The following is a 54225-nucleotide window of genomic DNA, read 5'->3' as shown; positions in this document are numbered from 1 at the left end:
ATGCCATGGACTGGGACGGGAGGGGCAGGGGGGAGGGATGGGTCATGGTCAGGACCACACCTTCCACGGGGCTTTACCGGACGACCACAGATCTTCCAGCAGGGTCTTTTCCCGCAGGGTGTCCATCGGCTGCCAGAAGCCGGTGTGGCGGTAGGCGGCGAGCTGACCGCTGCGGGCCAGCGCCTCCAGCGGCTCGGATTCCCACACCGTGGCATCGCCATCGACCAGATCCAGCACCGACGGGTCCAGCACGAAGAAGCCGCCGTTGATGAAGCCGCCGTCGGCGTGCTGCTTTTCCATGAAAGTGGTGATGCGGTCCCCGTCCATCATCACCGCGCCGAAGCGGGCAGGCGGGCGCACCGTGGTCATGGTCGCCTTCAGGCCGTGCTGACGGTGGAAGGCGATGGAGGCGGCGATATCGACATCCGAGACCCCGTCGCCGTAGGTCATACAGAACGGCTCATCGGGCGTCAGGTGCGGGCGGATCCGCTTCAGGCGGCCGCCGGTCATGGTGGTCTGCCCGGTGTCGATGACGGTGACGGTCCAGTTGGGGGCGGAGCCGTTAAGGTAGGTGACGGTGTTGGTGCGCATGTCCACCGTCACGTCAGAATGGTGCAGCACCAGATTGACGAAGTATTCCTTGATCATATACGCCCGGTATCCGGCGCAGATGATGAAGTCGCTGATGCCGTGGCGGGCGTACAGGTTCATGATGTGCCACAGGATCGGCTTGCCGCCGATCTCGATCATCGGCTTGGGCCGGGTGCTGCTTTCCTCGGAAATGCGGGTGCCCAGACCCCCGGCCAGAATGACTGCCTTCATGACTCTCGCTCGATAACAGGCATGGCGCGCGCCCCGGCCAGCCAGCCCAGCGTGCCGCACAGGCGGGCGGCATCGCGGATAGCTTTCCACTTGTTCAGGGTCAGGCCGTAGCCGAGGGTTTTCAGGGCCAGTTTCGGCAGCAGGCGCAGGGCGGTGCGCCGCGCCGCCTGCCGTCCGGCGTATTTGTCCTCAATATACAGGCGCGACCATGCCATGTGCCAGAACTTCTCCCAGCGGTGATGGACGCTCGGGCGGCTGGATCCGCCGCCGATGTGGGTGGCCCGGGTGCCGGGCACCAGAATCAGCGCATGGCCGCCCCGGCGCATGCGGATGCTCAGGTCGTCATCCTCGTAATACAGGAAGATGTTGCGGTCGAAGAAGCCGACCTGCCGCAGGGCGGTCATCCGCACCAGCAGCACCGCGCCGGACAGGTGATCGGCACAGATCGGCCCTTCCGGCAGCGGGTGGCGTTCCACCCCCTTGTCAACGGTGATGCGGTCGAGCAGGCAGGTGTTGTGGCTGGGCTCGGTATGGCCATCGGGGGCAATGATTTCCGGGGCCACCATCCCGGCGTCGGGCCAGCGGTCGGCAGCTTCGACCAGCCCGGCGAGGGATGCTCCGTCAATGGTGGAATCCGGCCCCAGCAGCAGGGCGAATTCCGTCTCCACCCGCTCCAGCCCCTGATTGCAGCCGTTGCCGAAGCCCCGCCCGATGGTGTTCCCGATCACCGTGGCGGCGGGCAGCAGGCGGCGGACCAGATCCGGGGTGCCGTCATCGCTGGCATTGTCCACCACAAACACCCGTGCCGCCTGCGCCACCGAAGCAAGGCAGGCACTGATCACGCCAGCGGAATGGTGGGTGACGGTGACGACGGATACCCGCTGCCACGCCGCCTGTGCGGCAGCAAAATCCGCCTGTGGCGGTGCTGGTGGGGTCGGGGGAACCGTCTCGAATGGCGTTGATCCGTTGGTCATTCGGGGAAACCCACCGCCATTATAAGGTCTTGGAAACAGGTATTGCTGATAGTGAAGGGGAACGATAGTGTCAACACAATTCCGGCCCGGACCGGCAGCCTGAGCGGGGTTTGGGGCTCTTGCCGTCCTGATGGGTGGTCCCGTCGGCTGACCGTTCCGGATTGACGGACCAGATTGTTGGAACAGGCTGGCGGCGGCCCGCCGCTTCTGCTACAGCCTGTTCCGGTGCGGATTCCCTTCATTCTGGTGCAGATTTTCCGATGACTGAAACCCTTCCGGCGGCAGTGCCGCGTCTATCGGCTCTGGTGGTGGCGCATAACGAGGAAGCCAACCTCGTCGCCTGCCTCGACCGGCTGACGCTGGCGGACGAAATCGTCGTGGTGCTGGATAAATGCACCGATGGCTCGGCGGAGATCGCCCGCCGCTATACAGACCGCATCGTTGAAGGATCGTGGGAGCTGGAAGGCCCGCGCCGCAATGCCGGGCTGGATGCCTGTTCCGGGGACTGGGTGCTGGAAGTGGATGCCGATGAACGGGTGCCCGCCGCCCTGTTTGACGAAATCCGCCGCACCCTGCCGGGGGCCCAGCCGGGGATCTTCCTGATCCCGTTTGACAATTACATCGGGGACCGGCTGGTCCGCTATGGCTGGGGGGCCTCGTGGGGGGTGTCTGCCGCGCCGCGCCTGTCGGCCCGGGGCTGCAAGCGCTGGGGCGACCAGCGTATTCACCCGTCGCTGACCAAAAAGGGGCCGGAACGCCGCCTGACCACCCCGATTGACCATTACGTTGACACCGATATCAGCGACATGCTGCGGCGGTTTGACCGCTACACCAGCGCCCGCGCCGCCGATCTGCGTGACAGCGGCAATATCGGCAGCTTCGCCAACAACCTGCGGCGCATCGTGTCGCGGTTTTTCAAATGCTACGTCTCCCGCAAGGGCTACCGTGAAGGCGAATACGGCTTCCTGATCGCGCTGCTGGCATCGCTGGTGCCGATGGTGGCCTATCTGAAGGCCAGGCTGGAACGCTGATGGCATGACCACCCCCAACACCGAGGCAACCGTGACCCATTCCTCCGACCTGCGGATTCTTCAGGCCATGGCCGGGGCCAGTCACGGCGGAGCGGAGCTGTTTTTTGAACGGCTGGTGCTGGCCCTGCACCGCGCCGGGGTGCAGCAGCACATCCTGATCCGGCAGAACGCCGAGCGGGCGGGCAAGCTGACCGAGGGCGGCATCCGCCCGGTGGAGCTGCCCTTCGGCGGCCGGTTTGACTTTTCCACCAAGCGGAAGTTCGCGGCGGAGATCCGCCGCTTTCAGCCGTCGGTGGTGCTGACGTGGATGAACCGCGCCACCGCCTTCTGCCCGTCGCCCCGTAAAATCGGGGTGGGGAAAACCGGAATGGGGAAAACCGGGGTGCCCTTCGTCAAGGTGGCGCGGCTGGGCGGTTATTACGACCTGAAGTATTATCAGGACTGCGACCATCTGGTGTGCAACACCCACGATCTGGTTGACTATGTGGTCCGCGAGGGCTGGCCCGCCGAGCGGGCGCATTACCTGCCCAACTTTGTTGATGAGCGGCAGGCGGCCCCGGTCCGGCGGTCGGACTTCACCACCCCGGAGACGGTGCCGCTGCTGTTCGCGCTGGGGCGGCTGCATGAGAACAAGGGCTTCGACACCCTGCTGAAGGCGGTGGCCCGCCTGAGCGACGTGTACCTGTGGCTGGCCGGGGAAGGCCCGGAGCGCCCGGCGCTGGAGGCACTGGCCACCAAGCTGGGCATCCGGCCACGGGTGCGCTTTCTGGGCTGGACCGATGCCGCCCCGGCCCTGCACCGGGCGGCGGACCTGTTCGTCTGCCCGTCGCGGCATGAACCGCTGGGCAATGTGGTGCTGGAAGCGTGGGCGCAGCATCGCCCGGTGCTGGCGGCGGCCAGTCAGGGGCCGTCGGCCCTGATCGAACACGGCGTCAACGGTCTGCTGACCCCGGTGGATGACGATGCGGCGATGGCGGCGGCGATCAAGGCGGCGCTGCGGGACCGGACCGCCCTGTCAGCACTGGCTGATGCCGGCTATGCCAGCTTCCGCGATGGTTACACCGAACAGGCGGTGGTGGCCCGTTACCGCGCCTTCTTCGGGGCGGTGACAGCGTCCGCCACGGCTGCGGGGGATGCCGGCTGATGTGCGGGATTGCCGGGTTTTTCAGCACCGGGGCCGCTGCCCCGGGCGAGGCGGTGCTGCGGATGGCGCAGGCCATGGCCCACCGGGGGCCGGACGGGGTGCATCTGCATGCCGATGGCGGGCCGGTGGCGCTGGGCCACAGCCGTCTGGCGATCATTGATCTTCAGACCGGCGATCAGCCGCTGTTCTGGGATGGGGGCCGGGTTCTGGTCGCCAATGGCGAAATTTACAACGATCCCACCCTGCGCGAGGACCTGAGCGGCCAGCCGTTCCGCACCCGGTCAGACTGCGAAACGCCGCTGGTGTGGTATGGGCAGGATGGTGCCGCCTTCCCGCAGCGCCTGCGCGGCATGTTCGGCATTGCCCTCTACGACCCCGCCGACGGGGTGATGGTGCTGTCGCGCGATCCCTTTGGCATCAAGCCGCTGTATCTGGCGGAAACCCCGCAGGGTATCGCCTTTGCGTCAGAGGCGCAGGCGCTGGTGGCCGGGGGCTTTGTCACCCCGCAGGTTGACCGCGCCAAGGTGACGGAGCTGTTGCAGCTTCAGTTCACCACCGGCGACCGGCTGCCGGTGCAGGGCATCCAGCGGCTGATGCCGGGCGAGACGGTGGTGCTGAAGCAGGGCCGCATTGCTGAGCGCCATCACCGCGATCCGCTGCCCGATGTCATCACTGATATCCGGGATGAGGACACCGCCATTGCCCTGCTGGATGCGGCGCTGGAAAACAGCGTGTTGGCGCATCAGCGGTCTGATGTGCCCTATGGCATGTTCCTGTCCGGCGGGATTGACAGTTCGGCGGTTCTGGCGCTGATGGCGCGGCTGAACCCGCAGCCGGTGGTGGCCTTCACCGCCGGGTTCCCTGAAACGGCGGTGCATGACGAGCGGGACCACGCCCGGGCACTGGCGCGGCATGTCGGGGCGGAGCATCACGAGGTGGCGATCACCGCCGCCGATTTCTGGGCTGATCTGCCGCGGATGGTGGCCGCCATGGATGACCCGGTGGCCGACTATGCCATTGTGCCGACATGGATTCTGGCGCGCGAAGCCCGGAAGCAGGTGCGGGTGATCCTGTCCGGCGAGGGTGGGGATGAACTGTTTGCCGGGTATGGCCGCTACCGCAGCTTCTGCCGCCCGTGGCCGTTTGCCCGGTCGATGCGGCGCAGCGGCACCTTCGACGGGCTGGGCGTGCTGCGGGACACCGGCACCGGCTGGCGCGATGGCATGGCGGCGGCGGAACGGCGAGCCGCCGCCCGCTATCCGGACCGTTTGACCCGGGCACAGGCCATCGACATTGCCGACTGGCTGCCCAATGACCTGCTGCTGAAGGCCGACCGCTGCCTGATGGCCCATGGCGTGGAAGGGCGGGTGCCGTTTCTGGATCCGGTGGTGGCCGATGTGGCGCTGCGGCTGCATCCGTCGCTGCGGCTGCGCAAAAAGACCGGCAAGTACATCCTCCGCCGCTGGCTGGAGCGGGTTTTGCCGCAGGCCCAGCCCTTCGCCCCGAAAAAGGGGTTCACCGTGCCGGTCGGCGAATGGATTGCCGCCGATGGGGCCCGGGTCGGGGCGCTGGTTGCCGCCAGCCCCGGCGTGGCGGAAATCGCCCACCCGGAAGCGGTGCGCGCCCTGTTCACCGCCAGCGGCAAGCAGCACCGCTTTGCGGCGTGGAGCCTGTTGTTTTACGCCCTGTGGCATCGCCGCCATATCGCCGGACAGGCGGTGGATGGCCCGACGCTGGAGGTTCTGGCAGCGGGGTAATGCCCGGCGGCCAGACCATTGGGCCCTGTTCCGGCCTGCCGAAAAAATCCGGCTCCGGTGCCTTCCCAAGCGGGGGGAAACACGTTAGCTAGAAGACAGACTGTTTTCCTGTCTCTTTCCTTCTACTGTTCCTGTCCCTGTCCGGATAACGGAGACCCCCGATGAGCCTGACCCCGCGTTATGACCTTGTTCTCACCCAAGGCTCCGTCTGGATGCCCGGCGGTCTGGTGCAGACCGATATCGGGGTGCGCGGTGGCAAGGTGGTGGCGTTCGGCAGTCTGGCCGGGCAGGGGGCGCAGGAACTGCCGCTGAACGGCCTGACCGTGCTGCCGGGGGTGGTCGATACCCAGGTGCATTTCCGCGAACCGGGGCTGGAGCATAAGGAAGATCTGGAAACCGGCACCCGGGGGGCGGTTCTGGGCGGCGTCACCGGTATTTTCGAGATGCCGAACACCAAGCCCTCCACCACCGATGCCGCCGCCATCGCCGACAAGGTGGCCCGCGCCAAGGGCCGGGCGTGGTGTGACCATGCCTTCTTCATCGGCGCCACCGGGGATAACGCCGTTGATCTGGCGGAGTGGGAAAACCTGCCGGGGTGCAGCGGCGTCAAGATTTTCATGGGGTCATCGACCGGTTCGCTGCTGGTGGCGGAAGACGAGCCGCTGCGTAACATCCTGCGCCATGGCCGCCGCCGTATCGCCGTACATTGCGAGGACGAACCGCGCCTGATCGAACGCTGGGAGCTGGTGAAGGACGGGGCGCATGTGCGCATGCACTCCGTGTGGCGCGATGAGGAAACCGCCCTGCGCGCCACCATGCGGCTGGTGCGTCTGGCCGAGGAAACCCAGCGCCGGGTGCATGTGCTGCATGTCACCTCGGCGGAGGAAATGGAGTTTCTGGCGGCCCACAAGGAATTCGCCACCGTTGAGACCACGCCGCAGCATCTGACGCTGGCTGGGCCGGACGCCTATGACCGGCTGGGCACCCGGGCGCAGATGAACCCGCCGATCCGCGATGCCCGCCACCGCGACGCCCTGTGGAAGGCGGTGGAGAACGGGGTGGTGGACGTGATCGGGTCCGACCACGCGCCGCACACGCTGGAAGAAAAGGCCAAGCCCTATCCGGCCAGCCCGTCGGGGATGACCGGGGTGCAGACGCTGGTACCGGTGATGCTGACCCACGTCGCCGCCGGGCGGCTGTCGCTGGGCCGCTTCGTTGACCTGACCAGCGCCGGTCCGGCCCGGATCTACAACATGATGAACAAGGGCCGGATCGCGCTGGGCTATGATGCCGACTTCACCATCGTAGACCTGAACGCCCGCTGGACCATCACCGACAGCTGGATTGCCAGCCGCGTCGGCTGGACTCCGTTTGACGGTTTCGAGGCCACCGGCCGTCCGGTTCATACCATCATCCGGGGGAACATCGTCATGCGTGATACGGTCCTTGAGGGCACCCCGGTCGGCGAACCGGTGCGCTTTCAGGAATGCCCGTAAGTTTTTCCGGCCATACCATGATGGAAAAGGCCCCCGGAGTGATCCGGGGGCTTTTTTTCGGGAAAATCACGGTTTATACGGCCCTTTTTCGCACCAGAATTTCAGTTTTGCTTTCTCATGGAACATGATGGCGGTGACTTCGCAGTTCTTTTCATTGAAGTCCGCGCCATAGAAGGAATCAAAGGTTGCGACATGAAGCCGCTTGTCGCTGGCCACCTCAGACTCCCGGTACAGAGTGTAGCCTGAGTCATTGTCTTTGCAGCCGGTCAGGAGAAACCCGGAGCAGGCAAGGATCAGGGCCATGGAGTTCGTCTTTGATATCAGCATGAAACACTTCCCCCATCAGCAGGCTACGGACCGGTTTTACCTGACAGCATGCGAACAAAGCCTCTCATGCAGAAGGGGGAACGGGCAAGGCTCTGTCAGGGCGTGATATCCCGTATGGCGCAGGGGGCACGCTTAACCGCTTTCCTTCCCGCCGGAAACTATTTTAAGCTGCGCGCGCCGGGAATGGCATCGGGGGCTTTGTGGATCTATGAGTGTTTTTCAGAAACTGGCACCGTATCGGATTATCCGGGGTTTTCTGGGCGAAGAGCTGGTGGAACAGCTTCTTGCCTATGTGCAGGACAGTCAGGATGGGTTCGAGCCGACCCGGGTCGGCAGTGGAGAGAATGCCCGGATGGATCCGGAGATCCGGACCTCTGTGGTTCTGCCCCGGTTGGGGCCTCTGAAAAAAGCGCTGATATCGCGGTTCGATGCCGTGTCAGACTGGGCGATGGAGGACATGAAGCTGTCACCGCTTTCCGTCAAGCTTCAGGAGGTTGAGCTGGTGGCGCATGGTGACGGGGCTTTCTACAGTCGCCATATCGATACCCAGATGCAGAACCCGGACAGTTCCCGCCTGCGGGTGCTGACTGCGGTCTACTATTTCCACGCCAGCCCGAAACGTTTCAGCGGCGGGGAGCTGCGGCTGCACTCCTTCCTTCTGCCGGAGCATGGCGGACACTATCAGGATATCGAGCCGGAACGGGATATGCTGTTGCTGTTCCCCTCCTGGGCCCCGCATGAGGTGCGCCCCATCTCCTGTCCCTCCGGAGCTTTCGCGGATCACCGCTTTGCGATCAACTGCTGGTACCACGCGACCGGGGCCTGATCCCGCAGATGTGTCGGAATGGCCCTTTTTACGGGTAAAATGCAGATATAGGTTGTTCTCGTCCTGCGGGTGCGGCAGTCTGGCCGCGCCCGGAGCGGAACCGGGTAATCTGGCGGAAGAGCAACCATGCGCAATGGATTTGGGATGGCGGGGCTGGTGGCTGTGCTGGCGTTGGGTGTATCGGGGTGCGCGACCCAGACCCCGGAGACGCCGCAGGGTCCAGCAACCCACGCAGCAACCCACGCAGCAACCCACAATGCCTTTTATGCGGCCCTTCAGGATGCGGCAATCCCGGAACCGGCGGAGGAAGACCACGATCTGGTCTCGCTGGCCGCCGGGGCACCGGGGCTGGTGGAGCGCCGGACCGACCGGGGGCGGGAGGTGCTGATGGCGATGTTCACCACCGCCGAGAGTGTGCAGAAGTTTTATTCGGCGGAAAGCGGCACCCTGCCGCCGGGCAAGCCGGTGCTGTGGGTGACGGCGGTGCCGCAGATGCAGGCCGCCTGTGCCGAGTGGTCGGCGGGGGAAGCCCGGCGGTAGCGGCTGATCCGCTGGCTGGGCCTGCCCCCGGCGTCAAAGAGCGACAGCGTGGTGGAAGTCTGGGTGCCCGCCGACCGGCTGTTGCGCCCGTGTTCTGATCCACGGACCGATATCTCGGCCTGTTCCGCCACGGCAGCGGCGGCGGAAACCGCGCCGGGGGTGCCGGATTACCGCGGTTTCTTTGCCGGGCTGTATGTGCAGTCCTACAGCGTCAATGGCGCACCGTGGACCCGGCTGGGCTATACCTACGACTGGGACAGGCACTCGGCCACCCATCGCGGTGCCAGCGAGTTTATGGTGGCCCCGGAAACCGGCTACACCGTTGCCGGGCGCTGGCCGCTGGAGGCCTATTGCACCCGGTAAGGTGCGGGGGGCTCATCTCACCCGCGCCGGTTCCTCCGGCAGGGGGCCGCTGATCCAGAACATATCATAGGGCCCGGTGTCGGTGGGGAAGGGCAGCCCGGCGGCGGAAAAGCCGAGGCGGCGGTAGAAGCCATAGGTGGATTCCTTCCCGTACAGCCAGACGCCGGTGCTGCCGGGGGCCGCTGCGGCGAAGATGGCGTTCAGGCCAAAGGCAATCGCCTGCCGGGCCAGCCCCTTGCCTTCGTGCCCGGGGGCGGTGGCCAAAGCCCGCAGATGCCACTGGGTGGTGAAAGGCGGCGGTTGCTGCCCATCAGCATAGTTTGGCGCGGTCTCGGCGGAGAAGGTCACCACCGCGACCAGTTCCTCATCCAGAAACGCTCCGCACTGGAAGGTCTGCTCATGCGGGCATGGCTCGGCTTCCTGCGCGGGCAGGGCGGGGTTGAGTCGGGCGCGGCGGAGTGGAACGGTTTCGGCCCGGGTGATAAAGCGGACGGTGACCGTTCCGAGGGGGGATTGTGCAGGAATTGTGGAACCTCTCACTCCAGCGGTCCGCAGATCCAGAACAGGTCATGCGGTCCGGTGTCGGTTGTGAAACAAAGTCCGGCCCGGGAGAATCCCAGCCGGTCATAGAAGCCATAAGCGGTTTCGCGGCCATACAGCCATACGCCGGTCTCACCGGGGGTGGCGGTACGGTAAAGATGGTTGAGACCAAAGGCAATGGCCTGTCGTGCCAGCCCTTTACCTTCCTGCCCGGGGGCCGTTGCCAGCGCCCGCAGCCGCCACGGGGTGACGAAGGGCGGTGGCCGCAGGCCTTCCGGGTGGTGGGGCACCGCTTCCGGATGGAACGTCACGACGGACAGCAGGGTGTCGCCGACAAATGTACCACATTGGAACGCGTTTGGATGCCCCTGCGCCTTGCGTTCGGCCTCTTCCGGGGTCAGGTCCGGGTTGAGGCGGGCGCGGCGCAATGGCACCGTCTCTGCCCGGGTGATAAAACGGACGGAGACGGCTTCCATTGTGCTCAGCCCTGTACGCCCTTATCGCGGCGGCTGACGCGGCTGGCGCACCACCACAGGCACAGCGCCACCCAGCCCACCACCACGGCCAGCGAGGTCAGATAGGCCGGGCTGGCCAGCGCGGTGGCGGCATCGGCATAAAACGGGGCGCGGACGATGGTCAGGGCGTGAGCGACCGGGTTCAGGGCCATGGCGGTGCTCAGCCAGCCGGGCACCCCGGCGGTGGGGAACAGCGCCCCGGACAGCAGCCACAGCGGCATCAGAAAGATCATCATGATGGCATGGAAGCCGGAGGTGGACTTCATCCGCCACGCGATGGCAAACCCCAGCGCGGTGTAGCCGAAGGCCGACAGCACCATCGCCATCACCACCAGTGCGATACCGCTGAGGGTCACCGGCAGGCCAAGGAACGGCACCGCCAGCAGCAGCAGAAAGCTCTGGAACAGGGCGATTGACGATCCGCCCGCCACCTTGCCCAGCACAATCGCCAGACGGGGCACCGGCGCGACCAGCACCCCTTGCAGGAAGCCCTGATCGCGGTCCTCAATCACCGTGATGGTGGAGAAGATGGAGGCGAACAGGATCATCATCATCAGCACGCCGGGATAGAAGTACTCCATGTACGTCATCCCTTCCATCCCCGGCGGGCGGAACGACGGGGTGAACCCGGCCCCGAGGAAGATCCAGAACAGCAGCGGCTGGCCGAGGCTGCCGATCACCCGGTGCGGCTGGCGGATGAAGCGGGTGAACTCCCGCCTGGCCAGCGCGAAAGCCGGGCCGAGCAGGCGCGGGGCGGGCAGGTCTCCGGCGGGCAGGGCAGTGTCGGGCAGGGTCACGGTGGTGGATTCCAGTGCCACGGCGGCGGTCTTGGGGCTGGTCATGCGGTCAACTCCGGCTGGCGGGCGCGGCTGTCGGACGGTTCGGCATCGGCGGCAAAGGCAGCGCCACGGCCGGTGACGTGCACAAACACGTCCTCCAGATCCGGCTGCTTGACGCCGATCGACAGCACATCGGCGCGGTGGTGGTCCAGCACGGCGGCAATCAGCGGTACGGCCTCAGCGGGCGGAATGTTCTCGATGCGCAGTTCATCACCATAACGCACCGGGCGGCGGCTGAAGCCGGTTTCCAGCACGGTGGCGAAGGCGGCGGGGTCGCGCGGGCGGATCACCACCATCTCGGTGCCGACCATCGCCTTCAGGCGGTCCGGGGTGTCATGCGCCATCAGCGCCCCATCGCGCAGGATGGCGACGGAATCGGCGAATTCGGCATCGGAAAAGACGTGGCTGGTCATCAGCACGGTCATCTTGCGGTCGCGCTGCAACCGGCGCAGGGCCAGAATGAACGAGCGGCGGCTGGCCGGATCAAGGCCGGTGGTCGGTTCGTCCAGCAGCAGAATCTGCGGGCGGGTCATCAGGCACTTGGCCAGCTCCACCTGCCGGGCCAGTCCGCCGGACAGGGTTTCCACCCGGTCGCCCAGCCGGTCCTTCAGGTCCGACCATGCCAGCGCCTCGGTCATCCGTCCGGCGGCGGTGCCGCGCAGGCCGTGCAGATCGGCATGCAGGGTCAGGTTTTCCTGCACCGACAGGTTCTTGTCCACCGCCGGGCTCTGGAACACCACGCCCATCAGCGGGCGGATCCGTTCCGGCGCGGTGGCCAGATCGTGGCCGCCAATGCTGACACTGCCCGACGACGGCGCGGCCAGCCCGCACAGAATGCGGAACAGCGTTGACTTGCCGCTGCCATTCGGCCCGGACAGAATGCAGAACTGCCCGGCCGGAATTTCCAGCGACAGATCGCGCAGGGCATTCCGCGCGGACTGGCGGCGGGTGCCGGGGTAGGTGTGGCGCAGATTGCGAATTAGGATCATATGCATGACTGCCCTGACGGCACCTGTGCCGTTCCCATGATCCACCCGCACAGGGCAGAACCGGGAGAACGGCGACGGTGATTTCGGTGTCCATCCGGGCCGGGGGTAAGCCGCACAGGCTGCGGCGGCTGTGCCTTCCGGCCGGACGGCCACACTTATTTCATACCCGGCTGTCTGCCGCAAGGCGCATGGCGTGCTCCGGACCGGCCAGAGCTTTTTCTTCTGCCAGCCCGTTTTGTTCTGCCAGTCCGTTTTGTTCTGGCCGCCAGGGCGGATGCGGGGGAAGACAGGCCCTGCTTCAGCAGATAAGCTGTGGCTCTGCGTTTTCAACCCTTGGCGGACTCCCCCATGTCTGTTTCCCTGCACACCATCGAAAACCCCACCGAGGCCGACAGCAAGCCGGTGTGGGATGGCCTGCGCCAGTACAACATTGATGCCAGCCAACTGCCGATGCAGCGCGAGGACGTCTGTATTCAGGCGCGGGCGGAGGACGGCACCGTGGTCGGCGGGCTGGTCGGTTACCGCCAGTGGGGCTGGCTGTACGTTGACCTGCTGTGGATCGATGACAGCCAGCGCGGCACCGGTCTGGGCGCGGCGCTGATGGCACAGGCCGAAACCGAGGCCGCCGCCGCCGGGTGCCGCTGGGCGCGGCTGTATACCTATGATTTTCAGGCCCCCGGCTTCTATGAAAAGCAGGGTTATGAACGCTGGAGCGTGATGGAGGGCTATCCGCCCGGCCATTCGCAGATCTGGTACCGCAAGGCGCTGGTTCCGGCGTAACGGCAGGGGGCGTAACGGGGGCTTGCGGGGCTCCGGCTGATCCCTATATCTCCAGAAGCTATAGAGTCTGCCGGAGGCCCTGCCATGCCGCCCCGTTCTGCTGCCGCCACCGTGATGACCATCGGCAGGCTGTCCGCCGAAAGCGGCTGCAAGGTGCCAACCATCCGGTATTACGAACAGATCGGCCTGATGCCGGAGCCGGACCGCAGTGAAGGCAACCAGCGGCAGTATTCGCGGCGGCATCTGGAGCGGCTGCGCTTTATCCGCCACAGCCGCGACCTTGGCTTCACGCTGGATGATATCCGGGAACTGCTGACGCTGGCCGCCCACCCGGAAGCCCCGTGCGAGGAGGCCGACGCCATCGCCCGCCGCCACCTGCGGCTGGTGCGGGACCGCATTGACCGCCTGCGCAAGCTGGAGCAGGAACTGGAACACATGGCGGCCTGCTGCCACGGCCCGACCGTGCGCGACTGCCGGGTGATCGAGATCCTGTCTGACCACGGCAAATGCCTGTCGGACGGCCACCCGCCGCTGGACTGATGCCCCCTGTTCCGGGCCTGCATTTAGGGTGTTGAGTTTGCGCGGGCGGTAGGATACATAAGGCCACCCGCGATAAACCGGGGCCATGCGATGGCCGTTTATCCGCAAGGGCGGTTAGCTCAGTTGGTAGAGCATCTCGTTTACACCGAGAGGGTCGGCGGTTCGAGCCCGTCACCGCCCACCATTCCCATTCCGTCTCATCTCCCGCTGTCAGCCTTCGGCTGCGCGTCCGCCAGTGCCGGGGCGCATGTCGGGGCGTAGTGCGACGGTGTCACCCCGAAGTGCCGCCGGAACAGGGCGATGAAGGCGCTGATGCTGGTATAGCCGCAATCAATGGCGGTGGTGGTGACGGACGCGCCGTCGGCCAGCATCTGCAATGACCGCATCAGGCGGGCACGCTGCGACCATTCGGTAAACGACAGGCTGGTTTCGCTGACGAAGCGGCGGCTGAGGGTGCGGGGCGATGTCCCGATCCGGGTGGCCCAGTCGTCCAGCGTGCGGCGGTCGGTGGGGTCGGCCAGCAGGGCGCCGGTGATCTGGCGCAACCGGTCATCCTGCGGCAGGGGCAACCCCAGTGGCCGCGGCTGAAGGGCATGGAGTTCATCAAGGATCACATCGGCCAGACGGCGCTGGCGGTCGGTCAGCGGGCCTGCCTGCCACCCGGCGGAGCGCAGTGCCGCTTCCCACAGCAGGGGGGACGGTTCGACGATGCTGGGCTGATCGGGCAGGAGGGAACAGTGGCCGGGGTCCACATACAGGCCCCAGCCGGTGAACACCCCTTGGGACCAGCCCGAATGCGGGTGGAGTGGGGGCACCCATACGCCATGCCGGGCGGGGATGACCCAGGTCGCCCGCTCGGTCCGGATGCTCAGGACCCCCCGGATGCAGCCGATCAACTGGCCATGGGCGTGGGTGTGGGGGGTGTGTTCTTCCACCTCCAGATCACCGACCACGGTCAGGATCGGGGTGTCGGCCTGCCCGGAGGTCAGGGCCTGAGTCAGATAATCGATTTCCATGGCGTCAATGCGATAGTGAATGGCCTCGATAACTTAGCAAGGACACGGCAGCAGCGCTATCCTGTCGCTTTCCTTCCTGTAGCCGAGAGGACCATGATGACCCAGCCAGACACCTTTCCCGATCTGGACAGCCTGTACCCCCCGCCGTCGGAGGCGATCCAGCGGGCGGTCCTGCCGCATCTGATCGCGTTTCACCGCACCTATCTGGAGGCTGCCACCTTCTTCTGCCTTGCCACCGGCGGGGCGGATGGGCTGGATGCCTCGCCCCGTGGCGGGGCACCGGGGTTTGTGAAGGTGCTGGATGACCGGACCGTGGCCTTTGCCGACTGGCCGGGCAACAACCGCATCGAATCCCTGCGCAACCTGCGTCAGGAGTCCCGGGTGGCGCTGCTGTTCCTGTTCCCCGGGCAACTGACGTTCCTGCGGATCAATGGGCAGGCCCGGGCCTCCACCGATGCCGCCCTGCTGGAGCGGTTGCAGGAAGGCGGCAAGACCCCGAAGCTGGGGATTGTGGTGCAGGTGGATCAGGTGCTGTTTCACTGCGGCAAGGCGATCAGCCGGGCCCGGCTGTGGGATCCGGCTTCGCAGGAGCTGACACAGGATTTGCCGGGGATCGGCCAGATGAAGACGGCGCTGATGGGCGGTGACCCCAGTGAAGCCGGGGCGGTTGAGGCCCAGTACCGCCACGCGGTGACGCACGACCTGTATTAACCGCAGAGGGACTTTTTCCCATCCATTAAGTGCGTTAGGGTTATTCTGACAGGGGAGAACCGCCGATGTACAGAATGTATCCTGCCGTACTGGAACCGAGTGGCAGCGGCTATGCGGTCTTTTTTCCGGATCTGCCGGGGTGTACCTCCGGTGGGGTGGGGATGGAGACCGCAGTGATCAACGCGCATGAAGCGTTGGCGATGCACCTTCAGGGCATGACGGAGGACGGTGCCCCGATGCCGCCTGCGACGCCGTTGCGACAGGTGCAGGCGGAGCATGATGAGGCCGCCTATGTGGCACTGGTCCGGGTGCGGGTGTTTGTGGATGTTTCGGCATCCCTGCGGCCACCTGAGGGATAAGCGGGCTGCCTCAGCTGCCCCCTGATACCGTATACCGCGTCTGCACCAGCCCGCCCGGCAGCACGCGGGTTTCGGCGTGGCACAGGGGGCAGGGCAGGGTGTCGCCGGGGGCAAACAGTGGGATGCCATCGCCCAGCAGCACCGGAACCTGCGTGATCACCATGTCCTGCACCCGTCCGGCGGTCAGAAAGCTGCGGACTGTTGCGCCGCCATCCAGATAGATCCGGCCCCAGCCGCGCCGGTCCGCCTGTTCCCACGCGGCCTCCGTGCTGGGGGCCAGCGTGATGTCGGCTCCGGGAATGGTGACATCGGCGGCGGTCAGGCTGCGGCTGACCACGATCACCGGCCTGTCGTAGGGCCACGGCCCGCCGAAGGCCTGCACGGTGCGGAAGGTGTTCCGCCCCATAATCAGCCCGTCAACGCTGGCGTAGAAGGCGCTGTAACCGCTGTCGTCCGGTGACAGGTCGGCGGGCAGCCAGTCCAGCCCGCCATCGGCGCGGGCGATGTAACCGTCCAGACTGGTGGCGATGAAGACATGGCCGGTGGCGGGCATGGTTGGTCCTGTCCTGTCGGGGCCCTGAGAGTGGCCGCCCATTGAAATAAGGATCCGTCTGGCGGCTGGCAAGCCAACGCGGTGTCCGGGCGTCACCGTCCCGGCAGAAGGGGATTATTTCAGGATGTATGGGAAAAAGGATTCGTCAAAAAGGGGATATTTCAGCACTCTGACACCCTATTCTGACATTCCGGGGCGGGGCGGCGGTAACAGCCCGCCCTATCCATCGTCGGGATGAGGGCCGGACTATCGGGGGGATTGCAATGGCTGATGTGGTGGCGGGGTCCATCACCGTGCAGAATGTCGTTGCCTTCGGGAACATCACGGTTTCCACCGGGAACTGTCCGGCCCCCACCCCGCTGAGGCTGGACTGGTACAGCCCGGAACAGGTGATGGTGGAGGGCCAGCCGGATCTGTTCGCCGCCCTGCAATGGCGGTACCGGATGGCCCCGGCCTTCATCGGCCGCGAGCCGGAATTACAGGCCCTGCTGGAGTGGGCGCGGGGCGGGGGCAACACCCTGTCGGTGCGCCTGTTGTCCGGCGGCGGTGGCAGCGGAAAAACCCGTCTGGCGGCGGAGGCCGCGAAAAGCCTGCGGGCCGGTGGCTGGTCCGCCGGGTTCGTGCCGCGCACCGCCACCACCCAGACCACCCAGACCATCCACAGCGACGGGCGCGGGCTGTTCCTGATTCTTGACTACCCCGAAGAACGGATGGATGTGGTCAACGGGCTGGTGCAGGCCATCCGGGACCGCCCCGATGATGGGCTGCCGTTCCCGATCCGCATCCTGCTGGTCTCCCGCCGGAGCTTTCAGGACTGGCAGGATGTGGCCTTTGACCTCGGTCCCCGCTTCGGGCGGCAGGAATTGGCGCACCTTGGGCCGCTGTCGCCGCAACAGGCGCTGGACCTGTTCCACCAAACCCGGCAGACCTTTATCAGTGTCAGCGGCACCACCGCTCCGGCGGTGCAGGAGGACGACGCGCTGGACTGGTTCGCCCGGTCGGAGGGCAACCGGGCTCCGCTGGGGGTGATGGCGGCGGCCCTGCATCAGGTGCTGACCGGGCAGGGCGGTTTCGGCCTTGGCGCGCCGGAGCTGATTGCCGCACTGGCTGATTATGAACTGGATCGGGTCCGGGCGGTCTCGCAGAAGTCCGGTCTGGGCAGGCATGGCCTGCCGCGCCTGCTGGCGCTGGCGGCGCTGCATCCGTCCGGGCTGACGGAAGACCTGTGCCGGGCGCTGGCGGCGGCAGGGGCCGCCCCGCTGACCGGGCAGGATCTGATCGATGCCCTGAGCGAAACGCCGTGGTGGCAGCGGCGGATGGACACCCAACCGCCGCAGATCCCGCGCCCGGAGCCGGACCGGATGGCGTCGGTCTTTCTCGCCAAGGTGCTGCTGGATGGGGCCTCAGACAGTGCGGTGCCGACGTGGTTCGGTCTGGTCGCCGACCCGCAGGGCGACGGCTTCGGCGATATCATCAGCCGTGTCGGCTACGACCTGATGGAGGGCAGGGCGGAGTGGCGCAGCGGGTTTGAGCGCAACCTTGTCGCCATGCTGGATCAGGACCCGACCCGGGCGGACCGCTTTTCCGGGATTGCGAGGCGGGAGGGAACGGTTTTTTCCGCCTTTTTTACTGTTGCCCTGCTGGAGCGGTTGCTGAAGGAGCCAAACCTTCCGGATCACAACCGGGCTGTGATGTTGAACAATCTGGCCAACCGTCTTTCAGATCTTGGTCGGCGGGAGGAGGCGTTGCAGGCGGCGCAGGAGGGGACAGAGCTGTGCCGTCTCTTGTCGGCAGTGGACCCAGAGTCTTTCGCTCCTGTTGTGGCGATGGTGCTAAGTACTTTCGCCTCCATGCTGTCAGATCATGGCCAGAGGGAGAAAGCATTGCTGGTGGCGGAGGGGGCGGCAAAGCTGTATCGCCTCCTGTCGGCAAGGAATCCGGAGACATTCATACCCAATCTCGCAGGATTACTGAGTAACCTAGCCTTCATGCTATCAGAGCTTGGTCGTCGGGAGGAAGCGTTACAGGCGGCGGAGGAGGCGGTAGGGCTGTACCGCCGCCTGTCAGCAGTGCACCCGGAGGCCTTTAGATCTGATCTGGCGCTGGTCCTGAACACTTTGGCCAATAGCTTGTCGGCACTTGGTCGACGGGAGGAGGCGTTGCAGACGGCGCAGGAGGCGGTGGAACTGTACCGCCTCCTGTCGGCAGCACACCCGCAGGTCTTCACGCCCAAGTTGGCTGGATCTCTGAACAACTTGGCCAACCGTTTATCGGAGCATGGTCGGCGGGAGGACGCGCTGCAAGCGGTGCAGGAGGCGGCAGGGCTGTATCGCCGCTTGTCGGCAGCACACCCGGAGGCCTTCACGCCCGTTCTGGCCGGATCACTGAACACCTTGGCCAGTATGCTATTGGCGCTTGGTTGGCGGGAGGATGCGTTGCAGGCGGCACAGGAAGCGGTGGCGATCCGTCGCGGCTTGTCGGCAGTGCACCCGGAGACCTTCACGCCCGTTCTGGCCAGATCACTGAACACCTTGGCCAGCATGCTATCGGCGCTTGGTCGTCGGGAGGAGGCATTGCAGGCGGCACAGGAAGCGGTGGAAATTCGTCGCCGCTTGTCGGCAGTGCACCCGGAGACTTTCACGCCCGTTCTGGCCACATCGCTGAACACCTTGGCCACCATGCTGTCGGCTCTTGGCCTACGGGAGGGCGCGTTGCGGGCGGCGCAAGAGGCGGCAGAGCTGTGCCGCAGCCTATCGGCAGCGCATCCGCTGGCTTTTTCGTCAGCTTTGGCGCAGGCCCTGAACACTTTAGCCAACCGTCTGTCGGAGTTTGGCCAGCGGGAGGAGGCGTTGCAGGCCTCGCGGGAGGCAGTAGAGCTGTATCGGGGCTTGTCGGTAGCGCACCCTGATGCCTTCATTCCCGATCTTGCGATGGCTCTGAATAATATAGCCAGCATGTTGTTGGATCTCGGCCGGCGGGAGGAGGCGTTGCAGGCGGCGGCGGAGGCAGCAGAGCTGTACCGCAGCCTGTCAGCAGCGCACCCGCAAGTCTTTGCTCCCGATTTTGCGATGGCGTTGAACACCTTGGCTACAATGCTGTCGGTGCTTGGTCGGCGGGAGGATGCGTTGCAGGCGGCACGGGATTCGGTGGCAATCCGTCGTTGTTTGTCGGCAGCACACCCGCAGGCCTTTACGCCCGATCTGGCCGTATCACTGAACAATCTGGCTTTCATGCTATCGGATCTTGACCTGCGGGAGGAGGCGTTGCAGGCCTCGCGGGAGGCTATGGCGTTTATTTTTCCGTTTTATCTGTCCTCTCCGGCGACCTTTGCCCGCAAGGCCGAAAGCATCGCGGATGTCTATCAGCAGGCCTGTGACGCTGCCGGGATTGCTCCGGAAGAGGATCTTCTGGGGCCGATTATTAACGGGTTGAAAGCACTGCGTGGGGAGAACGGGAATGGTTGAGATCACTCTGGCGGCGATGGCTCTGGCGGCGGCGCAGACCATGGCGACGGCAGGTCTGGAGGAAGTGACCAAGGACCTCTACGGCGGGTTGAAACGGACCCTGAAGGACCGCTTCAGGATCGGGGCCGCCGTGGAGGCTCTGGAGGAGGCCCCGCAGGATGCCGATACGCAGGACTTTGTGGCCAAGAAGCTGGAGACAAGTGGTGCCCTGAGTGACGCCGAAGTCCTGCAGGCCCTTGACGCCCTGAAGGCGGCCCTGCTGGCCCTGCCGGAGCGGGCGACGCCGCAGACCGCCATCCTGATCGAGGCAATCCGGGCCCACACCTTTACCTTCACCAACGTCCACGCCACCGGCGGTGCATCCATCGTGGTCAAAGGGGTCGAGGTGACCGGCGCGCTCCACATGGAGAACGTCACCGCCAGAGGCTGACCTTGGCCGTGCTGTGCCGGGTCCCTTTACGGTAACTCATGTCATTTCCGGCTTCTGCGGGCTTTGGGTCATCATGGAAGGGTCCCCCTTCTGTGCCAGCCGACAAGGAGCGCCCGATGGCATCGGCCAAAAATCCATGGATGAAGTTTTTCCCGGCGGACTGGCGGGCTGACCCGCAGCTGCGCCTTTGCGGTCTGGCGGCACGCGGTCTGTGGGCCGAAATGCTGTGCCTGATGCACACCGCCGAGCCCTACGGCCATCTGGTCATCAATGGCCGCCCGCTGAACGATACCCAGCTTGCCAACCTGTGCGGCGTGCCGGTCGTCGATGTTGCCCCGCTGCTGCGGGAGCTGGAGGACGCCGGGGTGTTCAGCCGTACCGGGGATGGTATTCTCTGCTGCCGCCGGATGATCCGGGATGAACAGAAGCGCCTTGACGGGGAACGCGCCGCCAGAGGGGGCACCCTGCCGACCTCCCGCCGGGGCCGTCAGGCCGCGAAGGTGGCAGCCTGCGCACCACCCCCCAGGGTGGATGAGGGGGTGGATGAGGGGGTGGTTTCAGAACCACCCTCCCCCCCAGAAGCCAGAGGCCAGACACCAGAAGCCAGATGCCAGAAGCCAGAGACCAGAGGGCAGAGGCCACAGCAGCGCGGCGCTGCTGCCGGGGTGCCACCATCGGTCGATGATTCACCCCGGCCGGACGAGGATGGTTCCGGGGTTGGTGCCCCTCCGCCAGATGGCCCCGACAGCGATACCAGCCGCCTGATTGCCGCCTTCGATGCCGCCCGGACCGAAGGCTGGGGCGATGCCCGGCGCCGGGTCTGGCCAGCCGCCACCGATGCGGCCGTGGCGGCGGCGGTGCTGCGCCGGGGGCAGGAACTGGGCCTGCCGGGGGCGGAGACGGTCAGCCTGTGCACCGGGCTGTTCCGGCAACGGATGGCCACCATGCAGGGGCGGGGCCAGAACCCGCCGCAGAGCCTGCGTTTCTTTGAACAGGCGATGGCCGATGTGCTGGCCGCCGCCGTCACCCCGCTGCCACCGGCTGTGCCGTCTGCGCTGCTGCTGCCCCCCGCTGCCGGAGAACGCTATCCTGATGCCCCCTTCGCCCAGCGGGCTGGCCGCCACCGTGCCCGCCGGGGCGTCAGTGGGGCCGCCGCCGACTATCAGATCCTGTGTGCGCTTGGCTTAGCGCCTGACGGGCTGGACCCCGGCTGACCCCCGGCTGAACCTCTGCCGCCCGGGGGAGGGTGGGCTATGCCATACCTTTTTTGCCAGTGCATCCGGTCGGGGGCCACGGCGTGGTGCGTTCAGCGGTGCTGTGTCCGCCCGGCAGTCAGGGGCTGGGCGCACTGTATACGTATTGCATGCAGATTGCCGGGGGCTGATCTTTCAAAGGGTGTTCAGGAAAATATATTCCCGCGGAACGGTGCGTGGTGCAATTCCGACTCGTAATTTTAAAATCGATTTAAGTATGAATCGCAGAAAGAGAGGCCGCCGGGTATGCGTAAATCGAATATTCCTTATTATTTATATTCAGGCTGATTTTAGGATTGAACTAACTATGATTTCCCGTCCTCAGCCGCAGCCTGACAGGAATTCTGCGGGGGCAGGCATACAAAGATGCTGGCACAGTGTCTGGCATGGTTCTTTAGAACTATAGATAGGGCTTGATTTGTCTCTCTCCGGGGGGCTACGGCTGGGGGGCCGGAACGGGCAGGGGTCTGCCCCTCCGGCGGCCGTTTGGGATGCAGGCCCCGGCAGGGCCGGGGCAAAAAGCGGAGGGCTGATATGCTGGCGAACATTCGGGTCAGGACCAAGGTGCTGTTGGTCCTGTTGTTGCTGGGGGCGGTTTCTATCGGCTGCGCCGCCATCAGCGCGGTGCAGATCAAGAAAATGTCGGATCAGTACGATGCCCTGCTGAAAGGCAATGCGGCCGGGCAGGCGCAGATGATTGGCGCCAACCGGATTGCCACCGGCCTGCGGGCGACCGTGGCCACCATGATTGCCGAAGAGAGCGTGCCGGAAATCACCCGCCTGAAGGAGACGCTGCCGACGGTCCGCAGTGATTTCTATGACCGTCTCGATAAGGCCGGACACGCGCTGCCGGGCTATGTCGATACCCTGAAGGCCGTGCGGGCGAAGTTTGATGCCGCGTTCACCAGCGCCGAGGCGATCACCGCGCTGGCCTTGGTGAACCGGGATGAAGACGCCAATACCGCCTTCCGCTCGCAGTTTCTGCCGGAGGTGGAAGGGGTCACCCAGACCATGCTGCCGCTGACGCTGGCACTGGTGGCGGAAACCGATGCTCTGTCCTCCGAATTGCAGACGCGGTCTGATCAGCTGGTTGTCCTGTCGGTGGCGGTGCCGTCGGTGGCAACGCTGATGGTGCTGGCGCTGGCGATCTGGGTGGTGGCGCAGGGGGTGACCACCCCGCTGGCCCGCCTTGGCGCGGTGATGGACAGTCTGGCCGCCGGAGACCTGACGGTGACGGTCCATGGCACCCGGCGCGGCGATGAAGTCGGCGAGATGGCCCGTGCCGTCGAGGTGTTTAAGGTAAAAGGCATCGAGGCCCGGCGGCTGGAGGCTGAACAGGCGCATCTGGCTGAGCAGGCGGAGGCTGAAAAGCGCGCCCTGCTGAACAGCATGGCGGATACCTTCGAGCAGACGGTCAGCGCCGTTGTTGCCTCCGTCTCCGACGCGGCGCGGTCGATGCAGGATAATGCGCAGGTGATGTCCGACATCTCCGGCGAGGTCAACGCCCGTGGCACGGAAGCCACCGGCGCGGCGGATCAGGCCTCGGCCAACGTGCAGACCGTGGCCTCAGCGTCTGAAGAGCTGTCGGCATCGATTCAGGAAATCGCCCGGCAGGTGGAGCAGTCTTCCGTTCTGTCGGCGGAAGCGGTGCAGCATGCCGAGGAAACCGCCCATGTGGTGGAAGGCCTGTCCGGCGCGGTGCAGAAGATTGGTGATGTGGTCGGGCTGATCAACGACATCGCCAGTCAGACCAACCTGCTGGCCCTGAATGCCACCATCGAGGCCGCCCGTGCCGGGGACCTCGGCAAGGGCTTTGCCGTGGTGGCGAACGAGGTGAAATCGCTGGCCACCCAGACCAGCCGTGCCACCAGCGAAATCGGCACCCAGATTCAGGATGTGCAGTCGGCAACCACCGCCGCCGTGCAGGCGATGAACCGTATCAGCAGCCAGATCACCCGTATGAGCGAAGTGTCCGCCGCCATTGCCAGCGCCGTGGAACAGCAGGGGGCCGCCACCCGCGAAATCGCCCGCAATGCGGTGGAGGCGGCGCAGGGGACGGAAATCGTCACCGGCAACGTCAGCCGCATCGCCCATACCTCGCAGGAGGCCAGCAGCGTTGCCGCGCAGGTGCAGCAGTCGGCTGCCGATCTGGCGGTGCAGTCCGGCACCCTGAGTCAGGAAGTGGACCGCTTTATCCATACCGTACGCGGCGGCTGATCATCACCCCCGCAGGATACAGCAAAAGGGCGCTCCGTGAGGGGCGCCCTTTCTGCATGGAGGTCTGTCTGCGTCTTATGCGGTCTTACGGGTGAAGGCGATCTTCATCACCACCAGCGCCAGCGCCAGAACGAAGGTGATGGCGTTGGTGACGATCAGCGGCGGGGAGTCGATCATCAGGCCATAGGCCATCCACAGGGCCACACCAAGGCAGAACACGGCAAAGGTCAGGAACGACAGGTCATCGGCGCAGCGGGTCCGCCACACCTTGATCACCTGCGGCAGGAAGGCAAAGGTGGTCAGCGCCCCGGCGGTGGAACCGACGTATTCAACATAAGGGGCGAGGGACTCAGGCACCATGGTGCGGCACTTTCCGATGGAGGGAGAGGAAGAGGGGGGTTACGCCGCACCAAGGCTGGCGCGGCGGATCAGGGTGACCGGCAGGGTGATGGCCGGGGCGGGGGCGGCCCCGTTCAGGCGGGCGTCCAGCCGCAGGGCGGTGGCGCGCACCATCTCCTCCACCGGCTGGCGCAGGGTGGCCAGACCGGCCTGTGCGGCATCGGCGGTATCATCAAAGCCGATCAGCTTCAGGTCGCCGGGTACCGACAGCCCGAGATCGGTGGCAACGCGGCGGGCTTCCAGCGCCATCAGATCATTGGCGGCAAACAGGCCGTCCGGCCGCTGCGGGGCGGTCAGCAGGCGGTGGGCGGCCTCGGCCCCGCCGCTGCGGGTGAAACCGCCGTCGGCCTGTGCCACCGGGATGCCGTGGCGGGCGGCCTCGGCCAGAAAGCCCTGACAGCGGTGGTCGCTGGTCAGGGTCTCCTTCTGGCCGGTGATCAGGCCCAGACGGTGACATCCGGCGGCGATCAGCGCCGCTGCCGCCTGCCGTCCGCCGTCTTCGTTGTCGCACAGGATATGATCGGCCTCCGGGTGGTCGGCGGTGCGGTTCAGCAGCAGCACCGGGCGGCGGTCGCGGGCACAGGCCGCCGCCATCCCGGAGGAGACGGTTCCGGCGCAGATCACCACCGCATCCACCTGATACTGCAACACCCGGGGGATCAGCAGTTCCACATCCTGATCACGCGGGACGGTGAACAGCAGCAGATGCCGCCCCTGCGCCTGCAAGGCATCGGACAGTTTTTCCAGCAGCGGCGGGTAATAGGGGTTGGACAGTTCCGACAGCACCAGCCCGACCATATTGCTGCGCCCGGTGATCAGGCTGCGGGCCAGAATGTTGGGGCGGTAGCCCAGCTGGGCGGCGGCGGCCAGCACCCGTTCCCGGGTTTTCTCCGACACACTGGCACCGGGCGTGAAGGTGCGCGACACCGCCGACTGCGAGACATTCGCCAGCCGGGCAACATCAAGGGAAGTGACTCTGGCCGCAGGGGGCTGGGTGCCGGGGGTCATCGCCTGTCGGTATCCGCCAAGGAGAGATAACGGAGCTGTGGGGTGTGGGGGCGGCGCAAAGGCCGGTTCCCCAACGTCAGGCGGCAGGGATGCCCGATTTTGCAAACGAATGCAAGGGGCGATTATGGCCGGATCAGACGGCTTCGCCGGGGGCGCTGCTGTCCGGAATGGCCATAATCAGGCGCGACAGTTCCCCGGTGGCCTCCTCAAGGGTAATTTCCCCTGATGCCGCGGCCGCCGAGAGGGTATCCGCCGCCCCCAGCATCGCCCACAGCGCTGCCGGTCTGATGGTGTGCTGCGGAGAAAAGGGGGTCAGGATGGTCCGGCACTTGGCAATAAAGGCCCGCTGATACTCCCGCTTGATTGTCTCCAGTTCCGGCGAACCGGCGAGGGCAGCCAGAACCCCGGGAATCTCCTGCCCCTGTGCGAAGACGCAGGAGATGTAGGAGGTTGCGATCACCGTCGCCGTCTCCCGCAGGGTCGGCCCGCTTCCGGCAAGCGCGATATCGATCCGCGCGGTCTGCCGTTGGTCAAAGTCCTGATACAGCCGGGCCAGCAGGCCGTTGCGTGTGCCGAAGTGGTCATAGACAACCGGCTTGGCGACTTGTGCCCGCAGGGCAAGGGTCGGCAGGGTCAGGGCATCGGTCCCGTCCTGCCGGATGATGTCCCACGACACATCAATCAGTTGCCTCAGCCGTTCCGCGCGGTTGAGGCGGACGCGCTTACTTTTCTGGAATTCAGGTGTTGTCGGCATTATCGGATGTCTCTATATACCAAAGGTAAGTTACTTTTTGTATATTTCTGTGGGCTGTGGATCGCAGTCCCGGATCAGGAGGAAGCACCATGCACTCTACCATCATTGTTGCCCACCCGGAGCGTGAAGCGCTGACGCAGAAGATTGCCCGGACCATCGCCGCAGGGATCACCGCAGGCAGCCCCGGGGCGAGTGTCGAGCTGGTCGATCTGGCCGCCGGGGGATTTGATCCCCGCTATACGGCGGCGGATAATGCCGTGCACCTGCATCAGGCCCCGGTCCCCGCCGATGTGGCGGCGGAACAGGCCCGCCTGCAACGGTCTGATGCGCTGGTTCTGGTCTATCCGGTGTACTGGTGGTCGATGCCGGCCCTGCTGAAAGGCTGGATTGACCGGGTGTTCACCAGTGGCTGGGCCTATGATGACCGGGCGGAGGCGGTGATCCGGAAAAAGCTGGGGTGGCTTTCCGTCCATCTGGTCGCAATCGGCGGAGCAGATCAGGGGACTTATGCCCGGCATGGCTATGAGAGTGCCATGAAAACCCAGATTGATCATGGAATCTTCGGGTACTGCGGCGCACCGGTCGTGACATCCCGTCTGTTGCTGCTGTCTGATCCGGGGGCACCGGAAGCCCTGCTGGAACGGGCCCGCCAGATCGGGCGCGCTGTCTTTCCCTCCTCCACTCCTGAAGAGGGGAGGGCGTGAAAAGATGCAGGCACATTATTGATATTTTATTTTACAGGCCGATCGACTGCTTCAGCAGATCGGCTGTCGGTGTCAGGCCGCCGAGGTCCTCTGCCAGCGTCAGACGCCAGCAGGGGGCCGAGGACGTCAGCGCCGCCAGATCTGTTATCAACGCCGCTGCGCCGGGCCGGTCCTCAGCATAGGCCGGGCGGCTCCACAGCGCGCGCGTCAGGCAGGCCACCGCCTGCCCCGGAGACAGCCGCTCGCACTCCGGCCGTGCGGCCCGGTTCAGCAGGATGGCGATCCCGGTGATGGGGCGGGGGCGGGGGGGCAGGCCGTCCCATTGGGTGTCAAATCGCGGAACTCCGGGCCGCAGCGGCGGGTATTCCTCCGGATTAAGGCCGAGCATCCGGGCAGACCGCCGCCACAGCCGCAGGCAGGGGGCACCCCGTATCAGCTCTGCCCCGTCCTTCCGGGACGAGACGGACACAACCCCGTCGGCCAGCACCGGCCACCCCTGTTGCGCCAGAACGGCGGCCAGAGTGCTTTTCCCCACACCGGAAGCCCCGACGATCAGCAGGGCTCCGCCGTTCAGGCCAAGGGCGGCTCCGTCGAACGGGAGCAGACCGCGCTGACGGTTCAGCACGGCCAGCACCGGTCCGCTCAGGAGCAGGCCAAGGCTGACCGGGTCGGCCCCGGCAGCCGGTTCGACATCAACCCTGTCGCCCCCGGACAGGCAGAAGCGGCCAATTCCGGGCACCGACAGCAGGATCCGGCCATCCGTCAGGTTCCGCCACAGCGGATGTCCGGGGGAGGAGTCCTCCGGTGCGGCAGGAACGGCGGTGACGGTCACCGTAATGTCGGCCGGGGCATCGGTCTCCACCGCCACCCCGCCCGGGGGCAGAATGTCGCCGCAGTATCGCCAGCCACCCAGTTCAACCGTTTTTCTCATCACAGCGCCTTGTTCATCGACCTGACCCATGTTTACCGGACCGGCTGCGGAAGGCCGTCCGGAGTCAGCCTTACGGCTGGTGCAGGATGACCAGACCGGCGTCTTTCATGTCAGCCAGCAGCACCAGAACGTCCCGCTCAATCTCGGCACCGTCTCCGTCATAATCGGCGGTCAGGCTGTCGCACAGCGCTGCCACGGTCATCGGGGTGTCAAGGCGCGACCAGATATCCGCTCCGACCTCGTCGAGCGAAAAGTATGCTCCCTTCATCATGTGGAAAATCACCACTTCATGATCAATGTGGGAAAAGAGCATATCCCTGTTCCGTTCGAGGATGGTCCCCGTAGAAAGTTCGGTCATCGGGCGGGGTATCCTGTAAAATCATAAGTCTGGCGATTTATGGCATTTCCTGCGGAAAGCTGTCCAGACCTGTTGCTGCCCCGCGTGTTGCCCCTTACGATCCTTCCGTCCTGCCCGCCCTCTGGTCCCCGCCGGGATCTGTCATTCCACAAGCCTGAAGCCCCGCCGGAGACTGCGCGATTTTGTCTGATATCCGAAAAATCATCTGGATTGCCGCTTATCCGAAATCCGGCAGTACGTGGCTGCGCCTGTTCGTGGCGCAGCTTCTGGCCGGAGCGGGAGACGTCCGGAGCATCCGGGACCAGATCCTGCGGGTTCCGGTGGATTTCGGGCTGCTGGGCTTCGATGACGCGCTGGGCATCAAGCTGGCGGACCTGACGCCGGAAGAGGCGATCACCCTGAAGCCGCTGCGGCTGGAGGCGGAAGCGCGCCATCTGTCCCGCCCCGCCCTGTACCGGACCCATGATGCATGGACCCGGACGGAGGAGGGGGATGCCCGGCTGTCCGCTCGGGCGACGGCCGGGGCGATCCATCTGGTCCGTGATCCCCGCGACATTGCCGTGTCCTTCGCCGAGTTTTTTGACTGCGATCAGGATGAGGCCATTGCCCGGATGGCAGACCCCGGGTACCGGCTGGACTTTGACCCCGATGCGGCGGCGGGTCCACAGCTTCCCATTCTCCTGCTGGACTGGAGCAGTCATTGCCGGAGCTGGCTGACCGCTGAAGAAATGCCGCGCCTGCTGATCCGGTACGAGGATCTTTTGAGCGATCCGGTGGGGGAGTTCAGCAAAATGGCCGCTTTTGCCGGTTTGCCCACGGCGGCGGACCGGATTGCCGCAGCGGTGGAAGCAACCCGCTTCGACCGCCTGAAGGCGCGGGACCGGCAGGAAGGCTTTGCCTTGCGCGGCGATGGCCGCAGCCATTTCCGGGTCGGGCGGGCCGGGGGCTGGCAGGCGGCCCTGACGCCGACGCAGGTGCGCCGGATCGAACGCGATCATGGCGAGATGATGGTACGGCTGGGGTACGCCCTATAGAGTATTTTCCGATTGAGTGGACTTCGGTCAATCGAAGAAAATACTCTGTTTTTAAAAAGCCAGAGCGCTTTCAACCGCAAAACCGGTGTTCCCTTTTGCTGAAAACGCTCTGGCTGACCGGCTGCCTTATCCGTTTCCGCCCTCATTCCAGCGGATGAAGCGGGCGACGTGCAGCCCCCGGCACAGGGCATTGGCATAGAGATCCCGCTGTTGCAGGGCTGCTTCCGCGTCCTGCGGCCAGTCGTCCAGCAGCGCCTGTGCCCGCTTGAGGTCCACCATGCGGGCAACCCGCGACGAGGAGCCAAGGCGGTCCAGATCGGCCTGATAGGAGTCCCGCAGGCTGGACAGGGTGTCGTACCATTCGGGGTGCTGGGCCCCCACTCTGGTTTCCGTCAGGCAGGCGGCGGGCAGGCGGTCGGCCAGAACCCGGCGGGCCAGCCAGCGGAGCTGACCGTCACGGCAGAACTGGGTGGACGGCACCCGTAATGTGAACTCCACCAGCGGCAGATAGGCCAGCGGCGCGCGCAGCTCATAGCCGTCAACCGCCACCGTCTGCGCCACCAGATCGCCAAGCAGCGATCCGTATTGTTGCAGGATGAAGCCCCGGGACTGGGCGGCGCTGGCCGTCGGCAGCGGAAAGCCGGGGGCGCCACCGTCTCTGGCGCGCTGCTCAAGATCCAGATCCGCAACGGCTTCCGGCGTGATCAGGCTCCAGTCGCGCCATGTGCCTTGACTGCGGCCAATGATGCCCCGGGTTTCCAGCCATTTAACCTGACGGATCAGGGTCTGGTAGACCACCTTGTGCCATGGCCAGCCATTGCGGCGGCGCCATCCTGCCAGCTCCCGCACCAGTGCCGGCAGTTGCCCCTGCCGTAACAGGGCCATTGGCGCAGCCCGGCCCGGCGCGGTCAGGGTTGTGTTGCCATAATCCCCGGTCAGCAACACCCGATGCCCGGCGGCGCGGGCCTGTTCCACCGCCCCCAGCAACCAGCCGATATTGTCTGCGGCGCGGACCGCCATCCCGTAACGCTGGAACAGGCAGGTCTGATCGGCGTCAAAGCGGTGCGGGCCGGGCTGATCAACCACGTTCACCCGCAGGTTCGGATGCAGGGCGGCCAGCGCCGCAAGTTTTGGGCGTTCGTCGGGGTACAGGTGGGGCTGTTCCGGGCCGCGCCAGTCCGGCGGGGGGGCCCGGGAGTACAGGGGAATCTGGGTGGGGGCCATCTGCCGGGCTGCGGTTGCGGCAATCCCGGCGGAATCCAGACCGCCGGACCCCAGAACCGCCACCGGGGTGAGGCTGCGGAGACTGGCGCGCACCGCCCGCTCCAGAAGCTCCCGCCCGGCCTCAACATAGTCGCCGTCGCTGGACAGCCGCAGCGGGCGATCAGTCGGGGGGTGCCAGAAGGGTTCCACCGTCATGGTGTCGGGGGTGCAGATCACCAGACAGCCCCCCGGAACCCGGCTGATATCCCGGTAAAAGGTGCGGTTACGCTCCGTCATGGTCAGCATCAGCAGATCGCCGAGGACGGTTTCGTCCAGATCCCGGGCAACGCGGTGCAGGCGCAGCAGCGCCATGGTGCTGGCGGCGAAGGTCACCACCGGTCCGTCGCGGTGAAAGAACAGGGACCGCCCGCCCATGGGGTCCCGGGCCAGCACCAGCGTCCGCGCCCCGCTGTCCCAGACGGCCAGACCCCAGGCTCCGGCCAGACCGGCGAGAAACCCTGTCCCCCAGCGTTCGTAGGCGGCGAGAACCAGCGCCCCGTCGGCCATTTCTGCGGCCCTGCCGGGATCCAGCCCCAGACGGCTGGCAAGGTCGTCGCGATCGTCCAGCCGCCCGTCAAACAGCAGGGTCAACTGGCCGTCGCGGCCGCTCCATGGCTGGCGGTCAAAGCGGTCTTCGGGGGTCAGCGGGAACGAAACGGCGGCAAACACCCCGCCCGGTTCGGAGCGCAGGGTCGGGCGGCTGCGCGGTGACGCGGCAAAAGCCCCGGCCATGGAGGTCGCTTCGGCCTTATCAGCCGCTTCGCCATCCATCCGGACGATGCCACAGAACGCTCCCATCGTTTTTATTTCCTGCACAAGGAAGACCGGCTTCTGCCCGGAGGCATGCTCTTTACGCTGCCGGGCAGGGGAGGAAAGTGGTAAATGTTCCGCCGGAAAGCCAGAGATATCGGTGAGACCAGAGTATTTTCCGCAAAAGTGGTCCCCGGTTTTGCGTCAGAAAATGCTCTGTCTGTTTAAAAGTGGGGCATTTTCCGCAAAAGTGGCTCCCGGTTTTGCGTCGGAAAAATGCTCTTTCCTGTTAAGAGCGGACCACTTCCGGCATCAGAAGGGCGTCAGCATGTCGTTTGCCTATCATACCCTCGGGCTGGATATCGACGCCGGTTTCCCCTGTCCTGATCTGGCCCCGGTCACCGGCCCTGCCTTTGGCCGCCCGGTGCGTGTGGCCTGGGGGGAGGTGCCGGAGGCGATCGCCGATCCGGTCTGTTCCCGCCCCCTCAGCTGGGTTGACCGTACCGGCACCCTGCTGCACCGCGTTCCCGGCATTGCCCGCTTCAGGGTGCAGCGCGGGGCGGTGGACGTGGCGCTGGAGCCGGATGGCGATCCCGGCCGGATGCCGGGGTTTCTGACCGATCTGCCGCTGCTGATGCAGGCCTGTCTGTGGGGGTTGGTTCCGCTGAATGCGGCCAGCCTTGCCTGCCGGGATGGGGCGTTTCTGCTGGCCGGTCCGCCGTGCGTTGGCCGGACCTGTCTGGCCGTGGCGCTGGCGGAGCAGGGGTGCCGGGTGATGGCTGACAGCGCCTGTGTTGTCGATACAACCGATCCTGCCCGGGTCATGGTCCTGCCAGCGGCCCCGCGCCTTTCCCTGTGGCCGGAGTCCATCCCGCTGCTGGGGCTGGCGACCTCTGAGGCGACTGGGCCGGGGGGGCGGATCCGGCGGTCATGTTCTGACCGTTACGAGGCACGTCCTCAGCCGGTGCGGGCGGTGGTCTGGCTGCATCCGGCGGTTGGCGGGGCCGGGCCGCAATGGCAACAGGGGCGGCGGGCTTTCGGGACCGTGATGCAGATCAGCCGGGCAGCGGAGCTGACCCGGACCCTTCTGGGGGAGAGAACGCGGCTGGTGGCCATGACCGCTCTGGCGTCCCTTCCGGTGGTGACGGTCCCCTATGGGCGGTCTCTGGGGGACCCGTCCGCTCAGGCCATGGCCTTGCTGGACCTGCTGGACCCTTATCTCAGATAACCCAACCGCAGCATCAGGGGGCCGTGATCCCTCTCTATGCGGGATTGTTGGGCCGGAGAGAGTGCCTTGTGCCACTGACCGGCCTGACCGACCCGGAAAAAGGTCGGCAGAGCGGCGGGCCGTTCGAGAAAACCTCTGGCTTTCTCCTGCGCGGCCAGTTGATCAAAGCGGGTCCGTCCGATGGCCTCTTCCACCCGTCCGGACAGGTCTTCAAGCCCGCAGTACCGGGCCATGGCGGTAAACGAACCGAGAGGATCGGCATGAAGATCTTCGTACCGCAGCATCAACCGGTCCATTGGCGCGTCCAGCCAGCTTTGGGTATGTTCTGACCATGATCCCCACCGCTCAGGCACCAGTCCGGTTGCGGTTCCGGATGAGGACGCAGGGGTATAGTCCGGCTCGGCCATCATCGCGATCGCCCGGTCAACTGTCACGGCATAATGCGCCGCCAGCGACAGGCACAGGTCGCGGGGGTCGCGCACCAGATGCAGGCAGCCCCGGCTGGCGTCCGGCGGGAACAGCGGCTCTCCGGCCGGGGTCATCCGATAGCGGTCATGGACTTTCAGCGGCAGAGGGGGGCCGCTGTTGCGCGTGGCGAGATGGCGATAGGCCAAAGGCCGCAACGTTTCAGTCTCGGCAGCAGACAGGTCCTGAAAGGAAATATCCAGTGCCTGTTGCAGCATCGCGACGGCCGTGGCCCCACGGGGGGTTCCTGCCATGGTTTCCAGATCGGGGACCTGGGTCAAGGCGGCCAGAAACAGCCGGACCCAGGTGTTCCCCGATTTCGGATAGGATGCTAACCAGACGATGCCTGACTGCCGGGGCATTCAGGACTCATGAAAGGGTGTGCGCCCCCATTCCATCGCTGGGGTTAACCGTCTTCTTGTTGGTCCGTTCGGCGACGTCGACCATTTCAAGTTTCGGGGCTTTCCAGACTTTCCGCTGCGGGGAAGACGGCGCGGCTTTGCTGGTCTTGTTGATTTCTGACATGAGGGGGGAAACTCCTGAATTGATCATCAACCTGCCCGATCCGAACGGCAGAAGTCAAGGAGACAGCGTCTTTTTGAGAGGAGCATGGGCCGGGGGAGGGGGTGGTCACTGTGCTGTGTCATCGGCCAGAACCTGACGCACCAGTGCTGTCAGCTCAGGCAAATCACGGGCGTCTCCGGTGCGGGCCAGATTGTAGACCGGCACCCTGTGGATCAGATCGGTCAGGGTCTGGAAGATCTCTCCGCTGCGCCCCAGCTGATGACCCAGAGGCAGGCGATAAACCAGATCTTCCATGGGCAGAAGGCGGGCTGTACCGGTCAGCCGGGTCAGGGTCGGGCGCTTCAGCCCGGTGTCTACGGTCAGGCGCAGCAGGGCCTTCAGGGGGACGGGGCCGGGGGCTGGTGGCAGCACCAGCAGCCGCTTGGGGTGCCCGGTGCGGCCGGTCTGGAGAGAGCCCGGGGTGTGATTCAGGGCCTTGGCCGCATCCGGCCAAAGCCGCACACGGGATGGCCCCGGAAAGGCCAGCGCATCAGTTGCCGCGAAGCCGATACGGATCAGGTCATCACTGAGCAGGCTGAGCCCCTGCGCGGCCAGAGCTGCGGCGAGGGTTGACTTGCCCTGACCCGAGGCGCCGCTGATGGCAACGGCCCGCCCCTGTTCCGCCACGCAGCTGGCATGAAGCGCCAGAACGCCGCGCTGGTGCAGCACAACCCCGGCGACGGCCCCTTGCAGCAGGGCTTCCACGTCACGGCGGGCATCCGGGGTTGCGTCGTTGATCCGCAGGGTCCGCCCGTCGGTGACCAGAAAGCGGAGCGGCCCGCCGAGGGTCACCAGCGCACGGCCCAGAGTATCAACCTGAAAAAACCGGTTTTTCCAGCGCAGAGGATCCAGCACAGGCGGGACATCCCCCTGTTCCAGAATCACCTCTGCGGTGTCCCCCGGCGGCAGTGGCGGCAGATTTTCAAGCGGCAGCGTGCTGCGCAGGCGATAGCCATAATAGCAATAATCGCCGCCCGCAGTTTCCGGTCGGTCGGTCATGCTGCGGCAGGTCCGGTCAGGGACAGGATCATATCAGGGTATGCTTTTAAAAAAGAGTCCGGAGGCTTTTCAAACACTCCGGACCGAAGGGGAAATCAGGCGGTTTCGCTGGGGCTGCGCGGGGCGGGGGCCGCGTCGGCGGGCAGGGCGGCATCCGGGGGCACCGTATCTGCTGCCGTCGCGGCGGCGGCGGCCTCTTCCTCGCGGATCCGGCGTTCACGGCGCTTGCGGCGGATGAAGCTGATCGCCCAGATCAGCACCGCCAGCCCGCCGAGGCCGATCAGCACCTTCATCTGGTGCTCGCCGAGGAAGTGTTCCAGTGCCTGCCCGAAGAAGTAGCCGCCGAAAGTGAAGGCCAGCGCCCAGATCAGGGCGGCAATAAAGTTAAGCGCCATGAAGCGGATGCGCGACACCCCGGACATGGCGATCACGAACGGGCTGACATTCCGCACCCCGTAGATGAAGCGGAACGACAGGATGAACAGCGTCTCGTTCTTCCGCACCAGCTTGAAGGCCCAGTCGGTCTTGTCGCGCAGGGTCGGCCAGCGGTCCAGCAGGCGGGAGCCATAACGCCGCCCGATGGTGTAATAAAACTGGTCCCCGCAGAAGCTGCCGACCAGTGCGCACAGCAGCACCAGCCACGGGTCCATCAGGCCCTGATAGGCGGCGATCCCGGCCAGGATGACGATGCTCTCCCCTTCAAGGAAGGTGATGATCAGGATGGCGAAATATCCGTACGTGGAGAGCAAATCTTGTATCACGGTGCCGCAGACCCCTTTGTATTCTCGCGGGCTATTATCCCCTGCCCGGACGGCAGGTTACCCCTTCAGGAAATTGACATGCCCCATTTTCCGGCCGGGGCGTGCCTCGGCCTTTCCATAGAGGTGGAGCTTTGCGTGAGGATTGGCAAGCAGTTCCTGCCAGTTTTGGATGTCATCCCCGAGAAGATTTTTCATCACCGCGTCGCAGCGCCGGTCCGGTGATCCCAGCGGCAGGCCGCAGACGGCGCGGACCAACTGTTCGAACTGGTCGGTCAGGCAGGCATCCATGGTCCAGTGGCCGGAATTGTGCGGGCGGGGGGCCATTTCGTTGACCAGCACGCGGCCATCGGCGGTGACGAACATTTCCACCGCCAGCAGGCCGACCAGATCCAGTTCGGCGGCGGCGGTGTTGGCAATGCGCATCGCCTCGGCGGTCAGGGCATCGCTGATCGGGGCCGGGGCGGTGGTGGTATCCAGCACATGATTGGTGTGCACGTTTTCCACCGGGCAGTAAGCGGCGGTCTCCCCCTGCGGGGAGCGGGCGACGATCACCGAGATTTCCTTGGTGAAGGTCACAAAGCCTTCCAGAATGGCATTGTCGGTGCGCAGGCTGGCCCAGGCGGCGGCAAGGTCATCGCCGGGCAGGATCTTGACCTGCCCCTTGCCGTCATAGCCCATGCGGGCGGTCTTCAGCACCGCCGGGGTGCCGATTTCGGCGACGGCGGCCTCCAGCTCCGGCAGGGTGGTGACGGCCCGCCACGGCGCGGTTTCGGCAAAGCGGTTGAAGAAGGTCTTCTCAGACACCCGGTCCTGCCCGGTGGACAGGGCCTTCGGGCCGGGGCGCATCGGCTTGCGGGTCGCCAGAAATTCCACCGGGAACAGCGGAATGTTCTCAAACTCCAGCGTCACCACATCGACCGCACCGGCAAAGCGGGCCAAGGCCGCCTCATCGGTATAGTCCGCATGGGTGACGGTGGTGCAGACCTGCGCCGCCGGGCTGTCCAGCTCCGGGCAGAAGACGTGGGTGGAATAGCCCAGCCGTGCCGCCGCCAGGGCCGTCATACGGCCAAGCTGCCCGCCGCCGAGGATGCCGATGGTGGAGCCGGGGGGGATCAGGGCGGGAAACACGGGGCTGGTCATGGCGGCGCTGCGGATCGTCTGTCTGTTCTGGGGGAAGGGTTCAGGCGTCAACCGGCTCGTCGGCGACGGCATCGGTCTGGGTCTGGCGGAAGGCGTCCAGCGCCGCCGCCACCGCATCATCATGCAGGGCAATCACCGATCCGGCGATCAGCGCGGCATTCACCGCCCCGGCACGGCCGATGGCCAGCGTACCGACCGGCACCCCGGCGGGCATCTGCACGATCGACAGCAGACTGTCCATCCCCTTCAGGGCCTTGCTTTCCACCGGCACGCCAAACACCGGCAGCGGCGTCATCGACGCGCACATGCCCGGCAGGTGGGCGGCCCCGCCGGCCCCGGCGATGATACAGTGCAGGCCCCGGCCCCGGGCCGAGGTGGCATAGTCATACAGGCGCTGCGGGGTGCGGTGGGCGGAGACGATGCGCGTTTCGAACGGTACGCCCAGTGTGGTCAGGGTCTCCGCCGCGTGCTTCATGGTTTCCCAGTCCGACTGGCTGCCCATGATGATTCCGACCAGGGGGGTCCCGTCTGCCATTGTGTTCCACGCCTTGTTGATCAGGGGATGGGGAAAAGAAAGGTGCGGCATTATAGAGGGTGAGGGGGTTCAGGCAACAGGCGCTTTTGCCTGTGTGCAAAAAGGAGTCGTCCGGCCCTCCGTCTTCGGTTGTCCGGGGCGGGGAAAACAGCGGATTAATCTTCGCGAAAACGCTATGATGGATAGACCGAACCCCCTTTCGGTCAGGATCCGCCATGTCTGATATCGAAGAACCATCTGCCCCCGTGCCCGTTGGCTGGCGTAATTACTCGCCGCACGGTGCGGCAGGGGAATACCCCGGAAGCCGCCCGGACCAGCACCGGGGGCCACCGGACCGCCGCCGCCGCGCGCCCTACGGCGGCGGCACCGGGCACCCGGCCAGCATCGCCGATGCGGTGGAGCTGTTTGGAGTCGAAACCCGCGACCTTGGCCCGCAGCTGCGGGACCTGCTGGTGCGGGTGGCGGGGGAGGTGGAAACCCTGAAGGAGGAACTGGAACGGGCCGAGCAGCGTGTTCAGTTCCTCGATCAGCAGGCGCACCGCGATCCGCGCCTGCCGGTGCTGCATGCGCAGGCGTTCCACCATCATCTGGATGGGGTGCTGCGGGCGCGGGCGGTGACCGATGTGGCCGCCACCGCCGTGCTGTTCTATCTGGATAATCACGATGACCTGCGCCGCCGCTTTGGCCTGCGGGCGGCGGATGCCTGCCTTGAGGTTCTGCTGCGGGAGGTGCAGGGATCGGTGCGCGGCACCGACCTGATCGGTGCCATCGGCCCGGCCGGGCTGGCGGTGCTGTTTTATCCCGCCGACGCCGACGGGGTGCGGCGGAAGGTGCAGGGGGTGGTCAACACGCTGGCCCGCACCACGCTGCCGCAGGGGCAGACCGCCCTGCCGCTGAAGGTGGTGGCGGGGATCTGGGATCTTGCCGCCAACGACACCGCCGATGGCGTGCTGGAGGAACTGGACCAGCAGGTCCGCCGCCCGTGGCGATAGGGGTGTCTCCGCCCGCCGGAACCGGGATGGGCAAATCCGGTGTGCAGAACCCTTGATTGCAAAGGGTGGGGAAGTCTGTCCTTAATCAGGATCACTGTGACTGCCCGGAGGATGCCGCGATGAGTGGCCAGCACGACGAGACCCCTTTTGACGGCCCGCAGATGCAGGGCATGCAGTATCGGCGGGCCGATATGGCGGGCGCTGATTTCGATGGCGTCAACCTCTCCGGGGCACGGTTTTTCGCCGTTCTGACCAAAGCGACCTTCACCGACACCAATCTGAGTGACGCGCGGTTTGAGGATGTCAGCCTTGCCGGGGCGCGTTTCAACAATGTCACCCTGTCCGGAGCCATCATTACCGATGCCAATCTGTCCGGCGTGACCCTGCGTGGGGTCTCGCTGGCCGGGGCGCAGATCGACGACGCCGATGTGACCGGCATGCGGATCAATGGTGTTCTGGTGACGGATCTTTTCGCGGCCTACGAAGAGAAGACCGGCTGAAGGCTCCGCCCCAAAATAGCAGAAACCCCCGCCGGACCGTCCCGGCGGGGGTTTCTGTGTCGGGGGTGGCGTGCCGTTACGCTTTCGCGGCGGCGGCAACCGGGGTATCGTCGTCGGCCAGATAAGCGCCGTTGAAGACATCCTTGTTCAGCAGGCCTTCGGTGCGGGCGACCAGCACCGCCACCAGCGCCTGACCGGTGACGTTGGTGGCGGTGCGCATCATGTCCACCACCCGGTCAACGGCGATGATGTAGCCGATGGCTTCCAGCGGCAGGCCCGCGCGCCCGTGGGTGTAGGGAGCTCGACCTTAAGCGTCATACCTGAAAATGTAAACTATGAGACTTGGCTTGCCTTTTTTGCGGTTTTAAAATACTTCCCATCGCTCGATAGTAGGGGGCTGTTTCTGCTGCAACTGCTGCTGCAAAGTCATTATCGTTCGAAGCAGTACGGTCGTGGGGCGCTTTCATGTATTTTTGTATAACTCGTCGTAACAGCCCATAAGGGCCTTTCCTCATGGCAAAAACTAGAATAGTCACACCTTCTGGCGTTGAACGAATTCAGCGACCCGAGCCTCTTACTTTGTGTGGCTCGACGCTTTATGAGGGAGATGCTCTGACCGTGCTGCGCCGTTTGCCTTCCGGGTCTGTGCGTTGTGTGGTCACATCTCCCCCTTATTGGGGATTGCGGGATTATGGCATTGAGGAACAGATCGGGCTTGAGGGCACCATGCCTCAGTTCCTGCATCGGCTAGTGACTATTTTCGCCGAGGTACGCCGGGTCCTGACTGATGATGGCACCCTCTGGCTGAATATTGGTGACGGCTATACCAGCGGCAATCGGGGCTATCGTGCTCCCGACAAAAAGAACCCAGCCCGGGCAATGGACGTTCGTCCTGATACACCCGAAGGCTTGAAGCCAAAAGACTTGATTGGCATTCCGTGGAGGCTGGCGTTCGCATTGCAGTCGGACGGCTGGTATCTGCGGAGTGACATTGTGTGGAATAAGCCAAATGCAATGCCTGAGAGCGTCAAGGACCGGCCTGCTCGTTCGCATGAGTTCCTGTTTATGCTTACTAAATCAGAAAAGTACTACTACGACTGGCAGGCCGTTCGAGAGCCCGCAGATGGTGGTGGGTTGCGAAATCGCCGCTCAGTCTGGAATGTGAATACAAAGCCTTTTTCTGGTGCACACTTTGCCACTTTCCCGCCGGATTTGATTCGGCCATGCATCCAGGCTTCGAGCGAGCCAGGTGATTATGTTCTTGATCCGTTCTTTGGGTCTGGAACAGTCGGTCTCGTGTGTCAGGACGAAAACCGGCAATACGTGGGAATTGAATTGAACCCCGAGTATGTGGCATTGGCGGCTGATCGCCTGCAAGGGCAGAACAGCAACGTGATAAGGATCCCGGCCGCATGACGGCAGCGAGCAACATCAATTTCCCACCGCCGAAGCTACAAATCGACTTCGCTGTTGCTCTTCAGCGGTTACGGGGTGTCTATCTGCAAAATGCTTTGCTTGAAACCGTGCGGAGCATGGACATTGCCAAGCTTGACAAGCAGCTTGCCGGGTATGTTCCTGCGGCAGATTTGGCAACTCTTGCGCAGTACGGCCTACGGGCTGAGTTGCTCTTCGCCGTCCCTGCCATTCTGGAAGCGAATCCCTACCTTTTGGGGTATTACCGGCTGTTGATGGGTTACAGCCAGAAGGAGTTTTATGGTCGCGACAAAGGTTTTGGCGTCGCGCATTTTAAGTCGATGGAAGAAAAGGGCAAGATCAGTAAGGTGGCAACGGCTCATCTCTCTGATCTATGTAAGGCTTTCTGCTTGACTGCATCGGCGCTACTGGCTGGTGTCGGTCCTTTGCGGATCAGTCGGGAATTACTGGATGATTTGACCTTGTTGACTGTCGGCCCGCAGCTTCGAGGTGGAGCCAATAATCAGCGCGGGAATGAAGGCATTGAGCAGGTTTTTCAGATTATCAAGGAGATCGTCGCCCATGCGATCGATGATGTTCACGAAAAGGTTATAGTGGTGAAGAGTGCCGCGGGTCGTTCGGTACGGATTGAGTTTGCGCAAGACCCTGACATCATCATTCGCGAAGAAATGGAGCATCAGCATTTCCGGAACGTCGCTGCGATTGAGGTTAAGAGTGGAAAAGATGGCTCTAACATCCACAATCGCATCGGTGAAGCTGAGAAGAGTCACCGAAAGGCAAAGCTGGACGGTTATACAGAATTTTGGACTGTCCACAATGTCGGGCGGCTGGACACGGATAAAGCCCGGAAAGAGTCCCCAACGACCAATCGATTTTATTTTCTGGATGCCTTGTTGTGCAGATCTGGTGATGAATACGATGATTTCCGACGCCGCATTGAATCGCTTACGGCAATACCGCAGGTATGAATTTTTGCCTGAGAGGACCTAAAAATACACCTGTGCCTCCCCTCCGCACAGAGCCCCCCCCGGAGCGTCCGGCGGGGGGCCATGTTACAGTGTGATCTGCTTACGCTTTCTCGACGGCGGCAACCGGGGTGTCGTCGTCGGCCAGATAAGCGCCGTTGAAGACATCCTTGTTCAGCAGGCCTTCGGTGCGGGCGACCAGCACCGGCACCAGTGCCTGACCGGTGACGTTGGTGGCGGTGCGCATCATGTCCACCACCCGGTCAACGGCGATGATGTAGCCGATGGCTTCCAGCGGCAGGCCGACAGCGTTCAGGGTCAGGGTCAGCATCACGATCGACGGGCCCGGCACCCCGGCGGTGGCCAGAGAGCCGATGACGGCGGTGACGAAAATCGCCACATAGGCCCCGGTGGACAGCTCCACGCCGGTGTACTGGGCGATGAAGATGGCGGCAATCGCCGGGAAAATCGCGCCGCAGCCATCCATCTTCATCGACGCGCCCAGCGGCACGGCGAAGCTGGCATATTCCCGCGCCACGCCCAGTCGGTTGACGGTGCTGGACAGGGTCATCGGCAGGCTGGCGAAGGAGGAGGCGGTGACAAAGGCCACCTGCGTCGCCGGGGCGGCCCCCTTAAAGAACTTCAGCGGGTTCAGGCCGTGCAGCCAGGTCAGGCCGCCGTAAACCACCACCAGATGGATGGCGCAGGCGACATAGACGGCGACGATGTACTTGGCCAGCGGCGCCAGCGCCCCGGCACCGTAAACGCCGACCACCCAGGCAATCAGGCCGAAGGTGCCGATCGGGGTGAGCTGCAAGGCGATCTTCACCACCTTCATCACCACGTCATTGGCTTCGTTGACGAAGGTGCGCACCGTTGCGGCCTTGTCGCCCATCACCGCCAGAACTGCGCCGATCACCAGCGCAAAGAACAGCACCTGCAACACGTTGCCGTCAGCCATCGCCTTGAACGGGTTGGACGGCACCACGCCCAGCAGCACCTCCAGCGGGCCGGGGATCACCTTCGGCTTCACGTCCTGAAGGGCAAGCTGGCCGAGGCCGAGGCCGGGTTCCAGCAGCAGGCCGGTGCCCAGCCCGATCAGCGAGGCGAAGACGGCGGTCAGGATGAAATAGCCGATGGTCTTGGTGCCCAGCCGGGCCGCACCGCCGACGCCGTGCAGATTGGCGACGGAGGAAATGATGCTGGTCAGCAGCAGCGGGATCACCACCATGCGGATCAGGCTGATGTAGAGGTCACCGACCGGCTTGAACCAGTCTTTGGCCGACGGTCCCGCCAGCCATCCGGCCAGCGCGCCGAGGGCGAACCCGGCCAGAACCCGCTGCCACAGCGGAATGCGGACCCACTGGGAATACATGGGGGAGTCTCCTCTTGGGTGTCCGGACCACCGCCCCCGGCGGGGGACGGCCGGGGGCGGTGCGATTGTCGGACACTGTTATCGTGGAGGACAGCTGTATTCCACATCCTGACCATTTAGAAAGGATATTTTGCACATAGTCATTATGTGTTTTGTGCATGTCTGAGGGGAATGGTTTTTATTAACGTGAATTTTAAGTGGAATCTCGCAGGGAGTGTGGCGCAGGCTTACCCGTGCCCCTGCTGCCGGGCTGCCCCGGTCAGGAACTGAGCGAAGGCTTTGTCATATTTCAGGGTGTGATCGCCCAGCCACTGCGAAATGAAGGTCAGGGCCTGAATGCTGACATCCTGCCCGGCGGCATCCTGTCGGACCAGCCCGTCGAGATCGGCGAGGAACCGCTGGTGGGCCTGCCGGTGCGGATCAAGGTCGGGGTAGCCGGTCCGGCTCATTTCCCGTTCCTCCAGCGCCAGATGCGGATCAAAATGCGCCTTCAGCTTTGTCAGCATGGCACTGACACTGTCTTTCCCCTGTCCGGACTGCATCTGACGGTAATAGTCATTCAGCAGGTCGAGAAACTCCCGGTGGTCGCGGTCAATCTCCGGATGGCCGGTTTCCAGCCGGGGGTCCCATTCCATCAGGACCGTCACGTCGTTGTCGGAGCGCACCCGGTTGAGGAAGGATTGCACCTGCCGCCGCAGCACCTCGCCCTGCCGCGACAGGTCGGCGGCAGCCCCGGAAATCTGGGTGGCGGCCGCCCCGGTTTCCCCGGCGGCCTGCGTCACCGACTGGATGCTGCGGGTAACATCGCGGGTTCCGGCCGAGGCCTGTTCCACATTGCGGGCAATTTCGCCGGTGGCGGCGGTTTGCTGTTCCACTGCGGCGGCGATGGAGCTGGCGATCGCGTCGATTTCTGAAATGGTGTTGGCAACCCCCTGAATCGCCTGCGCGGACTCATTGGTCACGGTCTGCACATTGCCGATCTGGGCGGCGATTTCATCCGTGGCACGGGCAGTCTGGTTGGCCAGACTCTTCACCTCGTTGGCCACCACGGCAAACCCTTTTCCGGCGTCTCCGGCGCGGGCAGCCTCGATGGTGGCATTCAACGCCAGCAGGTTGGTCTGGGCGGCGATGTCGGAAATCAGGCGGACCACCTCGCTGATCTTGCTGACGGCATCAACCATCTTGACGACCGTCTCCCGGGTGCGGTCAGCCTGATGGCGGGCCTGACCGGCGACTTCCGATGATTTATGGACGTGACGGCTGATCTCGCTTTCCGATGCCGCCAGCTCTTCGGCGGCGGAGGCAACGGTGCCGACATTGGCGGCGGCTTCCTCGGCCCCGGCGGCAACGGTGGTGGCGTCAACGGCGGTCTGGTTGGCGGTGGTGGACATCACCTTGGCCGAGGCCTCAAGTTCCGTCGAGACGGCGGCGACGGTGTTGACGATATCACCGATCTCCTCTTCAAAGCGGTCGGCCATCTGGATCATCGCCGCCTTCCGCTCGGCTTCCGCCCGCTTCTTATCGGCTTCCTGCCGGGCTTCCAGTTCCTTCACCTTCACCATCTGCTGGCGGAAGTGCTCAACGGAGTCCGCCATCAGGCCGATTTCATCTTTCCGCCCGATGCCGGGGATGACAGTCTCCAGATTGCCCCGGGCCAGATCGCCCATCGACCGGGTCATGCCGATGACCGGGGTGGCAATGGCGCGCCCGATGAAGAAGGCCGCCAGAATGCCGCTGGCGATGGCAAACACCGACACCACGACGGAGATCAGCGTATCCCGCCGGATGCGGTCGGTGGCGCGCGGCCCCAGATCGTCCTGCCGGGCCTTGACGGTCAGCGTCCGGTCCTCAATAGCGGCGGCGACTGCCGGGCCGATGCGGTCCAGCGTGCTGGTGGTGATGGCGTTGCGGTCGGTAATGGCCTTATGGATCGCCTCGAAGGTTTCGCGGTAAGCGGCCGTGCTCTTGTGGGCTGCCTCGGCGCGTGTCTTCAGGTCGGCGGCCCGCAGGGATTCCATAAGGGTCTGCGCACTCTGCTGATAGGCATCCAGCTCGGCGTGGACCTGCCGGTAGGCATCCTCGCTTTCTTCCAGCAGGTATTTCAGGACGTGAACCCGTGCCAGCAGGATGTGCCGCAGGGTCAGCCCGGCGGTATAGGCGGCGGAGGCGTTATCGGCCTGCATCGCCCCTTTCATCACGTCGGTCAGGTCGCGTTCAATCTGGGCGCCGGTCTGGCCGAGGGGGCCGTCAACCAGACTGTCCCGCCGGGCCTGCAGGGTTGTGACCTGATCAAAGGCGGCGGCGTAGTTGCGCAGATCCTGCACCGTCCGGCGGATGGCGTCCTGTTCTTCCGGGGCGGTGATCAGGGACTGGTAGGCCTCCGCCGCCTGTAAGGTCTCGGTGACACGGGCCTTGAAGGCGCTGATGTCTTCCGGGCGGGCGTGAAGCAGGAAGTTCTTCACTTCCAGCCGGGCGGTCAGCAGGTTGGCCTCCACCCGGCCTGCCTCGTTGGTCTGGCGGGCAAGGGTCCGGTATTCGGTGAACAGGCCGCTGACCGTGTTCAGCGACAGGGTGGCGATGCCACCGACCACCAGAAGCAGAACCAGAACCGCCGAGAAACCGGCAAAGATCCGATACGATATTTTCATCGCAACCCCCGAACATGATAACGGCTTCATGTTCAGTGATGAAACACCCGGGGCCTTTGGATTTCAACCAAAGATAACTTGTCTATGATTTTTTGTAATCATTGGTATTTGCAGTCGTACGGCTTTGCCCGCTTATTCCAGCGGGCTGATGTCAAGGGTGTCTGCCGCCGTGGCGATGGCAGCGGCGGTCAGGTCCGGCAGCCGGGGGATGCGGCCCAGCACCGGCACCCCGCCCAGACGGGCAATGGTGGCGATATTGTCCGGGTGATCCGGCCCGCTGAACAGCACCCCGCCGATGCGCAGGTTGCGGGATCGCAGGGCGGCCAGAGTCAGCAGGGTATGGTTGATGGTGCCCAGCCCGGTGCGGGCGGCCACCACCACCGGCAGGGCCAGACGTTCCGCCAGATCCAGCATCAACAGGGTGCCGTCCACCGGCACCATGATGCCCCCGGCCCCTTCCACCACCAGTGGTCCGGCGTAGGCGGGTAGGGTAAGGGTGCTGGCATCAATCACCGCGCCCTCCCGCGCCGCCGCCTGATCGGGCGACAGCGGGGCGCGGAAGGTATAGGCCGGGGCCGGGAAGTCGGCATCGGCGGATCCGGTCAGGTCGGCGACGGTGCCGGTGTCGCCGCGTGGCAGGTCATCCAGCCCGCTCTGTACCGGTTTCCAGTATCCGGCCTGTGGCCAGCGGCGGCGCAGGGCCACCAGCAGGCAGGCCGAGGCGATGGTTTTTCCGGCATCGGTATCGGTTCCGGTCATGAAAACGCCGCGCATCAGGGGTCCTCCGCAGGCCACAGAACAGTCAGGACATCATAGGCGGTCAGGAAAGGTCGCCCGTGCAGTGCCCGCAGCACCCGCCGCAACTGCCCGGCGGGCAGGGGAGGGTGGCCGGGGGCGGCGGTGCGGGCCCCGGTGCCGCGCAGGTGGTGCAGGAAGTCTCCCACACCGGGGAACGGCAGGGGCTGGCGGTGTTGCCGCACCTCGGCGCCGGGGCCGAGCGCCATCCGCAGGGCGTCAGCCGTGGGATAGGGCGGCGTGCCGGGGGTGACCCCTGCCGCCCGGCAGGCGTCCCGCCATTCGGCGAAGGTTCCGCTGCCCAGCGTGGTGACGGCCAGCAATCCCCCCGGAGCCAGCATGGCCCGCAGCCGCCGCAGTCCGGCGGGCAGATCGGTGAACCATTGCACCGCCATGCTGGAGGCAACCAGATCAACGGGCAGATCAACCGGTCTATCCTGTTCCGGGGCCATCTCCGGTGCTTCACCATCCATCACCGCCCCGGTCAGGGTGATCCCGGGCGGCGGGCTGACCCGCGACAGGCAGGCCTGCACCATCGCCGGGGACAGATCGGTGGCCTGCCACCGGGATCCGGCAGGCAGGGCGGGCAGCAGCGCGGCGGTCAGGAACCCGGTGCCGCAGCCGATTTCCAGCCCGGACAGCGGCGTGGACGGCAGGCGCTGCCGGATCTCCGCCGCCAGCGTGACGGCAATCCGGTGCTGGGCCTCTCCGGCACGGTCATAGGTGGCGGCGGCACTGTCGAAGCGGCTGCGGACCGTCGTTTTCCAGTCCGGCGTTCTCACGGCAGGCAGGCCCGGATTGCATCCGCCACCACAGCCGGATGGGTCAGCGGCAGCAGATGGCCGCCGCCGGAGACAAACCGTACGCTGTCACCGAAACAGGCGCGGCTGTGGTCGGGGGGGATCAGCGGATCGCCATCCCCGGCCAGTGCCGTCAGCGGGGCTGCATGGAGGGCGGCGATGTCATCGCGCAGCCGTTCCAGATCGCCGATCAGCCGTCCGCTTTCCGGCGGTCCCTCCGGCACGGCGGCGGCATCGCCGATCTGGGCGCGGAACCCGGCCAGCACGGCGGCGGCATCGCTGCTGATTCCCCGGATCATCCGGGCCAGCCCGCGCGGAGCCACTCCGGCGGCAAAGTCCGGGGCGGCGGCGAAACGGGTGAAGCCGTTGACGGCCAGCACCGGCACGGCGGCCAGATCCGGGTGCATCAGGGCCCACAGGCTGCCGAAGGAATGGCCGACCACCAGATCCGGCCTTCCGACAGGGCGGTGTTCCGGCCCGAAATAGCCCAGATCCACCCGCTCCAGCCGCAGCGGCGCGCCGGACAGGGCGGCGGCGACCGCGTCCCACAGGGCGGGGGTGTAGCTCCAGCCATGGATCAGCCAGACGGTTTTTACGGCAGAGGTCATGCTCCGGCCCGGGCAAAAGCGGTGAAGGCGTCGGTCAAGGCGGCAATATCCTCCGGTGTGTGGGCGGCGGACAGGGCCAGCCGCAGGCGGCCACTGCCGGGGGGCACCGTCGGCGGGCGGATCGCCACCGTCAGCAGGCCCCGCTGCTCCATGAAACGGGCGGCGGCCAGCGTGTCAGCCTCCGCCCCGATCACGGCGGGGATAATCTGGGTATCGGAGGTCAGGGTGTCGATCCCCAGACCGTGCAGAACCCCGCGCACGGTGTCGGCATGGGCGGTCAGCCGCTGCCGGGCCGCCTCCATCTGCGGGATCAGGTCCAGCGCCGCCAGCACCGCCCCCAGCACCGGCGGCGGCAGGGCGGTGGCGTAGATAAAGCCGCGGGCCTTGGTCACCAGCCAGTCGCGCAGCAGCGCATCGCAGGCGACAAAGGCCCCGTAGCCGCCAAGGGCCTTGCCGAAGGTGCCCATCACCATCCCGACCCGTCCCTTCACCGCCGGGTCGGCGCACAGCCCGGCCCCCTGCGGCCCCAGCACGCCGGTGGCATGGGCCTCATCCACATACAGTTCCGCCCCGTATTTTTCAGCCAGAGCGCACAGGCCGGGCAGGTCGGCGCGGTCGCCATCCATGCTGAACACGCTTTCGGTGACGATCAGGCGCGGGCCGGGGGCGTCGGCGTGGCGGCTCAGCAGGGTTTCCAGATGCGCCAGATCGTTGTGATGGTACCGTATCTGCCGGACCCCGGCCCCGATCACCCCGTCGTGCATCGAGGCATGGGCCAGCCGGTCCATGAACACCAGCGGTGCCTTTCCGGCGATGTCGGCATCCAGCAGGGCGGCCAGAACGCTGGCGTTGGTGGCGAAGCCCCCGGCCATCACCAGCGCGGCACCGCTGCCTTTCAGGGCGGCCAGACGGCTTTCCAGCGCGTCGTGCAGGGGCAGGGTGCCGCTGACAAGGCGGGAGGCGGTGGCCCCGGTGCCGTGGTCGGCGGCGGCGCGGGCGGCGGCGGCGGCCAGAGCCGGATGATGGGCCAGCCCGAGATAGTCATTGCTGGAAAAATTGATCAGCGGCTGGCCGTTCCGCGTCACCCGGCGGACTCCGCCGCCGTCCGGCGCGGTGACGGTCAGGCTGCGGCGGCGGCTGGCGGCCTCCAGATCGGCAAGCCGCGCGGCAATCTGCAGGCGGAAGGAACGGTCCATGGCTGGCCCTTTTCAGCAAAACGCAGCCGGAGTTATAGCAAATCCGGCTGCGGCGGGAAGGGCAGGATGCACGGGCACATGGATGCGCAGGATTTAAGGCGAGCAGCCCCTTGCCGCCGCCTGCCTGCTGCCTGTATTCAAAGGGGCAGTCCTGTGTCCCCCCATCAGTCTGGATCCCCCCGCCGGATGACCACTGCCGTCTCACCCCACCCGACCCCGCCGCATGCGGGGCGGATGATCCGCCTGCGGATGCGCCTGCACGACCTGCTGATGGACCGGGCGGTCCTGACCCCGGCCAAGACGTGGCTGGATTACGGTCTGATTGCCGTGGTGCTGATCAACGTCATTTCCGTGGTGTGGGTGACGGAAGAGTCAATCCCGTGGGAGCATGAGGAGCTGCTGCTGGCGCTGGACTGGGTCACCACCCTGATCATCACGCTGGAATACCTGTTGCGGCTGTGGGTCTGTGTCGATGATCCGCCGCTGATGCGCATCGTCCGCTGGAAGGCCCGGCTGAAGTATGCCACCACCCCGATGGGGCTGGTTGATCTGGTGGCGATCCTGCCCAGCTACATCGGCCTGCTGACCAGCATGGATGCCCGGGTGCTGCTGATCCTGCGGCTGTTGCGGCTGCTGAAGATGGCGCGCTATTCGCCGGGGATTTCCTCGGTGCTGGCGGCGATTGAGGCGGAGCGGCGGGCGCTGGTCGCCTCCCTGCTGATCATCGTGCTGGCGCTGGTGCTGGTGGCGGGCATCATGCACCTGATCGAAGGCCCGGTGCAGCCGCAGAACTTCGGCTCCATCCCCAAGGCGATGTGGTGGGCGATCATCACCCTGACCACCACCGGCTACGGCGATGTGGTGCCGGTGACGCTGCTGGGGCGGATCTTTGCCGGGATGACCACGCTGCTCGGCATCATCGTCTGCGCCGTGCCCGCCGGTATCATCGCCTCCTCATTCATGACGGAGATCCGCAAGCGCGACTTTGTGGTGTCGTGCCGTCTGGTCGCCAAGGTGCCGTTCTTCCACCGGCTGGATGCGGTGCAGCTGGCCGATATTGCCGCCACCCTTCAGGCGCAGGTGCTGCCGGCCAAGCATCTGATTTTCCACCACGGTGACCCGATTCACCGCGTGTACTTCCTGATCGAGGGGGAGGTGCTGATCTCGCTGCGCGACGGCACCCGCCTGACCTTTGGGCCGGGCGATTTCTTCGGTGAACGCGCCCTGCTGTTTGATGAGCCGCACGGCAGCGACGTGATGACGGTGTCGGAATGCCGGGTGCTGTATCTGGACCGCGACCCCTTCCTGTCGATGCTGCGCCAGCATGTGCCGCTGCGGCAGGCGATTGTGGAGATGGCGGAGCGCCGCTACGGCAAGCGCCCGCAGGTTCCGGGTTTTCCGCTGTGACGGGAACGGCCTTGACACCCGTTCGCAACTGGCGATAACTGTCCGCCGACGGTTCCCCGGCCATGAGGTGCTGGGGATTAAAAGGGAACACGGTGCGGATGACCCTCGACGGGGCCAAAACCGTGGCTGCCCCCGCAACTGTAAGCGGCCCGTACCCAGCGGTACGGATGCCGTTCCCCATCGCCGGATCCCTCTGATCCGGCAGGCCACTGTGGCTCCGCCGGTCCGGCGGGGACCATGGGAAGGCCGGGGAATGGCCGGTGCCGTAAGCCAGGAGACCTGCCGCCAGCCTGTCCGGGGTGTTCCTCGGGCGGGGGATCCATCGTCACGGGCGGGGAAGCCCGGAGACTGGAACCGTCGGAGACCCTGCGCCGCCAGCCCCTGATCCGGGGCGTGAAACCGGTCGGACAGGGGGCCGTCTGTCCTGCGTCCCTTTCCCCCGTGGCCATCGTCTGCCGGAGACCGCGCCTGTGTGCCGGTCCGTCGCTCTGTCGGGGCCTGATCATGCTGTCTTTCAACACCGGCTTCAAAGCCGCCTGCGCCGCCGCTGTCCTGTGCGGTGCGTTTTCTGCCGCCGCCACCGCGGCCCAGACCACCTATCCGCTGACCCTGAAAAACTGCGGGCGCGACATCACCTTCCGCAAGGAACCCGCCAGCGCCGTCACCGTCGGCCAGAACAGCACGGAAATCCTTTACATGCTCGGCCTTGGCGACCGGGTGAAGGGCACCTCGGTGTGGTTCGCCCCGGTGATGAAGGGGTACGAGGAGGTCAACGCCAAGGTGCCGCGTCTGGCCGACAATGATCCGGGCTTTGAGACCGTGGTTGCCAAAAAGCCGGAGATGGTGGCGGTACAGTTCCAGTGGCACATCGGCCCGGAAGGCATTGTCGCCCGCCCGGAACAGTTCGAGACGCTGGGGATTCCGGTCTATACCTCTCCCGCCGACTGCGTGGGGAAGGACAACAGCGGCGGCGGTGACGGCGTGCGCAACGACGCCTTCACCATGGATCTGGTCTATCAGGAAATCCGCGAACTGGCGCAGATCTTCAACGTGCCGGACCGGGGGACCGCGCTGGTGGAGGCCCTGAAGGCCCGCGAAGCCGCAGCCCGCGCCAAGGTGACGGGGGCCAAAGGAACTCTCTCCGCCGTGTTCTGGTTCTCCAGCGCCGAGCTGGACCTTGACCCCTATGTGGCGGGCCGCAAGGGCGCACCGGGCTACATCATGCAGGCGCTGGGCATCCGCAATGTGGTGGAAAGCGACGAGGAATGGCCGACCGTCGGCTGGGAAACCATCGCCAAGGCCAACCCGACCCTGATCGTCGCCGGAAAAATGGACCGCCGCCGCTTCAAGGCCGATGACATTGCCGTCAAGCGTGCCTTCCTGAGCAGTGACCCGGTGACGAAGCTGATGCCCGCCGTCAAGGAAGGCCGGGTGTTTGAGCTGGACGCGCAGGCGATGAACCCCACCGTGCGCAGCCTTGACGGTATCGAGGCGCTGGCCAACGCCATCGCCGCCGCCGGTCTGGCCCGCTGATGATCCGCCTCCGGTTTTCTCTGGCGCTGCTGGCGGGGGGGCTGGTGCTGCTGGCCGCCCTCGCCATCGGGGCCGGGGTGGGGGAAACCGCCATTCCGCCCGATGTGGTGCTGAAGGCGGTGGCCAACCGTCTGTGGGTTGCGGGTTACCCGATTGACCCGATTGATGAAGGGGTGATCTGGAGTTACCGCCTCTCCCGCACCCTGATGGCCGCCTGCTGCGGGGCCGGGCTGGCGGTTTCCGGCGTGGTGCTGCAATCGCTGCTGCGCAATCCGCTGGCTGACCCCTATGTGATGGGGATCTCCGCCGGGGCCTCCACCGGGGCGGTGGCGGTGGCGCTGCTGGGGCTGGGCGGCGGGGTGGTCAGCATGTCCGCCGGGGCGCTGGCCGGGGCGCTGCTGGCCTTCGGCTTCGTCATTCTGCTGGCCCTGAAAGCCGGGCGCAGCCCGGTGATGGTGGTGCTGGCCGGGGTGGCGGGATCGCAGCTGTTCAACGCCATCACCTCCTTCGTCGTCGCCCGCTCCGCCAATGCCGAGCAGGCGCGCGGCATCCTGTTCTGGCTGCTCGGCAATCTCTCCGGGGTGCGCTGGCCCGATGTCGGGCTGGCCCTGCCGGTGCTGCTGGTGGGCATGGCGCTGTGCCTGTGGCATGTGCGGGTGCTGGATGCCTTTCTGTTCGGCAGCAGTTCCGCCGCCGCGCTGGGCGTTTCCGTGCGGCGGGTGTGGGTCACCCTGATCGGGGCGTCAGCGGTGATGACGGCGGTGATGGTATCCATGGTCGGTTCCATCGGCTTTGTCGGGCTGGTGGTGCCCCACGCCGTGCGCCTTGTCGCCGGGGTCAGTCACGGGCGGCTGCTGCCGCTGTCGGCCCTGTGCGGGGCGGTGTTTCTGATTATCGCCGATGTGGTGTCGCGGGCGCTGATCACCGGGCAGGTGGTGCCGATTGGTGTGGTCACCGCGCTGGTCGGGGCACCGGTGTTTGCCCTGCTGCTGATCCGGGGGAGGACCGCCTGATGCTGACCGCTGAGCACCTTGGCTGGGGCCTGCGGGACCGGGCCATCCTACAGGATATATCATTGACGGTGCAGGCCGGGGAGTTCGTCGGCCTGATCGGCCCCAACGGATCGGGGAAATCCAGCCTGCTGGCGCTGCTGGCCGGGTTGCGCCGCCCGGACCACGGCACGGTGCGGCTGGATGGGACACCGTTGCCCGCCATCCCCCGCCGCCTGCTGGCGCAGCGGCTGGCGCTGGTGGAACAGCAGGCCCAGACGCAGGAGCGGGTGACGGTCCGCCACGTCGCCGGACTGGGCCGCACCCCGCACCTTGGCGCCTTCACCCCGTGGAGCCCGCAGGACACCGCCTGTGTCGATCAGGCCCTGGCGGCGGTGGATCTGCTGGATCTGGCTGATCGCGACTGGTCCGGCCTCTCCGGCGGCGAACGCCAGCGGGCCCACATCGCCCGGGCGCTGGCCCAGCAGCCGGAACTGCTGCTGCTCGACGAGCCGACCAACCATCTGGATATCGCCCACCAGCTCGGCCTGCTGGATCTGGTGCGGCAACAGGGCCTGACCGTGGTGGCGGCCCTGCATGACCTGAACCACGCCGCGCTGTTCTGCGACCGCATCGCCGTGCTGCACCACGGGCGGCTGGATGCCTTCGGCCCCCCGGCCGAAATCCTGACCCCCGACCGCCTGCGCCGCGTCTTCGCCGTCGATGCGGTGGTTGAGACCGACGCCGACGGCCTGTGCCACATCCGTTACCGCGTGCCGCGCCGCCCGCCAATGCTTGCCGCCGCCCAAAAGGAGCTTGCCCGATGCTGAGAACCGCCCTGTGTGGTGTCCTTGCGCTCTTCTGTACCGCCGCGCAGGCCGAAACCGTGGAGGTGAAACTGCTGAACCGCAGCGACAGCGGCGCGATGGTGTTTGACCCGGCGCTGGTGACGCTCCAGCCCGGCGACAGCGTGCGCTTCGTGCCAACCCACAAAAGTCACAACGCCGCGACGATTGATGGCCTGATCCCGCCCGGCGCAACCCCGTTCAAAGGCCCGATCAGCGAAGAAATCACCGTGCCGTTCTCCGTGCCGGGCGTCTACGGCATCAAATGCTCCCCGCATTACGCCATGGGCATGGTGATGGTGGTCCGCGTCGGCCCCCCGGCTGCGGTGCCGGACGCCGCCCTGCCGCCGGACATCCCCGCCCGCGCCAAGGAAAGGCTGCTGCCGCTGCTGGAGCAGGCGGGACGGTAGGGGTGCGATAGGGGAGGGAGCGCAGGGCGCTGCCCTGCACCCGCAAGGAGCCTTGGGCTCCTTGACCTGAGGGGGGTGGGGGCGAAAGTCCCCAGACCTATGAGCCTTATTCAGGCCCCTCCCGGCACCAGTCCTCAATCTCATCAACTAAGGACGAGACCTCCTGCCACCCGGCGCGGATTTCGGCATCGTCAGGATCCATCGGCATTCCGCCGCCGGGCCGGGGATACCGTAAAGCCGTGGCGTAGGATGTAAACCCGTCAAACCCCATCAGGTCAGCACGCCACAGGTGATCCGCTGGCAACAGGGCAGCAAGCGCCCCAAGCTGATGATGACTGGTGGGAAAGCGGATCCCCTCCACCGTCAGGACCGCTTTCAGAAGCTTTTCAGCGGCCTGTTCAATGTTGAAGGCGGCGTGCCGGGGATGATCCGTCATTAACGTCTTCGCGACGGTCAGATCCTCCTTGGCAAGGGCAAGGTAGCTGGCAACAGCGGCCTTCATGCCATCTCCCCCCGGCGTACAGAGCGGTCGGCATACAGCATGCGTCCTTCGGTGGTGGCCCGGTTTACCAGACTCCCTTCCACAGCCCGATCGGTCTGAAAATCACCCCAGGAGCATGGCACCACATCAAACGGCAGGCCACAGGCGACCAAGGGGGCCGCAACAGCCCGATGGCTGTACGCCTGAGCCTCCAACCCATCCGGCAGCACCACCAGAAGATCAAAATCACTCTCAGGGTTGCCATCCCCCCGCGCCCGGCTGCCAAACAGCCAGACCATTTTAGGGCGCAAGGCCGCAACCAGCCGATCCCGGAGGAAGGCAAGCGCCGCGCCCTCGCTCCGGAAGGGGCCAACCGGTGGGACCTGCGCGTCTTTCAGCAACTGACGCACCTCTCCTTCCCGCCCCTGACGCAGCAGATTGGCGACGCTTTGCAGGATGTCACGGTGTTCCGGCAAAGCCCTGATCGATTGAACCGGAAGGGCCATGGTCACTCTCGTAATACAATTACAGAGAAAGTGTATGACGAAACGACCGTTTCCGCAATCAGGGCAAACAGCGTTGTGGCTGTTGGCAAATCGACTTTCTTAAAAAGGGAGACCTCCGGAAGTTGGCCTTTCCGGCTGCTGATCCGGCGCTGGTGACACCACAGCCCGGCGACAGCGTGCCCTTCACAAAGGCCACAACGCCGCCACCCTCGACGGCCTGATCAGCGAAGAGATGGTTCCGGGCGTCGACGGCATCAAATGCTCCCACTGACCTGCCTCGAGAAAACTCCTCCAGTTTAAAGTAGAGTCCGCCCATCGAGAGGACGGACGATATGAAGCGCAGCAGATTTTCAGAGGAACAG

The 54225-nt window shown here is 65.4% G+C and carries 59 protein-coding genes, 1 tRNA gene and 1 riboswitch (1 of these 61 only partly in view); of the genes, 28 read left to right on the top strand and 32 right to left on the bottom strand.

Going from position 1 to position 54225, the window contains the following annotated elements:
• The 3 genes in view from rfbG to FHS48_RS15740 are tightly spaced (at most 2 nt apart) and all read right to left on the bottom strand, a layout consistent with a single transcriptional unit that may run on beyond the window.
• Positions 1-46: the beginning of a CDP-glucose 4,6-dehydratase gene (rfbG, locus tag FHS48_RS15750; RefSeq protein WP_260402521.1), read on the bottom strand. It extends 1073 nt beyond the left edge of the window; 46 of the gene's 1119 nt are visible here — the first part of the coding sequence; its start codon is at positions 44-46; the stop codon falls past the left edge of the window.
• Positions 47-48: 2 nt separating this feature from the next.
• On the bottom strand, positions 49-822 hold the full coding sequence (rfbF, locus tag FHS48_RS15745; RefSeq protein WP_184264753.1) for a glucose-1-phosphate cytidylyltransferase: 774 nt from the start codon (positions 820-822) through the stop codon (positions 49-51).
• Positions 819-1796: a glycosyltransferase family 2 protein gene (locus FHS48_RS15740; protein ID WP_184264752.1), complete on the bottom strand. Its 978-nt coding sequence runs from the start codon at positions 1794-1796 to the stop codon at positions 819-821. Before FHS48_RS15740 ends, rfbF begins: the two co-directional genes overlap by 4 nt.
• 260 nt (positions 1797-2056) lie before the next feature.
• Between FHS48_RS15740 and FHS48_RS15735 the strand changes: the two genes are divergently transcribed.
• From FHS48_RS15735 to FHS48_RS15720, 4 genes are all read left to right on the top strand, one after another.
• Positions 2057-2827 (top strand): glycosyltransferase family 2 protein, encoded by a 771-nt coding sequence (locus FHS48_RS15735; RefSeq protein ID WP_184264751.1) that lies wholly within the window; start codon positions 2057-2059, stop codon positions 2825-2827.
• 4 nt (positions 2828-2831) lie between these two features.
• Positions 2832-3971 (top strand): glycosyltransferase, encoded by a 1140-nt coding sequence (locus FHS48_RS15730; RefSeq protein WP_184264750.1) that lies wholly within the window; start codon positions 2832-2834, stop codon positions 3969-3971.
• Complete coding sequence (asnB, locus tag FHS48_RS15725) at positions 3971-5728, top strand: asparagine synthase (glutamine-hydrolyzing) (protein ID WP_184264749.1); 1758 nt, start codon at positions 3971-3973, stop codon at positions 5726-5728. Before FHS48_RS15730 ends, asnB begins: the two co-directional genes overlap by 1 nt.
• A gap of 161 nt (positions 5729-5889) precedes the next feature.
• Complete coding sequence (locus tag FHS48_RS15720; protein ID WP_221443550.1) at positions 5890-7224, top strand: dihydroorotase; 1335 nt, start codon at positions 5890-5892, stop codon at positions 7222-7224.
• Positions 7225-7290: 66 nt separating this feature from the next.
• Here the strand turns inward: FHS48_RS15720 and FHS48_RS15715 are convergent, their stop codons facing one another.
• Positions 7291-7527, bottom strand: coding sequence for a hypothetical protein (locus FHS48_RS15715; RefSeq protein WP_184264747.1), 237 nt, complete (start codon positions 7525-7527; stop codon positions 7291-7293).
• A 232-nt stretch (positions 7528-7759) separates the two neighbouring features.
• Here FHS48_RS15715 and FHS48_RS15710 point away from each other — a divergent pair, with 232 nt between their 5' ends.
• The 3 genes from FHS48_RS15710 to FHS48_RS15700 all read left to right on the top strand — a co-directional run bounded on the left by FHS48_RS15710 (position 7760) and on the right by FHS48_RS15700 (position 9280).
• The gene (locus tag FHS48_RS15710; RefSeq protein WP_184264745.1) at positions 7760-8377 is read left to right on the top strand and encodes a 2OG-Fe(II) oxygenase; all 618 of its coding nucleotides are present in this window, start codon (positions 7760-7762) and stop codon (positions 8375-8377) included.
• A 126-nt stretch (positions 8378-8503) separates the two neighbouring features.
• Entirely contained in the window at positions 8504-8917 is a 414-nt protein-coding gene (locus FHS48_RS15705) for a hypothetical protein (RefSeq protein ID WP_184264743.1), read from the top strand.
• Positions 8918-8965: 48 nt separating this feature from the next.
• Positions 8966-9280 carry a hypothetical protein gene (locus FHS48_RS15700; RefSeq protein WP_184264741.1) on the top strand — a complete coding sequence of 105 codons (315 nt, stop codon included), beginning with the start codon at positions 8966-8968 and terminating at the stop codon, positions 9278-9280.
• A 12-nt stretch (positions 9281-9292) separates the two neighbouring features.
• On the opposite strand, the gene FHS48_RS15695 is transcribed toward FHS48_RS15700, so the two are convergent.
• Genes FHS48_RS15695 through FHS48_RS15680 form a run of 4 tightly spaced genes read right to left on the bottom strand, consistent with a single transcriptional unit; the run spans position 9293 to position 12163 of the window.
• The gene (locus tag FHS48_RS15695; RefSeq protein WP_311769152.1) at positions 9293-9820 is read right to left on the bottom strand and encodes a GNAT family N-acetyltransferase; all 528 of its coding nucleotides are present in this window, start codon (positions 9818-9820) and stop codon (positions 9293-9295) included.
• A complete protein-coding gene (locus FHS48_RS15690; protein WP_184264739.1) occupies positions 9817-10296 on the bottom strand; it encodes a GNAT family N-acetyltransferase in 480 nt (159 codons plus the stop codon). Before FHS48_RS15690 ends, FHS48_RS15695 begins: the two co-directional genes overlap by 4 nt.
• Before the next feature lie 5 nt (positions 10297-10301).
• The gene (locus FHS48_RS15685; RefSeq protein ID WP_260402520.1) at positions 10302-11177 is read right to left on the bottom strand and encodes an ABC transporter permease; all 876 of its coding nucleotides are present in this window, start codon (positions 11175-11177) and stop codon (positions 10302-10304) included.
• Positions 11174-12163 (bottom strand): ABC transporter ATP-binding protein, encoded by a 990-nt coding sequence (locus FHS48_RS15680; protein WP_184264737.1) that lies wholly within the window; start codon positions 12161-12163, stop codon positions 11174-11176. Before FHS48_RS15680 ends, FHS48_RS15685 begins: the two co-directional genes overlap by 4 nt.
• 348 nt (positions 12164-12511) lie before the next feature.
• Between FHS48_RS15680 and FHS48_RS15675 the strand changes: the two genes are divergently transcribed.
• The 3 genes from FHS48_RS15675 (at position 12512) to FHS48_RS15665 (ending at position 13667) form a co-directional block, all read left to right on the top strand.
• Positions 12512-12943, top strand: coding sequence for a GNAT family N-acetyltransferase (locus tag FHS48_RS15675; RefSeq protein ID WP_184264735.1), 432 nt, complete (start codon positions 12512-12514; stop codon positions 12941-12943).
• A gap of 84 nt (positions 12944-13027) precedes the next feature.
• Positions 13028-13483 carry a MerR family transcriptional regulator gene (locus FHS48_RS15670; RefSeq protein WP_184264733.1) on the top strand — a complete coding sequence of 152 codons (456 nt, stop codon included), beginning with the start codon at positions 13028-13030 and terminating at the stop codon, positions 13481-13483.
• Positions 13484-13591: 108 nt separating this feature from the next.
• Positions 13592-13667, top strand: a tRNA-Val gene (locus tag FHS48_RS15665).
• A gap of 13 nt (positions 13668-13680) precedes the next feature.
• Here the strand turns inward: FHS48_RS15665 and FHS48_RS15660 are convergent.
• Positions 13681-14499, bottom strand: a complete 819-nt coding sequence (locus FHS48_RS15660) for a helix-turn-helix domain-containing protein (protein WP_184264731.1) — start codon at positions 14497-14499, stop codon at positions 13681-13683.
• A 93-nt stretch (positions 14500-14592) separates the two neighbouring features.
• On the opposite strand from FHS48_RS15660, the gene FHS48_RS15655 reads away from it, so the two are divergent.
• Positions 14593-15210, top strand: coding sequence for an MSMEG_1061 family FMN-dependent PPOX-type flavoprotein (locus FHS48_RS15655; protein WP_221443549.1), 618 nt, complete (start codon positions 14593-14595; stop codon positions 15208-15210).
• A gap of 65 nt (positions 15211-15275) precedes the next feature.
• A complete protein-coding gene (locus FHS48_RS15650) occupies positions 15276-15569 on the top strand; it encodes a type II toxin-antitoxin system HicB family antitoxin (RefSeq protein ID WP_184264729.1) in 294 nt (97 codons plus the stop codon).
• A 10-nt stretch (positions 15570-15579) separates the two neighbouring features.
• Here the strand turns inward: FHS48_RS15650 and FHS48_RS15645 are convergent, their stop codons facing one another.
• Positions 15580-16122 carry a dihydrofolate reductase family protein gene (locus tag FHS48_RS15645; protein ID WP_221443548.1) on the bottom strand — a complete coding sequence of 181 codons (543 nt, stop codon included), beginning with the start codon at positions 16120-16122 and terminating at the stop codon, positions 15580-15582.
• 263 nt (positions 16123-16385) lie between these two features.
• Here FHS48_RS15645 and FHS48_RS15640 point away from each other — a divergent pair, with 263 nt between their 5' ends.
• The 4 genes from FHS48_RS15640 (at position 16386) to FHS48_RS20505 (ending at position 23486) form a co-directional block, all read left to right on the top strand.
• The gene (locus FHS48_RS15640) at positions 16386-19586 is read left to right on the top strand and encodes a tetratricopeptide repeat protein (protein ID WP_184264725.1); all 3201 of its coding nucleotides are present in this window, start codon (positions 16386-16388) and stop codon (positions 19584-19586) included.
• On the top strand, positions 19579-20016 hold the full coding sequence (locus tag FHS48_RS15635) for a hypothetical protein (protein ID WP_184264723.1): 438 nt from the start codon (positions 19579-19581) through the stop codon (positions 20014-20016). The genes FHS48_RS15640 and FHS48_RS15635 overlap by 8 nt, the downstream gene beginning before the upstream one ends.
• 116 nt (positions 20017-20132) lie before the next feature.
• The gene (locus FHS48_RS15630; RefSeq protein ID WP_184264721.1) at positions 20133-21230 is read left to right on the top strand and encodes a hypothetical protein; all 1098 of its coding nucleotides are present in this window, start codon (positions 20133-20135) and stop codon (positions 21228-21230) included.
• Between the two features lie 573 nt (positions 21231-21803).
• Complete coding sequence (locus FHS48_RS20505; RefSeq protein WP_311769151.1) at positions 21804-23486, top strand: methyl-accepting chemotaxis protein; 1683 nt, start codon at positions 21804-21806, stop codon at positions 23484-23486.
• Positions 23487-23561: 75 nt separating this feature from the next.
• Here FHS48_RS20505 and FHS48_RS15620 read toward each other — a convergent pair whose 3' ends face one another.
• The 3 genes from FHS48_RS15620 to FHS48_RS15610 all read right to left on the bottom strand — a co-directional run bounded on the left by FHS48_RS15620 (position 23562) and on the right by FHS48_RS15610 (position 25647).
• Complete coding sequence (locus FHS48_RS15620) at positions 23562-23846, bottom strand: SemiSWEET family sugar transporter (RefSeq protein WP_184264720.1); 285 nt, start codon at positions 23844-23846, stop codon at positions 23562-23564.
• A gap of 39 nt (positions 23847-23885) precedes the next feature.
• Positions 23886-24893: a LacI family DNA-binding transcriptional regulator gene (locus tag FHS48_RS15615; protein WP_184264718.1), complete on the bottom strand. Its 1008-nt coding sequence runs from the start codon at positions 24891-24893 to the stop codon at positions 23886-23888.
• Between the two features lie 133 nt (positions 24894-25026).
• The gene (locus FHS48_RS15610) at positions 25027-25647 is read right to left on the bottom strand and encodes a TetR/AcrR family transcriptional regulator (RefSeq protein WP_184264716.1); all 621 of its coding nucleotides are present in this window, start codon (positions 25645-25647) and stop codon (positions 25027-25029) included.
• 89 nt (positions 25648-25736) lie between these two features.
• Between FHS48_RS15610 and FHS48_RS15605 the strand changes: the two genes are divergently transcribed.
• Positions 25737-26351 carry an NAD(P)H-dependent oxidoreductase gene (locus tag FHS48_RS15605; protein WP_184264714.1) on the top strand — a complete coding sequence of 205 codons (615 nt, stop codon included), beginning with the start codon at positions 25737-25739 and terminating at the stop codon, positions 26349-26351.
• A gap of 31 nt (positions 26352-26382) precedes the next feature.
• On the opposite strand, the gene FHS48_RS15600 is transcribed toward FHS48_RS15605, so the two are convergent.
• Both FHS48_RS15600 and FHS48_RS15595 read right to left on the bottom strand, forming a co-directional pair.
• A complete protein-coding gene (locus tag FHS48_RS15600; protein WP_184264712.1) occupies positions 26383-27282 on the bottom strand; it encodes a phosphoenolpyruvate carboxykinase (ATP) in 900 nt (299 codons plus the stop codon).
• Between the two features lie 70 nt (positions 27283-27352).
• On the bottom strand, positions 27353-27595 hold the full coding sequence (locus FHS48_RS15595; RefSeq protein WP_260402519.1) for a PqqD family protein: 243 nt from the start codon (positions 27593-27595) through the stop codon (positions 27353-27355).
• 227 nt (positions 27596-27822) lie between these two features.
• Between FHS48_RS15595 and FHS48_RS15590 the strand changes: the two genes are divergently transcribed.
• Positions 27823-28674 carry a sulfotransferase domain-containing protein gene (locus FHS48_RS15590; RefSeq protein WP_184264708.1) on the top strand — a complete coding sequence of 284 codons (852 nt, stop codon included), beginning with the start codon at positions 27823-27825 and terminating at the stop codon, positions 28672-28674.
• Positions 28675-28800: 126 nt separating this feature from the next.
• On the opposite strand, the gene FHS48_RS15585 is transcribed toward FHS48_RS15590, so the two are convergent.
• A complete protein-coding gene (locus tag FHS48_RS15585) occupies positions 28801-30735 on the bottom strand; it encodes an asparagine synthetase B family protein (RefSeq protein ID WP_184264706.1) in 1935 nt (644 codons plus the stop codon).
• Between the two features lie 280 nt (positions 30736-31015).
• On the opposite strand from FHS48_RS15585, the gene FHS48_RS15580 reads away from it, so the two are divergent.
• Positions 31016-31915, top strand: a complete 900-nt coding sequence (locus FHS48_RS15580; protein WP_184264704.1) for a hypothetical protein — start codon at positions 31016-31018, stop codon at positions 31913-31915.
• On the opposite strand, the gene FHS48_RS15575 is transcribed toward FHS48_RS15580, so the two are convergent.
• The 6 genes from FHS48_RS15575 to purE form a co-directional block, all read right to left on the bottom strand.
• Complete coding sequence (locus FHS48_RS15575) at positions 31903-32742, bottom strand: sulfotransferase domain-containing protein (RefSeq protein ID WP_184264702.1); 840 nt, start codon at positions 32740-32742, stop codon at positions 31903-31905. The genes FHS48_RS15580 and FHS48_RS15575 overlap by 13 nt on opposite strands.
• A gap of 7 nt (positions 32743-32749) precedes the next feature.
• The gene (locus FHS48_RS15570) at positions 32750-32905 is read right to left on the bottom strand and encodes a hypothetical protein (RefSeq protein WP_184264700.1); all 156 of its coding nucleotides are present in this window, start codon (positions 32903-32905) and stop codon (positions 32750-32752) included.
• A 105-nt stretch (positions 32906-33010) separates the two neighbouring features.
• The gene (locus FHS48_RS15565) at positions 33011-33943 is read right to left on the bottom strand and encodes a serine kinase (RefSeq protein ID WP_184264698.1); all 933 of its coding nucleotides are present in this window, start codon (positions 33941-33943) and stop codon (positions 33011-33013) included.
• A gap of 95 nt (positions 33944-34038) precedes the next feature.
• A complete protein-coding gene (locus FHS48_RS15560) occupies positions 34039-34692 on the bottom strand; it encodes a DedA family protein (RefSeq protein WP_184264696.1) in 654 nt (217 codons plus the stop codon).
• Positions 34693-34761: 69 nt separating this feature from the next.
• The gene (locus FHS48_RS15555) at positions 34762-35844 is read right to left on the bottom strand and encodes a 5-(carboxyamino)imidazole ribonucleotide synthase (protein WP_184264694.1); all 1083 of its coding nucleotides are present in this window, start codon (positions 35842-35844) and stop codon (positions 34762-34764) included.
• Between the two features lie 40 nt (positions 35845-35884).
• Positions 35885-36379, bottom strand: a complete 495-nt coding sequence (purE, locus tag FHS48_RS15550; protein WP_184264692.1) for a 5-(carboxyamino)imidazole ribonucleotide mutase — start codon at positions 36377-36379, stop codon at positions 35885-35887.
• A gap of 215 nt (positions 36380-36594) precedes the next feature.
• On the opposite strand from purE, the gene FHS48_RS15545 reads away from it, so the two are divergent.
• Together FHS48_RS15545 and FHS48_RS15540 are read left to right on the top strand one after the other, a co-directional pair.
• Positions 36595-37371 (top strand): diguanylate cyclase, encoded by a 777-nt coding sequence (locus FHS48_RS15545; RefSeq protein ID WP_184264690.1) that lies wholly within the window; start codon positions 36595-36597, stop codon positions 37369-37371.
• A gap of 119 nt (positions 37372-37490) precedes the next feature.
• Entirely contained in the window at positions 37491-37871 is a 381-nt protein-coding gene (locus tag FHS48_RS15540; protein ID WP_184264688.1) for a pentapeptide repeat-containing protein, read from the top strand.
• A 76-nt stretch (positions 37872-37947) separates the two neighbouring features.
• Here FHS48_RS15540 and FHS48_RS15535 read toward each other — a convergent pair whose 3' ends face one another.
• On the bottom strand, positions 37948-38139 hold the full coding sequence (locus FHS48_RS15535; RefSeq protein ID WP_260402525.1) for a cation:dicarboxylate symporter family transporter: 192 nt from the start codon (positions 38137-38139) through the stop codon (positions 37948-37950).
• A 350-nt stretch (positions 38140-38489) separates the two neighbouring features.
• Between FHS48_RS15535 and FHS48_RS15530 the strand changes: the two genes are divergently transcribed.
• Together FHS48_RS15530 and FHS48_RS15525 are read left to right on the top strand one after the other, a co-directional pair.
• Complete coding sequence (locus FHS48_RS15530; protein ID WP_311769150.1) at positions 38490-39287, top strand: site-specific DNA-methyltransferase; 798 nt, start codon at positions 38490-38492, stop codon at positions 39285-39287.
• The gene (locus tag FHS48_RS15525) at positions 39284-40273 is read left to right on the top strand and encodes an XcyI family restriction endonuclease (protein WP_184264685.1); all 990 of its coding nucleotides are present in this window, start codon (positions 39284-39286) and stop codon (positions 40271-40273) included. The genes FHS48_RS15530 and FHS48_RS15525 overlap by 4 nt, the downstream gene beginning before the upstream one ends.
• A 100-nt stretch (positions 40274-40373) precedes the next feature.
• Here the strand turns inward: FHS48_RS15525 and FHS48_RS15520 are convergent, their stop codons facing one another.
• The 6 genes from FHS48_RS15520 to FHS48_RS15495 all read right to left on the bottom strand — a co-directional run bounded on the left by FHS48_RS15520 (position 40374) and on the right by FHS48_RS15495 (position 47692).
• Positions 40374-41645, bottom strand: a complete 1272-nt coding sequence (locus tag FHS48_RS15520; protein ID WP_184264683.1) for a dicarboxylate/amino acid:cation symporter — start codon at positions 41643-41645, stop codon at positions 40374-40376.
• Positions 41646-41872: 227 nt separating this feature from the next.
• Positions 41873-44293, bottom strand: coding sequence for a bacteriohemerythrin (locus FHS48_RS15515; protein ID WP_184264681.1), 2421 nt, complete (start codon positions 44291-44293; stop codon positions 41873-41875).
• A 132-nt stretch (positions 44294-44425) separates the two neighbouring features.
• Positions 44426-45067 carry a dethiobiotin synthase gene (gene bioD, locus FHS48_RS15510; protein ID WP_221443547.1) on the bottom strand — a complete coding sequence of 214 codons (642 nt, stop codon included), beginning with the start codon at positions 45065-45067 and terminating at the stop codon, positions 44426-44428.
• Positions 45067-45870 (bottom strand): methyltransferase, encoded by an 804-nt coding sequence (locus FHS48_RS15505; RefSeq protein WP_184264678.1) that lies wholly within the window; start codon positions 45868-45870, stop codon positions 45067-45069. The genes bioD and FHS48_RS15505 overlap by 1 nt, the downstream gene beginning before the upstream one ends.
• Complete coding sequence (locus FHS48_RS15500) at positions 45867-46496, bottom strand: alpha/beta fold hydrolase (RefSeq protein ID WP_184264676.1); 630 nt, start codon at positions 46494-46496, stop codon at positions 45867-45869. Before FHS48_RS15500 ends, FHS48_RS15505 begins: the two co-directional genes overlap by 4 nt.
• A complete protein-coding gene (locus FHS48_RS15495) occupies positions 46493-47692 on the bottom strand; it encodes an aminotransferase class I/II-fold pyridoxal phosphate-dependent enzyme (RefSeq protein WP_184264674.1) in 1200 nt (399 codons plus the stop codon). The genes FHS48_RS15500 and FHS48_RS15495 overlap by 4 nt, the downstream gene beginning before the upstream one ends.
• 186 nt (positions 47693-47878) lie before the next feature.
• On the opposite strand from FHS48_RS15495, the gene FHS48_RS15490 reads away from it, so the two are divergent.
• The 5 genes from FHS48_RS15490 to FHS48_RS15470 all read left to right on the top strand — a co-directional run bounded on the left by FHS48_RS15490 (position 47879) and on the right by FHS48_RS15470 (position 52876).
• Positions 47879-49099: a cyclic nucleotide-gated ion channel gene (locus FHS48_RS15490; protein WP_184264672.1), complete on the top strand. Its 1221-nt coding sequence runs from the start codon at positions 47879-47881 to the stop codon at positions 49097-49099.
• A 32-nt stretch (positions 49100-49131) separates the two neighbouring features.
• A riboswitch (cobalamin riboswitch) is annotated at positions 49132-49400 on the top strand.
• A gap of 203 nt (positions 49401-49603) precedes the next feature.
• Positions 49604-50632, top strand: a complete 1029-nt coding sequence (locus tag FHS48_RS15485; protein ID WP_184264670.1) for an ABC transporter substrate-binding protein — start codon at positions 49604-49606, stop codon at positions 50630-50632.
• Complete coding sequence (locus FHS48_RS15480; RefSeq protein WP_184264668.1) at positions 50632-51645, top strand: FecCD family ABC transporter permease; 1014 nt, start codon at positions 50632-50634, stop codon at positions 51643-51645. The genes FHS48_RS15485 and FHS48_RS15480 overlap by 1 nt, the downstream gene beginning before the upstream one ends.
• Positions 51645-52451, top strand: a complete 807-nt coding sequence (locus tag FHS48_RS15475; protein ID WP_221443546.1) for an ABC transporter ATP-binding protein — start codon at positions 51645-51647, stop codon at positions 52449-52451. The genes FHS48_RS15480 and FHS48_RS15475 overlap by 1 nt, the downstream gene beginning before the upstream one ends.
• Positions 52445-52876, top strand: a complete 432-nt coding sequence (locus FHS48_RS15470) for a pseudoazurin (protein WP_184264666.1) — start codon at positions 52445-52447, stop codon at positions 52874-52876. Before FHS48_RS15475 ends, FHS48_RS15470 begins: the two co-directional genes overlap by 7 nt.
• A gap of 106 nt (positions 52877-52982) precedes the next feature.
• Here FHS48_RS15470 and FHS48_RS15465 read toward each other — a convergent pair whose 3' ends face one another.
• The 3 genes from FHS48_RS15465 to FHS48_RS19935 all read right to left on the bottom strand — a co-directional run.
• On the bottom strand, positions 52983-53378 hold the full coding sequence (locus tag FHS48_RS15465) for a HEPN domain-containing protein (RefSeq protein ID WP_184264664.1): 396 nt from the start codon (positions 53376-53378) through the stop codon (positions 52983-52985).
• The gene (locus FHS48_RS19940) at positions 53375-53863 is read right to left on the bottom strand and encodes a nucleotidyltransferase domain-containing protein (RefSeq protein ID WP_221443545.1); all 489 of its coding nucleotides are present in this window, start codon (positions 53861-53863) and stop codon (positions 53375-53377) included. The genes FHS48_RS15465 and FHS48_RS19940 overlap by 4 nt, the downstream gene beginning before the upstream one ends.
• A 58-nt stretch (positions 53864-53921) precedes the next feature.
• A partial coding sequence (locus FHS48_RS19935; RefSeq protein ID WP_221443544.1) for a hypothetical protein occupies positions 53922-54225 on the bottom strand: 304 nt, incomplete at its 5' end.

This window comes from Novispirillum itersonii (assembly GCF_014205675.1).
In the GTDB taxonomy this organism is placed as follows: domain Bacteria; phylum Pseudomonadota; class Alphaproteobacteria; order Rhodospirillales; family Rhodospirillaceae; genus Novispirillum; species Novispirillum itersonii_A.
The sequence above is the reverse complement of the archived record's forward strand: the minus strand, read 5'-3'. Positions and strand labels throughout refer to the sequence as shown.

Coding starts and splice junctions, on each gene's coding strand:
- rfbF (WP_184264753.1), bottom strand. CDS start 822: ATGAAGGCAGTCATTCTGGCCGGGGGTCTGGGCACCCGCATTTCCGAG.
- FHS48_RS15740 (WP_184264752.1), bottom strand. CDS start 1,796: ATGACCAACGGATCAACGCCATTCGAGACGGTTCCCCCGACCCCACCA.
- FHS48_RS15735 (WP_184264751.1), top strand. CDS start 2,057: ATGACTGAAACCCTTCCGGCGGCAGTGCCGCGTCTATCGGCTCTGGTG.
- FHS48_RS15730 (WP_184264750.1), top strand. CDS start 2,832: ATGACCACCCCCAACACCGAGGCAACCGTGACCCATTCCTCCGACCTG.
- asnB (WP_184264749.1), top strand. CDS start 3,971: ATGTGCGGGATTGCCGGGTTTTTCAGCACCGGGGCCGCTGCCCCGGGC.
- FHS48_RS15720 (WP_221443550.1), top strand. CDS start 5,890: ATGAGCCTGACCCCGCGTTATGACCTTGTTCTCACCCAAGGCTCCGTC.
- FHS48_RS15715 (WP_184264747.1), bottom strand. CDS start 7,527: ATGGCCCTGATCCTTGCCTGCTCCGGGTTTCTCCTGACCGGCTGCAAA.
- FHS48_RS15710 (WP_184264745.1), top strand. CDS start 7,760: ATGAGTGTTTTTCAGAAACTGGCACCGTATCGGATTATCCGGGGTTTT.
- FHS48_RS15705 (WP_184264743.1), top strand. CDS start 8,504: ATGCGCAATGGATTTGGGATGGCGGGGCTGGTGGCTGTGCTGGCGTTG.
- FHS48_RS15690 (WP_184264739.1), bottom strand. CDS start 10,296: ATGGAAGCCGTCTCCGTCCGTTTTATCACCCGGGCAGAGACGGTGCCA.
- FHS48_RS15685 (WP_260402520.1), bottom strand. CDS start 11,177: ATGACCAGCCCCAAGACCGCCGCCGTGGCACTGGAATCCACCACCGTG.
- FHS48_RS15680 (WP_184264737.1), bottom strand. CDS start 12,163: ATGATCCTAATTCGCAATCTGCGCCACACCTACCCCGGCACCCGCCGC.
- FHS48_RS15675 (WP_184264735.1), top strand. CDS start 12,512: ATGTCTGTTTCCCTGCACACCATCGAAAACCCCACCGAGGCCGACAGC.
- FHS48_RS15670 (WP_184264733.1), top strand. CDS start 13,028: ATGCCGCCCCGTTCTGCTGCCGCCACCGTGATGACCATCGGCAGGCTG.
- FHS48_RS15660 (WP_184264731.1), bottom strand. CDS start 14,499: ATGGAAATCGATTATCTGACTCAGGCCCTGACCTCCGGGCAGGCCGAC.
- FHS48_RS15655 (WP_221443549.1), top strand. CDS start 14,593: ATGATGACCCAGCCAGACACCTTTCCCGATCTGGACAGCCTGTACCCC.
- FHS48_RS15650 (WP_184264729.1), top strand. CDS start 15,276: ATGTACAGAATGTATCCTGCCGTACTGGAACCGAGTGGCAGCGGCTAT.
- FHS48_RS15645 (WP_221443548.1), bottom strand. CDS start 16,122: ATGCCCGCCACCGGCCATGTCTTCATCGCCACCAGTCTGGACGGTTAC.
- FHS48_RS15640 (WP_184264725.1), top strand. CDS start 16,386: ATGGCTGATGTGGTGGCGGGGTCCATCACCGTGCAGAATGTCGTTGCC.
- FHS48_RS15635 (WP_184264723.1), top strand. CDS start 19,579: ATGGTTGAGATCACTCTGGCGGCGATGGCTCTGGCGGCGGCGCAGACC.
- FHS48_RS15630 (WP_184264721.1), top strand. CDS start 20,133: ATGGCATCGGCCAAAAATCCATGGATGAAGTTTTTCCCGGCGGACTGG.
- FHS48_RS20505 (WP_311769151.1), top strand. CDS start 21,804: ATGCTGGCGAACATTCGGGTCAGGACCAAGGTGCTGTTGGTCCTGTTG.
- FHS48_RS15620 (WP_184264720.1), bottom strand. CDS start 23,846: ATGGTGCCTGAGTCCCTCGCCCCTTATGTTGAATACGTCGGTTCCACC.
- FHS48_RS15615 (WP_184264718.1), bottom strand. CDS start 24,893: ATGACCCCCGGCACCCAGCCCCCTGCGGCCAGAGTCACTTCCCTTGAT.
- FHS48_RS15610 (WP_184264716.1), bottom strand. CDS start 25,647: ATGCCGACAACACCTGAATTCCAGAAAAGTAAGCGCGTCCGCCTCAAC.
- FHS48_RS15605 (WP_184264714.1), top strand. CDS start 25,737: ATGCACTCTACCATCATTGTTGCCCACCCGGAGCGTGAAGCGCTGACG.
- FHS48_RS15600 (WP_184264712.1), bottom strand. CDS start 27,282: ATGAGAAAAACGGTTGAACTGGGTGGCTGGCGATACTGCGGCGACATT.
- FHS48_RS15595 (WP_260402519.1), bottom strand. CDS start 27,595: ATGCTCTTTTCCCACATTGATCATGAAGTGGTGATTTTCCACATGATG.
- FHS48_RS15585 (WP_184264706.1), bottom strand. CDS start 30,735: ATGGGAGCGTTCTGTGGCATCGTCCGGATGGATGGCGAAGCGGCTGAT.
- FHS48_RS15580 (WP_184264704.1), top strand. CDS start 31,016: ATGTCGTTTGCCTATCATACCCTCGGGCTGGATATCGACGCCGGTTTC.
- FHS48_RS15575 (WP_184264702.1), bottom strand. CDS start 32,742: ATGCCCCGGCAGTCAGGCATCGTCTGGTTAGCATCCTATCCGAAATCG.
- FHS48_RS15570 (WP_184264700.1), bottom strand. CDS start 32,905: ATGTCAGAAATCAACAAGACCAGCAAAGCCGCGCCGTCTTCCCCGCAG.
- FHS48_RS15565 (WP_184264698.1), bottom strand. CDS start 33,943: ATGACCGACCGACCGGAAACTGCGGGCGGCGATTATTGCTATTATGGC.
- FHS48_RS15555 (WP_184264694.1), bottom strand. CDS start 35,844: ATGACCAGCCCCGTGTTTCCCGCCCTGATCCCCCCCGGCTCCACCATC.
- purE (WP_184264692.1), bottom strand. CDS start 36,379: ATGGCAGACGGGACCCCCCTGGTCGGAATCATCATGGGCAGCCAGTCG.
- FHS48_RS15545 (WP_184264690.1), top strand. CDS start 36,595: ATGTCTGATATCGAAGAACCATCTGCCCCCGTGCCCGTTGGCTGGCGT.
- FHS48_RS15540 (WP_184264688.1), top strand. CDS start 37,491: ATGAGTGGCCAGCACGACGAGACCCCTTTTGACGGCCCGCAGATGCAG.
- FHS48_RS15525 (WP_184264685.1), top strand. CDS start 39,284: ATGACGGCAGCGAGCAACATCAATTTCCCACCGCCGAAGCTACAAATC.
- FHS48_RS15520 (WP_184264683.1), bottom strand. CDS start 41,645: ATGTATTCCCAGTGGGTCCGCATTCCGCTGTGGCAGCGGGTTCTGGCC.
- FHS48_RS15515 (WP_184264681.1), bottom strand. CDS start 44,293: ATGAAAATATCGTATCGGATCTTTGCCGGTTTCTCGGCGGTTCTGGTT.
- bioD (WP_221443547.1), bottom strand. CDS start 45,067: ATGCGCGGCGTTTTCATGACCGGAACCGATACCGATGCCGGAAAAACC.
- FHS48_RS15500 (WP_184264676.1), bottom strand. CDS start 46,496: ATGACCTCTGCCGTAAAAACCGTCTGGCTGATCCATGGCTGGAGCTAC.
- FHS48_RS15495 (WP_184264674.1), bottom strand. CDS start 47,692: ATGGACCGTTCCTTCCGCCTGCAGATTGCCGCGCGGCTTGCCGATCTG.
- FHS48_RS15490 (WP_184264672.1), top strand. CDS start 47,879: ATGACCACTGCCGTCTCACCCCACCCGACCCCGCCGCATGCGGGGCGG.
- FHS48_RS15485 (WP_184264670.1), top strand. CDS start 49,604: ATGCTGTCTTTCAACACCGGCTTCAAAGCCGCCTGCGCCGCCGCTGTC.
- FHS48_RS15480 (WP_184264668.1), top strand. CDS start 50,632: ATGATCCGCCTCCGGTTTTCTCTGGCGCTGCTGGCGGGGGGGCTGGTG.
- FHS48_RS15475 (WP_221443546.1), top strand. CDS start 51,645: ATGCTGACCGCTGAGCACCTTGGCTGGGGCCTGCGGGACCGGGCCATC.
- FHS48_RS15470 (WP_184264666.1), top strand. CDS start 52,445: ATGCTGAGAACCGCCCTGTGTGGTGTCCTTGCGCTCTTCTGTACCGCC.
- FHS48_RS15465 (WP_184264664.1), bottom strand. CDS start 53,378: ATGAAGGCCGCTGTTGCCAGCTACCTTGCCCTTGCCAAGGAGGATCTG.
- FHS48_RS19940 (WP_221443545.1), bottom strand. CDS start 53,863: ATGGCCCTTCCGGTTCAATCGATCAGGGCTTTGCCGGAACACCGTGAC.